General features: G+C 71.2%; 49 protein-coding genes and 3 tRNA genes (2 of these 52 only partly in view). 25 read left to right on the top strand and 27 right to left on the bottom strand.

Features of this window, described 5'->3' with window-relative positions:
* Nucleotides 1-2,500, bottom strand: the 5' portion of a protein-coding gene (locus ACIBH1_RS04270) for a helix-turn-helix transcriptional regulator (protein WP_397312104.1). 233 nt of this gene lie to the left of the window's left edge; the window shows 2,500 of its 2,733 coding nt (coding positions 1-2,500); its start codon is at nucleotides 2,498-2,500; its stop codon lies beyond the left edge, outside the window.
* 102 nt (nucleotides 2,501-2,602) lie between these two features.
* Between ACIBH1_RS04270 and ACIBH1_RS04265 the strand changes: the two genes are divergently transcribed.
* Complete coding sequence (locus ACIBH1_RS04265; protein WP_397312103.1) at nucleotides 2,603-3,220, top strand: LysE family translocator; 618 nt, start codon at nucleotides 2,603-2,605, stop codon at nucleotides 3,218-3,220.
* Nucleotides 3,221-3,251: 31 nt separating this feature from the next.
* Nucleotides 3,252-4,145, top strand: coding sequence for an alpha/beta hydrolase (locus tag ACIBH1_RS04260; RefSeq protein WP_397312102.1), 894 nt, complete (start codon nucleotides 3,252-3,254; stop codon nucleotides 4,143-4,145).
* Here ACIBH1_RS04260 and ACIBH1_RS04255 read toward each other — a convergent pair.
* Genes ACIBH1_RS04255 through ACIBH1_RS04230 form a run of 6 tightly spaced genes read right to left on the bottom strand, consistent with a single transcriptional unit; the run spans nucleotide 4,138 to nucleotide 12,145 of the window.
* Nucleotides 4,138-5,325 (bottom strand): hypothetical protein, encoded by a 1,188-nt coding sequence (locus tag ACIBH1_RS04255; RefSeq protein WP_397312101.1) that lies wholly within the window; start codon nucleotides 5,323-5,325, stop codon nucleotides 4,138-4,140. The two genes, ACIBH1_RS04260 and ACIBH1_RS04255, sit on opposite strands and share 8 nt — an antisense overlap.
* Nucleotides 5,326-5,327: 2 nt before the next feature.
* A complete protein-coding gene (locus tag ACIBH1_RS04250) occupies nucleotides 5,328-5,708 on the bottom strand; it encodes a RidA family protein (RefSeq protein ID WP_397312100.1) in 381 nt (126 codons plus the stop codon).
* Nucleotides 5,705-6,748, bottom strand: coding sequence for an alanine racemase (locus ACIBH1_RS04245; protein ID WP_397312099.1), 1,044 nt, complete (start codon nucleotides 6,746-6,748; stop codon nucleotides 5,705-5,707). Before ACIBH1_RS04245 ends, ACIBH1_RS04250 begins: the two co-directional genes overlap by 4 nt.
* Nucleotides 6,749-6,782: 34 nt before the next feature.
* A complete protein-coding gene (locus ACIBH1_RS04240; RefSeq protein ID WP_397312098.1) occupies nucleotides 6,783-8,339 on the bottom strand; it encodes an amidohydrolase family protein in 1,557 nt (518 codons plus the stop codon).
* Nucleotides 8,340-8,372: 33 nt separating this feature from the next.
* Entirely contained in the window at nucleotides 8,373-11,474 is a 3,102-nt protein-coding gene (locus tag ACIBH1_RS04235; protein ID WP_397312097.1) for a DUF4153 domain-containing protein, read from the bottom strand.
* The gene (locus ACIBH1_RS04230) at nucleotides 11,471-12,145 is read right to left on the bottom strand and encodes a response regulator transcription factor (protein ID WP_312894537.1); all 675 of its coding nucleotides are present in this window, start codon (nucleotides 12,143-12,145) and stop codon (nucleotides 11,471-11,473) included. The genes ACIBH1_RS04235 and ACIBH1_RS04230 overlap by 4 nt, the downstream gene beginning before the upstream one ends.
* A gap of 73 nt (nucleotides 12,146-12,218) precedes the next feature.
* On the opposite strand from ACIBH1_RS04230, the gene ACIBH1_RS04225 reads away from it, so the two are divergent.
* Complete coding sequence (locus ACIBH1_RS04225) at nucleotides 12,219-13,025, top strand: arylamine N-acetyltransferase (protein ID WP_397312096.1); 807 nt, start codon at nucleotides 12,219-12,221, stop codon at nucleotides 13,023-13,025.
* On the opposite strand, the gene ACIBH1_RS04220 is transcribed toward ACIBH1_RS04225, so the two are convergent.
* Nucleotides 13,018-13,938, bottom strand: a complete 921-nt coding sequence (locus ACIBH1_RS04220) for a GNAT family N-acetyltransferase (protein WP_397312095.1) — start codon at nucleotides 13,936-13,938, stop codon at nucleotides 13,018-13,020. The genes ACIBH1_RS04225 and ACIBH1_RS04220 overlap by 8 nt on opposite strands.
* 179 nt (nucleotides 13,939-14,117) lie before the next feature.
* Between ACIBH1_RS04220 and ACIBH1_RS04215 the strand changes: the two genes are divergently transcribed.
* On the top strand, nucleotides 14,118-15,782 hold the full coding sequence (locus ACIBH1_RS04215) for a protein kinase (protein ID WP_397312094.1): 1,665 nt from the start codon (nucleotides 14,118-14,120) through the stop codon (nucleotides 15,780-15,782).
* Here the strand turns inward: ACIBH1_RS04215 and ACIBH1_RS04210 are convergent.
* Both ACIBH1_RS04210 and ACIBH1_RS04205 read right to left on the bottom strand, forming a co-directional pair.
* Complete coding sequence (locus ACIBH1_RS04210; protein WP_397312093.1) at nucleotides 15,763-16,305, bottom strand: dihydrofolate reductase family protein; 543 nt, start codon at nucleotides 16,303-16,305, stop codon at nucleotides 15,763-15,765. The two genes, ACIBH1_RS04215 and ACIBH1_RS04210, sit on opposite strands and share 20 nt — an antisense overlap.
* Nucleotides 16,302-16,853 carry an NADPH-dependent FMN reductase gene (locus tag ACIBH1_RS04205; protein WP_397312092.1) on the bottom strand — a complete coding sequence of 184 codons (552 nt, stop codon included), beginning with the start codon at nucleotides 16,851-16,853 and terminating at the stop codon, nucleotides 16,302-16,304. Before ACIBH1_RS04205 ends, ACIBH1_RS04210 begins: the two co-directional genes overlap by 4 nt.
* Before the next feature lie 80 nt (nucleotides 16,854-16,933).
* Here ACIBH1_RS04205 and ACIBH1_RS04200 point away from each other — a divergent pair, with 80 nt between their 5' ends.
* On the top strand, nucleotides 16,934-19,807 hold the full coding sequence (locus ACIBH1_RS04200; protein ID WP_397312090.1) for a BTAD domain-containing putative transcriptional regulator: 2,874 nt from the start codon (nucleotides 16,934-16,936) through the stop codon (nucleotides 19,805-19,807).
* Nucleotides 19,808-19,870: 63 nt separating this feature from the next.
* Entirely contained in the window at nucleotides 19,871-20,053 is a 183-nt protein-coding gene (locus tag ACIBH1_RS04195; RefSeq protein WP_397312089.1) for a hypothetical protein, read from the top strand.
* A gap of 8 nt (nucleotides 20,054-20,061) precedes the next feature.
* Here ACIBH1_RS04195 and ACIBH1_RS04190 read toward each other — a convergent pair whose 3' ends face one another.
* On the bottom strand, nucleotides 20,062-20,331 hold the full coding sequence (locus tag ACIBH1_RS04190) for a DUF3817 domain-containing protein (RefSeq protein WP_220133794.1): 270 nt from the start codon (nucleotides 20,329-20,331) through the stop codon (nucleotides 20,062-20,064).
* Entirely contained in the window at nucleotides 20,331-21,107 is a 777-nt protein-coding gene (locus ACIBH1_RS04185; RefSeq protein WP_397312088.1) for an SURF1 family protein, read from the bottom strand. Before ACIBH1_RS04185 ends, ACIBH1_RS04190 begins: the two co-directional genes overlap by 1 nt.
* A 99-nt stretch (nucleotides 21,108-21,206) precedes the next feature.
* Between ACIBH1_RS04185 and ACIBH1_RS04180 the strand changes: the two genes are divergently transcribed.
* The 3 genes from ACIBH1_RS04180 (at nucleotide 21,207) to ACIBH1_RS04170 (ending at nucleotide 23,819) form a co-directional block, all read left to right on the top strand.
* Complete coding sequence (locus tag ACIBH1_RS04180; RefSeq protein ID WP_397312087.1) at nucleotides 21,207-21,380, top strand: hypothetical protein; 174 nt, start codon at nucleotides 21,207-21,209, stop codon at nucleotides 21,378-21,380.
* Nucleotides 21,381-21,499: 119 nt separating this feature from the next.
* Nucleotides 21,500-22,372 (top strand): metal-dependent hydrolase, encoded by an 873-nt coding sequence (locus ACIBH1_RS04175; protein ID WP_397312086.1) that lies wholly within the window; start codon nucleotides 21,500-21,502, stop codon nucleotides 22,370-22,372.
* Entirely contained in the window at nucleotides 22,365-23,819 is a 1,455-nt protein-coding gene (locus ACIBH1_RS04170; protein ID WP_397312085.1) for a flavin-containing monooxygenase, read from the top strand. Before ACIBH1_RS04175 ends, ACIBH1_RS04170 begins: the two co-directional genes overlap by 8 nt.
* Here the strand turns inward: ACIBH1_RS04170 and ACIBH1_RS04165 are convergent.
* On the bottom strand, nucleotides 23,809-25,323 hold the full coding sequence (locus ACIBH1_RS04165; RefSeq protein WP_397312084.1) for an alkaline phosphatase family protein: 1,515 nt from the start codon (nucleotides 25,321-25,323) through the stop codon (nucleotides 23,809-23,811). The genes ACIBH1_RS04170 and ACIBH1_RS04165 overlap by 11 nt on opposite strands.
* A 65-nt stretch (nucleotides 25,324-25,388) precedes the next feature.
* Nucleotides 25,389-27,098 carry a gamma-glutamyltransferase family protein gene (locus ACIBH1_RS04160; RefSeq protein ID WP_397312083.1) on the bottom strand — a complete coding sequence of 570 codons (1,710 nt, stop codon included), beginning with the start codon at nucleotides 27,096-27,098 and terminating at the stop codon, nucleotides 25,389-25,391.
* Between the two features lie 94 nt (nucleotides 27,099-27,192).
* Between ACIBH1_RS04160 and ACIBH1_RS04155 the strand changes: the two genes are divergently transcribed.
* Nucleotides 27,193-28,287, top strand: a complete 1,095-nt coding sequence (locus ACIBH1_RS04155; RefSeq protein WP_397312082.1) for a sensor histidine kinase — start codon at nucleotides 27,193-27,195, stop codon at nucleotides 28,285-28,287.
* 5 nt (nucleotides 28,288-28,292) lie between these two features.
* Nucleotides 28,293-28,940: a response regulator transcription factor gene (locus tag ACIBH1_RS04150; RefSeq protein ID WP_181611537.1), complete on the top strand. Its 648-nt coding sequence runs from the start codon at nucleotides 28,293-28,295 to the stop codon at nucleotides 28,938-28,940.
* A 17-nt stretch (nucleotides 28,941-28,957) separates the two neighbouring features.
* Here the strand turns inward: ACIBH1_RS04150 and ACIBH1_RS04145 are convergent.
* The 3 genes from ACIBH1_RS04145 to ACIBH1_RS04135 form a co-directional block, all read right to left on the bottom strand.
* Nucleotides 28,958-29,029, bottom strand: a tRNA-Met gene (locus ACIBH1_RS04145).
* A gap of 5 nt (nucleotides 29,030-29,034) precedes the next feature.
* Nucleotides 29,035-29,107 (bottom strand) — tRNA-Glu (locus ACIBH1_RS04140).
* Nucleotides 29,108-29,214: 107 nt separating this feature from the next.
* Nucleotides 29,215-29,286 (bottom strand) — tRNA-Ala (locus ACIBH1_RS04135).
* A gap of 450 nt (nucleotides 29,287-29,736) precedes the next feature.
* Between ACIBH1_RS04135 and ACIBH1_RS04130 the strand changes: the two genes are divergently transcribed.
* The 3 genes from ACIBH1_RS04130 (at nucleotide 29,737) to ACIBH1_RS04120 (ending at nucleotide 31,190) form a co-directional block, all read left to right on the top strand.
* Nucleotides 29,737-29,952, top strand: a complete 216-nt coding sequence (locus ACIBH1_RS04130) for an SHOCT domain-containing protein (protein ID WP_397312081.1) — start codon at nucleotides 29,737-29,739, stop codon at nucleotides 29,950-29,952.
* A gap of 91 nt (nucleotides 29,953-30,043) precedes the next feature.
* Complete coding sequence (locus ACIBH1_RS04125) at nucleotides 30,044-30,244, top strand: hypothetical protein (protein WP_181611535.1); 201 nt, start codon at nucleotides 30,044-30,046, stop codon at nucleotides 30,242-30,244.
* A gap of 4 nt (nucleotides 30,245-30,248) precedes the next feature.
* Entirely contained in the window at nucleotides 30,249-31,190 is a 942-nt protein-coding gene (locus ACIBH1_RS04120; RefSeq protein WP_397312080.1) for a sulfite exporter TauE/SafE family protein, read from the top strand.
* On the opposite strand, the gene ACIBH1_RS04115 is transcribed toward ACIBH1_RS04120, so the two are convergent.
* Entirely contained in the window at nucleotides 31,162-34,218 is a 3,057-nt protein-coding gene (locus ACIBH1_RS04115) for a hypothetical protein (protein ID WP_397312079.1), read from the bottom strand. The genes ACIBH1_RS04120 and ACIBH1_RS04115 overlap by 29 nt on opposite strands.
* A 195-nt stretch (nucleotides 34,219-34,413) precedes the next feature.
* On the opposite strand from ACIBH1_RS04115, the gene ACIBH1_RS04110 reads away from it, so the two are divergent.
* Entirely contained in the window at nucleotides 34,414-35,847 is a 1,434-nt protein-coding gene (locus ACIBH1_RS04110) for a tetratricopeptide repeat protein (protein WP_397312077.1), read from the top strand.
* Here ACIBH1_RS04110 and ACIBH1_RS04105 read toward each other — a convergent pair.
* Nucleotides 35,844-36,215, bottom strand: a complete 372-nt coding sequence (locus tag ACIBH1_RS04105; RefSeq protein WP_397312076.1) for a VOC family protein — start codon at nucleotides 36,213-36,215, stop codon at nucleotides 35,844-35,846. The two genes, ACIBH1_RS04110 and ACIBH1_RS04105, sit on opposite strands and share 4 nt — an antisense overlap.
* 61 nt (nucleotides 36,216-36,276) lie before the next feature.
* Between ACIBH1_RS04105 and ACIBH1_RS04100 the strand changes: the two genes are divergently transcribed.
* Nucleotides 36,277-36,591, top strand: a complete 315-nt coding sequence (locus tag ACIBH1_RS04100) for a PadR family transcriptional regulator (RefSeq protein ID WP_181611531.1) — start codon at nucleotides 36,277-36,279, stop codon at nucleotides 36,589-36,591.
* Complete coding sequence (locus tag ACIBH1_RS04095) at nucleotides 36,588-37,025, top strand: VOC family protein (protein ID WP_397312075.1); 438 nt, start codon at nucleotides 36,588-36,590, stop codon at nucleotides 37,023-37,025. The genes ACIBH1_RS04100 and ACIBH1_RS04095 overlap by 4 nt, the downstream gene beginning before the upstream one ends.
* Here the strand turns inward: ACIBH1_RS04095 and ald are convergent.
* Nucleotides 37,022-38,137 (bottom strand): alanine dehydrogenase, encoded by a 1,116-nt coding sequence (gene ald, locus ACIBH1_RS04090; protein ID WP_397312074.1) that lies wholly within the window; start codon nucleotides 38,135-38,137, stop codon nucleotides 37,022-37,024. The two genes, ACIBH1_RS04095 and ald, sit on opposite strands and share 4 nt — an antisense overlap.
* Before the next feature lie 30 nt (nucleotides 38,138-38,167).
* Nucleotides 38,168-39,526 (bottom strand): aspartate aminotransferase family protein, encoded by a 1,359-nt coding sequence (locus tag ACIBH1_RS04085; protein ID WP_181611528.1) that lies wholly within the window; start codon nucleotides 39,524-39,526, stop codon nucleotides 38,168-38,170.
* A gap of 240 nt (nucleotides 39,527-39,766) precedes the next feature.
* Between ACIBH1_RS04085 and ACIBH1_RS04080 the strand changes: the two genes are divergently transcribed.
* The 5 genes from ACIBH1_RS04080 to ACIBH1_RS04060 all read left to right on the top strand — a co-directional run bounded on the left by ACIBH1_RS04080 (nucleotide 39,767) and on the right by ACIBH1_RS04060 (nucleotide 45,245).
* Nucleotides 39,767-41,122, top strand: coding sequence for a dipeptidase (locus ACIBH1_RS04080; protein WP_397312073.1), 1,356 nt, complete (start codon nucleotides 39,767-39,769; stop codon nucleotides 41,120-41,122).
* Nucleotides 41,123-41,205: 83 nt separating this feature from the next.
* Nucleotides 41,206-41,730, top strand: a complete 525-nt coding sequence (locus tag ACIBH1_RS04075) for a GNAT family N-acetyltransferase (RefSeq protein WP_397312072.1) — start codon at nucleotides 41,206-41,208, stop codon at nucleotides 41,728-41,730.
* Between the two features lie 82 nt (nucleotides 41,731-41,812).
* Complete coding sequence (locus ACIBH1_RS04070) at nucleotides 41,813-42,367, top strand: ATP-binding cassette domain-containing protein (protein WP_397312070.1); 555 nt, start codon at nucleotides 41,813-41,815, stop codon at nucleotides 42,365-42,367.
* Nucleotides 42,367-44,739: a YhgE/Pip family protein gene (locus ACIBH1_RS04065; RefSeq protein WP_397312069.1), complete on the top strand. Its 2,373-nt coding sequence runs from the start codon at nucleotides 42,367-42,369 to the stop codon at nucleotides 44,737-44,739. Before ACIBH1_RS04070 ends, ACIBH1_RS04065 begins: the two co-directional genes overlap by 1 nt.
* Nucleotides 44,736-45,245 carry a TetR/AcrR family transcriptional regulator gene (locus ACIBH1_RS04060; protein ID WP_397312068.1) on the top strand — a complete coding sequence of 170 codons (510 nt, stop codon included), beginning with the start codon at nucleotides 44,736-44,738 and terminating at the stop codon, nucleotides 45,243-45,245. Before ACIBH1_RS04065 ends, ACIBH1_RS04060 begins: the two co-directional genes overlap by 4 nt.
* On the opposite strand, the gene ACIBH1_RS04055 is transcribed toward ACIBH1_RS04060, so the two are convergent.
* Nucleotides 45,200-46,069, bottom strand: a complete 870-nt coding sequence (locus tag ACIBH1_RS04055; protein ID WP_397312067.1) for an NAD(P)-dependent oxidoreductase — start codon at nucleotides 46,067-46,069, stop codon at nucleotides 45,200-45,202. The genes ACIBH1_RS04060 and ACIBH1_RS04055 overlap by 46 nt on opposite strands.
* A gap of 53 nt (nucleotides 46,070-46,122) precedes the next feature.
* Here ACIBH1_RS04055 and ACIBH1_RS04050 point away from each other — a divergent pair, with 53 nt between their 5' ends.
* Entirely contained in the window at nucleotides 46,123-48,969 is a 2,847-nt protein-coding gene (locus ACIBH1_RS04050) for a BTAD domain-containing putative transcriptional regulator (RefSeq protein WP_397312066.1), read from the top strand.
* A gap of 567 nt (nucleotides 48,970-49,536) precedes the next feature.
* On the opposite strand, the gene ACIBH1_RS04045 is transcribed toward ACIBH1_RS04050, so the two are convergent.
* Nucleotides 49,537-50,064 carry a cysteine dioxygenase gene (locus ACIBH1_RS04045; protein WP_397312065.1) on the bottom strand — a complete coding sequence of 176 codons (528 nt, stop codon included), beginning with the start codon at nucleotides 50,062-50,064 and terminating at the stop codon, nucleotides 49,537-49,539.
* Between the two features lie 100 nt (nucleotides 50,065-50,164).
* On the opposite strand from ACIBH1_RS04045, the gene ACIBH1_RS04040 reads away from it, so the two are divergent.
* Together ACIBH1_RS04040 and ACIBH1_RS04035 are read left to right on the top strand one after the other, a co-directional pair.
* A complete protein-coding gene (locus ACIBH1_RS04040) occupies nucleotides 50,165-51,031 on the top strand; it encodes a LysR family transcriptional regulator (RefSeq protein ID WP_397312064.1) in 867 nt (288 codons plus the stop codon).
* A gap of 21 nt (nucleotides 51,032-51,052) precedes the next feature.
* Complete coding sequence (locus tag ACIBH1_RS04035) at nucleotides 51,053-51,673, top strand: LysE family translocator (protein ID WP_397312063.1); 621 nt, start codon at nucleotides 51,053-51,055, stop codon at nucleotides 51,671-51,673.
* 12 nt (nucleotides 51,674-51,685) lie between these two features.
* Here the strand turns inward: ACIBH1_RS04035 and ACIBH1_RS04030 are convergent, their stop codons facing one another.
* The 4 genes in view from ACIBH1_RS04030 to ACIBH1_RS04015 are tightly spaced (at most 48 nt apart) and all read right to left on the bottom strand, a layout consistent with a single transcriptional unit that may run on beyond the window.
* On the bottom strand, nucleotides 51,686-53,704 hold the full coding sequence (locus ACIBH1_RS04030) for a dipeptide ABC transporter ATP-binding protein (protein WP_397312062.1): 2,019 nt from the start codon (nucleotides 53,702-53,704) through the stop codon (nucleotides 51,686-51,688).
* On the bottom strand, nucleotides 53,701-54,603 hold the full coding sequence (locus tag ACIBH1_RS04025; protein WP_397312060.1) for an ABC transporter permease: 903 nt from the start codon (nucleotides 54,601-54,603) through the stop codon (nucleotides 53,701-53,703). Before ACIBH1_RS04025 ends, ACIBH1_RS04030 begins: the two co-directional genes overlap by 4 nt.
* Entirely contained in the window at nucleotides 54,596-55,576 is a 981-nt protein-coding gene (locus ACIBH1_RS04020; protein ID WP_397312059.1) for an ABC transporter permease, read from the bottom strand. Before ACIBH1_RS04020 ends, ACIBH1_RS04025 begins: the two co-directional genes overlap by 8 nt.
* A gap of 48 nt (nucleotides 55,577-55,624) precedes the next feature.
* On the bottom strand, nucleotides 55,625-56,075 hold the final stretch of the coding sequence (locus tag ACIBH1_RS04015) for an ABC transporter family substrate-binding protein (protein ID WP_397312058.1). 1,307 nt of this gene lie beyond the right edge of the window; the window shows 451 of its 1,758 coding nt (coding positions 1,308-1,758); the start codon falls outside the window, past its right edge; it ends in the stop codon at nucleotides 55,625-55,627.

Raw genomic sequence — 56,075 nt, 5'->3', positions numbered from 1 at the left:
CGAACTCCTCCAGCGCCTCCAGCAGCGGCGCCGCGCCCAGGGAGGTCGCCGCCTCCCTGGCCTGTGACCACTCGGCCTGCGCGGCCTCCCGCTCGCCCGTCGACAGCAGCGCCTCCGCCAGCCGCCACCGCGATCGCGCGACCTCGTAGACGAACCCGTAGTCGAAGGCCGCGACCACCTCTTTCCACCGGGCGACGTCGTGGTCGCCGTGGACGCGGGTGTACTCGGCCTCGGCCCGCAGCATCCAGGCCCGTCCCTCGGGCCCGAGGACGATCGGCTTGCCGTCGGGCCCGGTGGTGAACGACAGGCGGGCCTGGGCGATGAGAGCGTCGGCCCCGTCGGTGCGCCCGAGGTCGGCCAGGGCCCACAGCCCGGTGGCCGCTATGCGGATCGCGCCCGGGTCGGGGCCGTCCATCAGGTCGAGGACGGCGCGCACGTGCGACAGCGCGAGCTCGGGGTCTGCCTGCCACAGGGCGCGCTCGGCGGCCAGGCCCCGGGACATGTAGGAGGCGATCGGCTCGTTCCAGAAGGGCTCGATCCACGTGAGCCGTTCTTCGACGGTCGGCAGGCCGCGGGCGACCTCGATGAACAGCGCGAACGACGACAGGATGGCCTCGGAGACGCGCCCCACGCGGGCGCCGAAGGAGGCGGCCAGGGATTCGGCCTGGTCCCACTCCCCCAGCACGTAGTGGACCAGGAAGCGCAGGAACCGCAGGTCGGTGCCGTAGGTGCTCCAGGACAGCCCGCTGTCGTGGGCTCGTTTGATGCCGCGTTCGGCGACGGCCGCGGCGCCGGGCAGGTCGCCGTTGTCGTAGGAGACGCGGGCGCGGATGAACTCGGCCCGCAGGTCGATGGCCAGGTTGCCGGAGGGATGGGCGATGGCGTCGTCGAGGAGCTCGATGGCGCGGGCGTGGTGGCCGCCGTTCTCGGCGAACACGGCGAGGGTGACCAGGGCGCTGGTCTCGGCGTCGCGGGCTCCGGCGCGCCTGGCCGTGTCGAGGGCCTTGGCGGCGATGTCGGAGACCTCGTCGTGGCGGGGGGTCCAGGCCAGGCAGCGGGCGAGGGTGGCCAGGGCGCGGGCGCGGACGGCGTCGTCGGCGGCGGTGCTGACGGCCTCTTCTGCGGCTTCGACGGCGGCGCCGTCGTGGTGGAGCTCGTAGAGGTAGTAGGAGAGGCGTTCGTTGACCTCGGCGCTGGCCGGCAGGGCGCGCAGCTGGGTGACGGCGCGGTGGTTGTCGCCGCTGTCGGCGGCCATGACGGCGCTGCGCAGGGCCAGCGAGATGCGGTCTTCCCCGGCTAGCGCCTCGGGCTCGGCGACGCGGTCCCACAGCGACAGGACCTGGTCGTAGTGGCGGTGGGCCTCGGCGGGGGCGCCGACACGTTCGGCCTCGCGTCCGGCGCGGGCGGAGGCGGCCAGCGCCCCGGCCAGGTCGTGGGAGGCCAGGAAGTGGTGGGCGAGCTCGGCGGGCGAGGTGATCAGGCGGGCGAAGGCGGCGTGGAGGCGGGTGCGCTCGCCGGGCAGCAGGTCGGTGTAGACGGCCTCCTGAAGCAGGGCGTGGCGGAAGGTGTAGCCGTAGCCGTCGACGCGCAGCAGGCCGCGGAAGACGATCTCGCGCACGGCCTCCTCGAACTCGGGCACCTGAAGGCCGGTGACCTCGCGCAGGAGGGAGTCGTCGACCTTGCGCCCGGCGACGGCGGCGGCGCGCAGCACGCTCTGCGCCTCCTCCGACAGCAGCTCGACCCGCGACATCAGCAGGCTGGCCAGACCGTCGGGCACGCTCTCGCCGGAACCCTCGGCGGCGGCCGCGAAGAGTTCCTCCGCGTAGAAGGGGTTGCCCTCGGCGCGCTCGACGACCTGGGAGAGCACCATCGAGGGGGCCTCGCCCAGGGACGCGATGAACCGGGACATGTCGTCGACGCCCAGCGGGCGCAACTCCAGCGCCGACACCGTCGGCAACCGCTGCAGCTCCGCCAGCACCGGCCGCAGCGGATGGCGGCGGTGCAGGTCGTCGGTGCGGTAGGTGCCGACCACGCAGACCTGCCCGCGCTGCACCATGCGGCTGAGGAAGATCAGCAGATCACGGGTCGACCGGTCGGCCCAGTGCAGGTCCTCGATGATCAGCAGGACCGGCTGCACCTCGCCGAGCAGCTCCAGCAACGACCCGAACAGCCGCTGCTGGGTGAGCCCCGACCCGCCGCCGTCGAGCACCTCGCCGCGCAGGATCGGCCGCGACTCGACCGCGGGCCGGATGGACGGCTCGCGCAGGGCGTCGATCAGGGGAAGGTACGGCAGGGCGTCGCCGAGCTCGGCGCACTGCCCGACCAGGACGTGGAAGCCGCGCTCGCGCGCCTCGGCCGACAGCTCCGTCACCAGCCGGGTCTTGCCTATCCCGGCATCGCCGCCGATCAGCGCGGTGCCCGCGACGCCGGACGCGGCGGCGTCGAGCACCCGCAGCAGCGCCTCCAGCTCGGCGGAGCGTCCGATCAGCAACCCGTTCATGCTGGCCACTATGCCACGCGCGACCGACAACCCAATGGTCCAGCGACCGGCGACGGCATTGGACCCCTTACTCCACCGGACCAGGAAATATCCTCGACTACCGTGATCACCTGGTCGACATACGCACTCTTCGTGCTCGCCTCCCTCACCCTCGTGCTGATCCCGGGCCCCAACCATCTCTACATCACGGCCCGCGGCCTGGCACAGGGACGAACGGCGGGGCTGGCCAGCGCGTTCGGCGTCGAGGTCGGCACGCTCGTGCACACCGCCGCCGCGGCGGCGGGCCTCTCGGTGCTGATCAGCCGGTCGGCGACCCTGTTCGGCATCGTGAAGTGGGCGGGCGTCGCCTACCTGTTCTACCTGGGCGTCAGAACCCTCACCGCCAAGGACACCGCGACCACGCGGGCGGTCACCCCGCAGCCGCTCAGGAAGGTCTTCCTCGAAGCGGTCCTGGTCAACGTCCTCAACCCCAAGGTGGCGCTGTTCTTCCTGGCCTTCCTGCCACAGTTCGTGCACCCGGAGTCGGGCTCGCCCGCCCTGCAGATCGTGATCTTCGGCATCACCCTGTCGGCCCTGGGCCTGACCTCGAACGTCGTCTACGCGTTCGCCGCGGGCGCGCTGGGCACCAGGATGGCCGCCAGGGCGCGCGGCCTGCGCATCTTCAGCGGCCTCGTCTACATCGGCATGGGCGTGGTGACCGCCTTCGCCGGCCGCCGTTGATCGACACCGGGCGAAGCGCAACAATCTTCCCGTGGCCCTCCGCCTCCTCCTGACCCTCGTGCTCGCCCTCGCCGTCGGCTGCAGCACCCCGCCGGATCCCCCGAAGACCCAGAAGCCCGCCTTGAAAGTCGTGAACGAGAAAAAGACGCAGCGGGGCGTCGCCCTGACCCTCTCCTCCCCCAGCCTCGAGACGGAGACCCTGGCCGAGGTCCTCCTCCCGGCCGGCTGGAAACCCGGCACCACCTGGCCCGTGCTCTACCTGCTCGAAGGCTGCTGCCACGAGAGCACGATCGACTGGACGGCCCGCGGCCGGGCCGACGAGCTCACCAAGGACCTCCCGGTCATCGTCGTCGCCCTGGAGGGCGGCCACGCCGGCTTCTACAGCGACTGGGCCGACGGCCCCCAGTGGGAGAGCTTCCACGTCAAGGAGCTGATCCCCTACCTGGAGTCGACCTACGGCGGCAACGGCAAGCGCGCCATCGCCGGCTTCTCCATGGGCGGCCTCGGCGCCTTCTCCTACGCCGCGCGCCAGCCCGGCATGTTCAGGGCCGCCGCCTCCTTCTCCGGCCTGCTCGACGCCGGCCGCGCCGACGCCGACTACCTGGCGCGCGACAAGTCGCACGACCTGTGGCGCGACGAGGACATCCCGAAGCACAGCCCCACGTCGCTGATCGCCGAGCTCACCGGCATCCCGCTCTACGTCGCCTGCGGCAACGGCGAGCCGGGGCCGCTCGACTCGCCGTCGACCCCCAAGGACGACGGCGAGGCCACGATCGAGGAGCAGAACCGGCGATTCGTCGCCGCCGCCGAGAAGGCGGGCGCGAAGGTCACCGTCAGCCTGTACGGCCCCGGCACCCATGCCTGGCCGTACTGGACGCGAGAACTGGAGAGAGCGCTCCCACTTCTCACCGAGCCGCTCAGATGAGCGCTTGCGGTATCCGCTCCAGCACCGGGAACGACATCAGCCCGTAGGCGTAGAAGTCGACCGCGTAGGCGCCCGCCGCCTTGACGCCGCGCACCTTGGCCGCGAGCCGGTCGGCCGAGTCGCTGTCGGGGTAGCCGGGGCGCAGGACCGCGCGCACCTCCCGGTCCTTGCCCACCGACCGCAGGTAGGCGCCCACGTCGTCGGCGACCCGGGCCGCGTCGCGAGCGTAGGCGAGCACCGCGAACGACGGCACCAGGTCGCCCAGCGCCACGAGGTCGACGCCGAACTGCCACGCGTCGTGCGCGGCCAGCCCCGGCGTGGGCAGCCCGTCGCGGTAGCCCTTGACCGCGCCCGTCGAGTCGACGAACACCAGCCGCGAGCCCTCGGCGGCGACCGCCTGGGCCACCTCCGAGACCAGCGAGGTCACCGTCTCGGTGCGCGCACGGGCGTAGGCGACGACCTCGGGGCCGGCGTAGGCGGTCAGCGCCGCCCTGGTCACCTCTCCCTGCGCGGGAGGGTCGCCCGCGAGCACCCCGGCGACGACCCTGGCGCACTCCTCTCGCGCCGCCTCGGCGTTGACCCCGAGGTCGGCCGCCCTGCCGAGGCAGTAGTCGCAGAAGCACAGCGCCATCAGGTAGGCGTCCATCGGCCCGAAGGGCACGAACGAGCGCTCGGCCCGCAGCGGGCGGTAGTGGAGCGACTCGGCCACGACGCTGTCGACGCCGAGCCTGGCCACGGCACGCGCCAGCGAGACCGCGTACTGCCGTACGTCGGGGTGGGCCGGGCACAGGTCGATCGGGTGGCCGCGGTCGCCGAAGCAGTTGCGCACGGTCACGTCGGGATGCTCGGCGCCCAGCGTGCCGTTGCGGAGGAACACCGTCCACCCGTGCAGCTTGAGTCCTCTCGTACGGCACGCGTCGCGCAACCCGTCGAAGGTCTCGGTGAGGCCCGCCGGGGGCTTGAGCCGCTGCCCGGCGAACAGCTCGGCGGGCAGCGGGAAGTGCACCCCGTCGTGGCGCGTGGTCAGCTTGGACAGCCCGTGGGGCGTCACGTCGCGCGAGGCGTGGTAGACGGCGGCGACGGTCACCCCGGCCGCGCCGTACCCTCGCACCCGGTCGAGGACCCGCTCGGCGCCCTCGCCGTGCAGGTCCTCCGCGAAGACGAACACGGAGCTGTCCATGCTCAGGAGCTCTTGTGAGCGACGAAGTCGATCTCGACGAGGATGTCCATCAGCTGCGACCCCACGGTGGTGCGCACCGGGAAGGGCGGGGTGAAGTAGGACTTGTACACCTCGTTGTAGCGGGCGAAGTCACCCTTGAGGTCCTGCAGGTGCACGGTCGACTTGATCACGTCGTCGAAGCCGAGCCCGTGGGCGGCCAGGACGGCGCCCAGGTTCTTCAGCGTCTGGTGGGTCTGGGTCTCGATGTCGTCGCCGACGACCTCGCCGGTCTCGGGGTCGAGCGGCCCCATGCCCGAGGTGTAGACGAAGTCGCCCACGACCAGTCCCTGGGAGTAGGCCCCGACCGGCGCCGCGCCCTCGTCGGTCCGCAGTTCTTTCTTCACAAGGAGATCCTTATCGTCTCGACAACCTGGTAGTCCTCGTCGACGAGCGGCATCTCGCGCCACTTGTCGAAGGCCGTGCACGGGTGCGAGATCCCGAAGGCCAGCAGTTCGCCCACCTCGGCGGGGCCGCGCACGATCGTGTGCTGGTCCTGCATCTTGACGACCTCGAGGCCGGCCTTGCGCGGGATCGGCAGCCCTTCGTCGAAGGGCGCGTCGCGCTTGCCCATGCCCACGACGGCCAGGCCGGGTTCCGGCGTGGAGAGCACGTGCGCGAAGACCTCCAGGGCGGGCTGCAGCGAGCCGTCGATGCGGGTGAAGGGGGTGCGCTCGCGGTAGTAGCCGTCGTCGTGCGTGACGTAAGCGCCGCTGCGCAGCAGCACCCTGGCCTGGGTGGTGACCAGCTCGCGGCCGATCACGTCGAACCACTGGCTGCCGCCGACCGTGAGGTAGGGGTTCTTGACGCGCAGGTGCTCGACGGCGTCCTGCAGCAGCCGCAGGTATTTCCTGACCTCGTCGGCGCTCTTCAGCGAGCCTTCGTAGCCCGCGACGCCCGCGAGCGTGACACCCTCGCTCCGCTGCACGTAGGAGGCCAGGTCGAGCAGCTCGTCGAGGGTCCTGCAGCCGGCCCGGCCGCCTTCGTGCCCGAGCTCGGCCATCACCGGGAACGGCCGGGCCCCGGCATGCCGCGCCAGCAGGTCGACGCCGGCCCGCGAGTCGACGAACGAGAAGATCTCGGCATCCTGCGAGGCGATCCAGCGCAGCCCGTGCGGGTCGACGACCTGGTTGGCCACCAGCACGCGCGGCGCGCCGAAGGAGACGGCGGCCTGCGCCTGCCGCCAGGTGGCCACGGTCAGTCCCCAGGCTCCGGCGGCGAGCTGCCGGGTGGCGATCTCACGTGACAGGTGGGTCTTGGCGTGGGGGGCGAACTCCAGGCCGTGCTCGCGCGTGAAGGCCGCCATCGTGGCGATGTTGTGCTCGAGCGCGTCGCGGTGGACGACCATCAGGGGGAAGCCGTACGAACCGTCGAAGATCGAGCCCACCCCGATGCACCCCCTTTGTCCGCAACCGACCCTATCAATGAGAACGAAGGGCCCGACCAGGAGTGACGCCCGTCAGCGCCCCTCCCGACAGCACCCGCACGCCCGAGACGAAGACCTCGTCGATGCCCGCCGCGAGCGTGCGCGGAGCCGCGTAGGTCGCCAGGTCGGCCACGGTCTCCGGGTCGATCACGACGAGGTCGGCGGCGAAGCCCGGGCGCACCAGGCCGCGGTCGTCGAGCCCGAAGCGCCTGGACGGGTGGGAGGCCAGGTGCACGATCGCCTCCGGCCAGCTCCAGTCGCCGAGTTCGCGCACGTGCCGCCCCAGGAAGCGGGCGAAGGCGCCGAAACCGCGCGGATGCGGGTGACCGCCGACGTAGATGCCGTCGGAGCCGCCCGTGTGCGCCGGGTGGCGCAGCATGCGCCGCACCGACTCCTCTCCCTCCGGTCCCTCGTCGGGCCGGGCGGAGACGCAGCCGGCCTCCAGCTCCGTCTTGATCAGCAACCTGCGGCAGAAGTCGGCGGGCTTCTGGCCGGCCCGTTCCGCCGCCTCGACCATGGTCAGCCCCTCGCTCCAGGTCAGCCCGGGTGCGTGCGAGATCGTCAGGCGGGGCCAGACCTCCTCCAGCGACTCCCAGTGCTCGTCGAGCACGTCGGACTCGAGCATCTCGATCGCCCTGCCGACCTCGGCCGCGGGCACCGACGGCGGCAGCACCACCATCGCCAGGATCGTGCTCCCCCGCAGGTACGGGTAGGTGTCGAAGGTCAGGTCGACGTCACGGTCATGGGCACGGGAGACGAGCGGCAGCAGCACCTCGGCCGGTCCGTGCAGGTGCGAGACGTGCATCGCGGCACCTGACAGGGCGGCGATCTCCATCACCTCGTTCATGCCCACGCCCGCGCGGGCGCCGTACGCCCGCATGTGGGTCACGTACGGCAGGCGGCCCAGCGGGCGGCAGAGCGCGGCCAGCTCGGCGGCGGTGGCGTAGCGGCCGGGAAGGTACTCCAGCCCCGACGACATCCCGACGGCGCCCTCCGACAGGCCCTTCTCCACGCGGCGCAACATCTGCCCCAGCTGGTCGCCGGAGGGCGCGTCGGGCGAGGCGCCCATGACGTCGTAGCGGATCGTGCCGTGCGGCAGCAGGTAGGCGGTGTTGAGCGCGGTGTTGCGGTCGTAGACGGACAGCAGATCGTCGACGGAGACCGAGCCGTCCGCGGGCAGGTCACGCGACCACGGCAGGTCGAGCCCGCCGTTGACGGCGGCGAAGTAACGCGTCGCGTAGCGCACGGTGTCCGGGGAGCCGGGGGCGAACGAGAGCCCGTCCTGCCCCAGGACGAACGTGGTCACCCCCTGGCGCAGGGCCGCGAGCTGCACCTCCTCGTCGTCGAACACGGCGTCGCCGTGCGCGTGGCAGTCGACGAACCCCGGCGCGACGTACCGCCCCGCCGCCTCCACCACGAGCCCGGCCTCGGCCTGCTCCAACCGGCCGACCGCGGCGATCCGGTCACCGTCGACCGCCACATCCGCGCGGAACGCCGGAGCGCCGGTGCCGTCGAGCACCTGCCCGCCCCGGATGATCACATCGAAAGCCACTCCGTGATTAAACCTGATTCGTGCCCGGCACCGTCACCGGCACGGCCCCTCGACCAGTCCCTTGGCCGCGATCAGCTCCATCGCGCGGGACCTGGCCAGGTTCCACGAGCGCCAGTCGTTCGGGCCGTCGCTCGCCCCCACCGACCGCAACAGGCAGCTGCGCTGCGGCTCGGGCGCACGATCCAGGGCCGGCGCCGCCTCCGCCCCCAGGTCGCGCAGGTAGGAGGCGTCCATGCGCTGGCGGTCCACCTGCGAGACGGCCACCTGGTAGTCGGGGTTGACCAGCGCGAAGGCGAACAGCCCCAGCCCGGCGACGAGCACCACGGTCCTGGGCAGCCAGCCCGACCCGCGGCCCGCCAGCCGTACGGCGCCGGCGATGAGGATCAGCACGAACAGGATCGCCAGCCCGTAGATCGCCGCCTGCACCGAGATCCGCAACCGGGTCCAGCCGTACGCCTCGACGTACAGGTCCATGCGGTGCCAGGCCGAGAACAGGATCACCATCGTCAGCGCGCACAACGTGCCCAGCTCGCCCGCCAGCAGCCAGCGGCTGCGGTTGCCCGTGCGCACCACCGCGCTGGTCACCGCGACGATCGCGACCACGATCACGCTGACGAAGACCAGCTGGAAGAAGCCCTGCCTGGCGTACTCCGCGTACGTCAGGCCCGAGGTGCGCAGCACCCGCTCGTCGCCGCCGAACAGCACGGTGATCTGCAGCGCCACGAAGAGCGCGAACAGCACGTTCAGCGCGCTCAGCGGGACCACCCACAGGGCCGAGTTGACCTGCGTCCTGAAGGACGGGCTCACCGGATCCACCACCGGGCGCAGCGCGACCAGCACCAGCGCCGCCAGCCCCGCACCGACCACCACGAAGACGAACAGCCGGCCGGGAATCGACTCCGCCCACGCGGGCGTGGTCAGCAGCTGCTCGACGTAGCCGGCGAACACCGCGTCGGCCGAGGAGAACAACCCGCCGAAGATCAGCAGCAGGAAGGCGGTGATGCCCAGCGCGCCCACGATGGGCATGATGCGCCTGCGCGCGGTGAGCTGCTTGAGCGGCGCGGCCAGGAACCACGGCACCGGGATCATCGACAGCAGCACCGACGCGCCGCCGCGGATCACGCCCAGCCACCCGGCGCCCGCGCCGGAGACGGCCAGCGCGCCCAGCCCGAACCCGCCCATCACGCACAGGGCGACCAGCCAGTCGGCGTCGCGCCAGGCGGCCACCGAGATCAGGCCGACGGCGATCGCGCCGAAGGCCAGCGTCCACGGCGTCACCCGCCTGGCCACCGCGGGGAGGGCGGCCGCGGCCACCACGAGAGCCACCAGGACCAGGCCGAGGCCGGGTGCCGAGTCCGGGATGGCGACGGCGGCGAACACGCCTGCCCCGGCCGCCGCGGGCAGCAGCCAGCGGGGGGTCTCGGGCAGGTCCGGCCTCGGGAACAGGGGCGGGGGAACGTAGAGCGGCGGCGGAGGCGGCGGCCCGAAGGCCTGGCCCTGCCCGGCGTGCGGGCCGTACGGCTGGGCGGCCTGCGCCTGCGGGCCGTACGGCTGCGCGGCCTGCGGCTGGCTCCCGTGGGCCTGGGCCTGCGGGGGCGGGGGTTGGTTCACGGCGACCTGCTTCGTGTCGATGGGGTGGACGGACATCGCCGCGGCCCTGCGCGCGTCCGCCTGCTGCCTGGCCAGGGCCTCCTCGATGCTGCGCCGCCTGCTCGCCGCGCCCGCCCAGGTGCCGAAGAAGCCGCCGGCCAGGATGAAGACGATGAGCACCAGCATCGCCGCACCCCCACCGAGGCCGACCGAGGCGAAGACCGCCGCGACGAGCCCGGCGAAGAAGCCGCCGCTCACGCCGATGACGCATCCCGCCACGAGCTTGCCCATCCCGGGCATGATCAGCGGCGCCACGTAAGGCGCCGCGCCGCCCGGCGCCAACACCGGCACGTGGACCGGAGCGGAGTTCGCCACGGCCACCGGCGCGCCCGCGGAGACCGCCTCACGCTCGGGCTCGGCCACGACCGGCCCCGCCGTCGCGGCCACCACCGCCTCCGGCTCCTCGACCGCAGCCGCCACCACGGCGGGCTCGGCCTTGGCCACGACCTCTGAACCCCGAACACCCACGCTCTCGGCGGCCGGTTCCCCGGCCACCGTCTCCAACGGCGTCTCCGCCATCGTGAGCCTCCCCGGCAGATCGACGATCATGCGGCAGCCCGCGCCGTCGCCTATGTGGATGGAGCCGCCGTGCAACTCGACGATCTCCCTGACGATCGCCAGCCCGAGTCCCGCTCCCCCGGCGTCGGCCGCGCGGGCGGCGTCCAGCCGGGAGAACCTCTCGAACACCCGGGCACGGGCCGACTCGGGGATGCCAGGCCCCCGGTCGGCCACGGTGATGGTGCTGCCGGAGACGGAAACGGTGACGATTCCGCGCTCCGGGCTGTGCCGTACCGCGTTGTCCAGCAGGTTCGCCAGCACCTGGGCCAGCAGGTCGGGATCGGCCCGCACGGCCGCCTCACGCGGGACGTCGGTCTCGATGCGCACGTCGTCGCGCGCCGCCGCCGACTCGCGCACCACCTGCTCCACCAGCGGCGCCAGCTCCACCGTCTCGGCCTCGACGAGCCTGGTCCCCGAGTCCAGGCGCGACAGGTCGAGCAGCTGGGCGACCAGGCGGCCGAGCCGCTCGGTCTGGGCGAGCGCGGTGCGCAGCGTGTCGGGCGGCGAGACGCCGTCGACGACGTTCTCCAGTACGGCACGCAGCCCGGTGATGGGCGTGCGCAGCTCGTGGCTGACGTTGGCGACCAGCTCCCTGCGCTGCCTGTCGACCTCGCCCAGGTCGGCGGCCATCGCGTTGAACGCCCTGGCCAGCTCCCCCACCTCGTCGCGCGAGGTGGCGCTGACACGCAGGTCGTAGCGGCCCTTGGCGACGGTCTGCGCCGCCTTGGCCATCTCACGCAGCGGCTTGGTCATGCCCTGGGCCAGCACCTGGACCATGACGAGCGCGAGCGCCACCGCCACGACGATGCGCCACTCGCGCGGCAGCGGCGCGGCGAACTCGTAGACGGCGAAGGCCGTGGCCACCGCCAGCACGATGATCAGCCCGAGCTTGACCTTGATCCGGCCCAGGAAGTCGAGCGGCCTCATCGGCGCACCAGCGCGTATCCCACGCCGTGAACCGTACGGACCACATCCGGCCCCAGCTTCTTGCGCAGGGCCCGCACGTGGCTGTCGACGGTCCTCGTCGCCGCGGCCTCCGAGAAACCCCAGATGTCCGACAGCAGCCGGTCACGCTCGAACACCTGCCCCGGCCGCTCGGCCAACCGCCGCAGCAGGTCGAACTCGGTCCTGGTCAGCTGCGCCTCCACGCCCCCCACGAACACCCTGCGGGCGGCGGTGTCGATCTCCACCTCGCCCACCCGGATGACCGTGTCCTCGGTCGCGAGCTGCGCCGCCCGCTCCACCCGGCGCAACAACGCGTGAATCCTGGCCACCAGCTCGCGCATGCTGAACGGCTTGGTGAGGTAATCGTCGGCGCCCACGCCCAGGCCGACGAGCACATCGGTCTCCTCACCCAGCGCCGTCAGCATCAGCACCGGCACCGGACGGGCCGCCTGCATCCGGCGGCACACCTCCAGCCCGTCCAGGCCGGGCAGCAGGCGGTCGAGGATGACCAGGTCCGGCTCCGCCTTGCCGTACTCCGCGAGGGCCCGCGTGCCGTCCCCGGCGACCCGCACGTCGAAGCCCTCCGCCGCCAGCCGATCACGTACGGCCAGCGCGATCGTCGCGTCGTCTTCGACCAGTAGCACCCGTTTCACGTTTCGTAGCCTAGAGAGTGGCTGTGCAGAGGGCACTTCCTCATTCGTGCACATTCTGTGCAGACTGTTCCGGGTGGACATCGCCGCCTACCTCGCCCGCCTCGGCCGCCCCGACCTGCTCGGCGCTCCGGCCACCGTCGACACCCTGATCCAGCTGCACGTCGCCCACATCGAGCGCGTGCCGTACGAGGCCCTGGAGATCTGGCTCGGGCGGCCGACCACCGTCGACCCGCTGGAATCTGCCGGGCGCATCATGCGCGGGCGCGGCGGCTACTGCTACCACCTCAACGGCGCCTTCTCCGAGCTGGCCAGAGCGATGGGGTTCCAGGTGACGCGCCACGTCGGCGGCGTGCAGACCAGTGGCGTCGCGCCGGGCATCACCGCCAACCACCTCGTGCTCACCGTCGCCTTCCCCGACGGGCTCTGGCTGGCCGACCTCGGCCTCGGCGACGCCATCCACGAACCGCTGCCGCTCGTGGAGGGGCGCTACCGGCAGGGACCGTTCGAGTACGGCCTGCGCCCGTCGGAGTTCGGGTGGCGCTTCGACCACGACCCGTCGGGCTCCTTCGAGGGCATGGACTTCGGCCTCGCCCCGGCCGAGATGTCGGCGTTCGCCCAGAAGCACGAATACCTGACCACCTCGCCGGAGTCCGGCTTCGTACGGGTGGCGACCGTCCAGCGGCGCGACTCCGCCGGGGTCGACTCCCTGCGCGGGCTGACGCTGACGCGCAACGGGCAGCTCGTCGCCACGCTGGAGACGCCCGACGACTACTTCGCCGCGCTGGCCGACGTCTTCGGACTGACCTTCGGCTCCGCCGACCGGGAGCGGTTGTGGGCCCGCGTGTGGCGGGCCCACAAGGAATGGCTCGCGGCTAGATGAACACCATGATGCGCCCGGTCACCCGGTAACCCGCGCGATCGAACACCGCCGCCATCGGGGTGTTGCCCAGGTCGGTGGCGTCGCCGATGCGGGGCTCGCCCTCCTCCGCGAACAGGTGCATCGCCTCGGCGAGCAGGTCGAAGGCGTAGCCGTTGCCGCGGTGGGCCGGGTCGACCCCGATGTAGCCGATGGTCGCCGAACCCGGGTTGCGGGTGCCCATCACCACGCCGACCGGCTCGCCGTCATGCAGGCCCAGCCGCCATCGCGAGCGCCCGCCCGGCATCGAGGCGACCTCCTCCAGCGTCTGCCCGGCCACCTGCCTCGGCGGCTTGGTGGCCAGCTCCTGCTGGTCGGAGACGTCGAGGCTGCCCACCACGATGCGGGACAGCAGCTCCAGCAGGAGCTCGTCGTCGTCGGCCGGGGTGAAGGCGAGCCGGGTGGAGCGCTCGGGCAGGCCGTACTCCGGCAGCCACTTCAGGTTCAGCCGCTCGCGCAGGAACGTGAGCCCGCCCTGCTCGGCCGCTTCCCGCCGCGCCCGCAGTTCGCCCTCCGCGCCGGGCACCTGGTCCCAGCCGTCGCGCAGGAACAGCTCGTAGGTGGGGCGGGGTCCGACCGGGGCGCGGTAGCCGCCGGTGACGACCGTGCCGTACGCGTGCCTGAGCAGCGCGGCGCCCGTCTCGACTGTGTCGAAGTCGAAGTAGTCGAGGTGGAAGGGGTGCTCACTGTCAGGCGGGCCCCAGAAGGCGATCCGGCCGACGACCTCGTCGCCGGCCAGCGCGACGAAGGTCCACTCGGGCCGGTACATGCCCTTCGCCAGCGAGTCGTCGAAGGGATGCTTGAAGGTGCCCACGCTCGCGGGCACATACGCACAACGGTGGAAGAGCTCAAGCTCTCCCTGGATGAAACGGGACAAGAAAGCTCCAGAAGCTTAGGAGCGCCTCCCGAGGCGGGAGCGCGAAATCACCATGGGGTACATGCGTCTCCTCACCTCCATCCGTGTCGCGAGGACCTGATCATCGACGCTATCGGTGGTAGACGAATTGCGCAACGGTCGATGCCTGCGGGCCTTACCAACCGATATCGTGGCTTTTCATGAAGCTGGCCGGGCGCTATCGGCTGCTGAACCCCCTCGGCGACGGTGCCGTACGGCTGGCCTTCGACGAGGAGCTCCACCGCGACGTAGCCGTCAAGGAGCTGCGGGTTCCGCCGCAGACACTCCAGGACGCCGTGCGTGACGCACGCGCCACCGCAGGGCTGCGCCACGCGTCGCTCGTGCACGTGCACGAGGTCCTCGACGAGGGCTGGCTGGTGATGGAGTTCGTGTCGGGGGCGTCACTGGAGACCGCCGTCACCTCACGGCACCCGCTGCCCGTGGTCCAGGCGGCACGGGTGGGGCTGCAGGTGTTCAACGCTCTGGCCTGCGCGCACGCCGCCGGGTTCGTGCACGGGCGGGTGAACCCTGGGAACGTGATGCTCACCACGACCGGGCGGGCCGTGCTCACCGGCTTGTGCGGACCGCACCCGAACCTGCCGCCGTCGGCGGACCTGTGGTCGCTGGCGGCCACCCTGCACTTCGCCCTGGAAGGACGGCCGCCCGGGGGCGAGCCCGTGGGGGCGGTGGATCCGCTGCGCGGGCTGGTGCGGGCGATGCTCGACGGGCAGGTGCCGGTGGAGGGGGTCGGCCGTGCGCTGGCGGAACTGGCGCTCGATGGGCCGGGCGCTGGGGTGCCGGGCGCTGGGGTGCCGGGCGCTGGGGCACCGGGCGCTGGCACGCCGGGCGGACCGCTCGCGTGGCCGGGGCTCGACGCCGGACCTCACGGCGCTGGAGCGCCGGGTGCCGGGGTTTCAGGGCCGCCGCCCGGGTTGAGCGGCGCGCCGTACGCGCCGCCGTCGGGGCCGACTCCGCCGCACGGGGTGCCTGGCGCTGCGCCGGGTGCCGGCGGGCCGGAGCCTGAGCGTCCGCGCGGCCTGATGCGGGTCTTCCGCCGCAAGCAGAAGCGAGCCGCCGAGCCGCAGCCCGCGATGCCGCCGTCCGCGCCGCCTCCCGCCGCCGGAGCGCCGCATGCCGGACCGCCGGTTGCCGGGGCACCCATGCCTGGGGTGCCTATGCCCGGAGCACCCGGGGCCGGAGCACCCGGGGCGCCGGTGGCCGGGTCGCCTGGCGTCGCCGCCCCCAGCGAAGGCCCGTCCGTCCCCGGAGCGCCCGTAGCCGCGTCGCCCGAGGCGCCGTTCGCCGTGCCGGAGCCGTCCCCCGTCTCCCCCGACCTCGCCAACGCCGTCACCGTAGAGCACCCCGCGCCCGCCCTTCCCCCCGCCTCCGACGTGCGGCTGGAGCAGCTCCTGGAGGCCGACGGCCCGCTCCCCCCGGCCGAGGTGGCCGGTCTGGGGCTGGACCTGCTCGACCAGCTGAGCGCCATCCACGCGAACGGCGGCCGGCACGGTTCCGTCTGCCCGCAGAACGTGCTGCTGGCCGACGACGGCAAGGCCAGCCTGACGCCCCCCGCGCCCCCGCGGGCCTCCAGTCCGTACACGGCCCCCGAGGGCAACCTGGTGCCCGCCTCCGATCTGTGGTCGCTGGGCGCCACGCTCTACACGGCCGTGGAGGGCCGGCCGCCGGCTCCTGGGGCGCCGCTGACCAGGGCGGATTCCCTGGCGACTGTGCTGTTCAAGCTGCTGTCCGGCGACCCCGCCCAGCGCCCCGCTCCGGAGGCGCTGCGGGAGGAGCTCAAGGCGATCGTCAGTTCGCGCGCAGGATGAGCACGACCACCCCGGTGGCGAAGGTCTTGACGTCGGCGAGCTGCAGCCGTCCCGCGCTGCCCTCGTGGTAGATGAGCCCTGCGGGCCCGCCGCGCCCGACGATCTCGGGGTGGACCCACAGCCGCAGCTCGTCGAGCAGGCCGTTCTCCAGCAGCTTGCGCGCCACCGGGCCGTAGCCGTACATGAGGATGTCCTGCCCGTCCTCCTGCTTGAGCTTGGTCACCTCGGTGACGAGGTCGCCGGTGATGATGTGGGAGTTGTCCCAGTCGAGCTTGTCGAGCGTGGTGGTCGCCACGTACTTGGGCATGCCGTTGATGCGGTCGGCGAACTCGCCGTCGCGGCCGGGCCAGGCCTCGGCGAAGCCCTCGTAGGTGCGCCGGCCCATGAGCAGCGCGCCGCTGGAGAACAGCTGCTCCTGGGCGAGCGCTCCGGCCTCCTCGTTGAAGTAGGTGAACGACCAGTCCTGCGGGTCTTCCTGCACACCGTCGAGCGTGACGTACGTGGAGTTGATGATCTTCCTCATGACACGGTCCTTCCGTTCCTCAGAATCTGTGCCCACCAGCCGAGCCGGTCGAGCATGGTCTTGACTGCCTCGTCGCAGACCGCGTACGGCCTGGGCCAGGCGCCTTCCGCGGTGAACAGCTCCCAGTAGTTGGGCAGGGCGACGATCTCGCGGATGGGTACGGCACGCAGCTCGATGCAGATCTGCCGCAGCTGCGCGACCGCCATCAGCCCGCCGCTCTCGCGCCCGTAGGCGACGAAGCTCACCGGTTTGGCGTGCCACTCCTCGAAGTACCAGTCGAGCGCGGTCTTCAGCGGAGCGGGGAAACTATGGTTGTACTCGGGAGTCACGATCACGAAACCATCGGCCGCGGCCAGCCTCGATCCCAGGGCGGCGACCTCGGCGGGTTCGTCGTCCTGGAGCACCGCGGGCAGTCCCGCCTGGGCCAGGTCGATCAGGTCGACCTGGAAGTGTTTGCGGGCCTGCTCGGCGAACCAGCCGGCGACGGTGGGGCCGAAGCGCCCCTGCCGTGTGCTGGCGATGATGACCGCGATCCGCAATTCCCTCATGGCCGTAACGATGCCGGGCCTCGCTTACCGAAGTCTTAAGGTAGGGGCTTATGCGCTTTGGCCTGCTTGGACCGCTTGCGGTGTGGACGGACGACGGCGAGCCGGTGTCCGTGCCTGGCCTGAAGGTGCGCGCGCTCCTGGCGGACCTGCTGCTGAGCCACGGCCGGGTCGTCTCGGTGGACCGGCTGATCGACGACCTGTGGGGCCAGGAGCCGCCTTCGAATCCGACGGCCAGCCTGCAGGTGCGCGTCTCGCAGCTGCGCAAGGCGATCGGCGCCGAGCTGGTCGTCTCGCGTGCCCCGGGCTATCTGGTGCGGACCGACGCGATCGACGTGGTGGCCTTCCACGAGCTGGTGAACACGCCGGGCGACGCCCAGGCGCGGGTGCGGCTGCTGGAGGAGGCGCTGGGGTTGTGGCGGGGTCCGGCGCTGGCCGACTTCGCCGACGAGGAGTTCGCCAGGGCGGCGGTGGCGCGGCTGGAGGAGCAGCGGCTGGCCTGCGCGGAGGAGCTGGCCGAGGCCCGGCTGGAGCTGGGCATGCCGGTCGATGTGGCCGAGCTCGTCGATGCGCATCCGCTGCGTGAGCGGCTGCGTGCCGTACAGGTCAAGGCCCTGTATCGCGCGGGGCGCCAGAGCGAGGCCCTGGACGCCTACCAGGACCTGCGTGACCGCCTGGCCGACGAGCTTGGCCTGGATCCGAGCCCGGAGCTGGCCGAGCTCTACCAGCGGATCCTGCGCCAGGATCCGGCGCTCTCGGCGACGCGAGCCGCGCCGGTGTCGAATCTGCCGGCGGCGCTGGTCGAGCTGATCGGGCGCGACGAGGCGCTGACCGAGATCGGCGCGCTGCTGGAGGGCAACCGGCTGGTCACGCTGACGGGCTCGGGCGGGGTCGGTAAGACGACGCTGGCGCTGGAGGCGGCCAGGGGCAGGCCGGCGTGGCTGGTGGAGCTGGCGGGGGCGGACGCGCGCACCGACCTGGCCGCCCATCTGGCGGCGAGCCTGGGGCTGCGCGACGACGTCCCGCTGGTGGAGGCGCTGCGCGAGCGCTCGATGCTGATCGTGCTCGACAACTGCGAGCACGTGATCGATCAGGCAGCGCAGCTGGCCGGGCGGCTGCTGCGCGGCGCTCCCGGGCTGAGCCTGCTGGCCACCAGCCGCGAGCCGCTGGGGGTGCCGGGCGAGGCGGTGTGGAGCGTGCCGCCGCTCGACCTAGCCGACGCGATGCGGCTGTTCAGGGCGCGCAGCAAGGTGGCCGACGGCCAGGACGACGGCGTCGCGCTGCTGTGCAGGCGGCTCGACGGCATCCCGCTGGCGCTGGAGCTGGCGGCCACCCGCGTGCGCGCGCTCGGCGTCGACGGGCTGGTGGACCGGCTCGACGACCGGTTCCGGCTGCTGCAGACCGGCCACCGGGGTGCGCCGCCCCGGCAGCAGACCCTCACCGCGATGATCGCCTGGAGCTGGGATCTGCTCTCCGACGACGAGCGGGTGGTGCTGCGCCGCCTGGCCGCCCACGCCGACGGCTGCACGCTGGAGGCGGCGGAGTCGGTCTGCGCGGAGCCGGGGCTCGACGTGCTCGATCTGCTGGTCAGGCTGGTCGACCGGTCGCTGGTCACGGTCGTGCACGGGCCGGGCGCGACCCGCTACCGGCTCCTGGAGTCGGTGGCCGCCTTCTGCGCCGAGCGGCTGCGGGAGGCGGGCGAGGAGAGCGAGGTACGGCGGCGGCACGCGGCCTACTACGCGGAGCTGGCGGAACGGGCCGACCTGCACGGGCTCGGCCAGGCCGAGTGGCTGAAGCGTCTGGACTCCGAGGCGGCCAACCTGCGTGCCGCCCAGCGCGGGCCGTACGCGCTGCGGCTGGTCAACGCGCTGGGCTGGTACTGGTACCTGCGGGGCAGGCTGGTCGAGGCACGCCGCGCGCTGGCCGCGGCCCTGGAGGCGGAGGGCGCTGAGGGCGCTGAGGGCGCCGGGGCGTCGCGGGCGGGCGAGCGGGCCAAGGCGCTGGCGTGGCAGTCCGCCTTCGCCGCGGCCCAGGGCGAGCGGAAGGGCGCGGCGCACGCCGTGCCGTACGAAGACATCGCCGACCCGGGCGAGCGGGCGCGTGCCGAGTGGTTCCACGCCATCGCCACCAACGACCTGGACCGCGCGCCCGAGCTGCTGGAGCGGTTCCGCGCCGTGGGCGACCGGTGGGGTGAGGGCGCGACGCTGATCCTCTCGGCGATGGCCGCGCACATGCGGGCCGACCTGGCCGAGCTGGAGAGCACCGCGACGCGCGCGGCCGAGTTGCTGCGCGACGACCCGTGGGGTTCGCTGCGCGCGGCCGAGTGGCTGGGGGCGCTGGCGGAGATGACCGGCGACTACGAGCGGGCGATGCTGGCCAACACCGAGGCGCTGCGCCTGGCCGAGGAGCTGGGGCTGTGGCCCGACGCCGCCGACCGGTTGTGCTGGCTGGGCTGGATCGCCACCCAGCGCGGCGAGCATGAGCAGGCGTTCGAGCTGGGGCAGCGCGCTCTGGATCTGGCCACGGAGCAGGGTTTCCGCACGACGCTGGTGTTCGCCAGGACCGTGCTGGGTTATGCCGCGCGCCGCAGCGGCCGCCTCGACCTGGCCGAGCGCCACCTGCGCCTGCTGCTGGAGCCGGGTGCGGTGCACAACACGATGATCCTCATCGAGCTCGGTTACATCGCCGAGCTTCGTGGCCAGGCCGCGACAGCGATGGAGCTGCACCGGCAGGCGCTGGAGGAGGCCAAGGCGATGGACGCGCCCGGCGACATCGCGGGCGCGCTGGAGGGCCTGGCGGGGGCGCACGCGCTCGACGGGTCGTTCGAGGAGGCCGCGCGATTGCTCGACGAGGCCGCCTCGATGCGCCTGACCTGCGGCATGCCCGCCTCGCCCGCCCTGGAGGAGGACCTGGCGAGGATCAGGGATGCGATATATCGCGCCCAGGAACCGTCATGAGGGTATGAGACGTTGCAGAATGGGAAGGGCCCGCGTCTCTAGGAGTTGATGATGTCGCCCGTTATGAAGTACGCCATCGGCGCAGGCGCCGCCGTTCTGCTCTCACTGTTCATCTTCGGCTGGGGTTGGATCACCACGCTGGTCGTGCTCGGCGTCATCGCCGCGCCTGTCGTCGGCTATTTCATGCTCGACCAGTCGCAGCGTGAGCGGCTCAAGAGAGCCCGCAGGCGCGGCATCGGCCACTGAGTCCCGCGTCAGGCGGGGGATCCGCTCGGTTCCTCCGCCTGATGGATCTGCTCGGTCACCCGTCGCTCGACGTAGAACGACAGGAACGGCACGGTGCCGCCGAGCATCACGCCCAGGATCTTCGGCCAGCTCCAGCGTGCCTTCATGCCCAGGTTCATGGTGGCTACCAGGTAGACCATGTAGAGGAAGCCGTGGATCTGCGCGATGACGAGTGAGGGCCACCAGTCGACGCCGACGATGTACTTCAGCACCATGCCCACGCACAGCACCAGCAGCATCACCCCGACGATGTAGGCGAGAACTCTGAAGGGCTTGAGGGCTGACTCCACTGCTGTCCTCTCGATGTCCGTACGGCTTCGCGTACGTAGTGAAACCACATGAAAACTGCGAAGACCGCGAAGATCCACCAGTTCAGCGCGTAGGCGAGGTTACGCCAGGTCACGCTACCGCCCTGCTGGGGTGGTGCGGCCGCGACGCCGGAGTCGGACGCGACGACGAAGCCGTTGCGCACCTTCTCCCCGGGCCACAGGTTGATCAGCTCGGCGGTCGAGACGGTCTGCACCTGCCCCGGCCGGGTCCCCGAGCGCCGCTGCACGCTGTCGGTCGACTCGGGCGGGCTGATCCGCCCGGTCACCTGGACCTTGCCGCTGGGCACCGCGGGGGCGTCGGCCTGCTGCGCCACCCATGAGCGCACGACGGGCACGAGTGTGCCGTCGTCGAGGCGGATCGGGGTGAGCACCCAGAAACCCTCGTCGCGCGAGGCCTTGCCGCCGACGGCGTCGGCGTCGGGCTTGCGGTCGACGACGAACAGCTGGAGCGTGGGGTCGTAGGTGCCGCTCGCGGTCACCCTGTGTCTGGGTGTGCCGTCGAAGCCGGAGCCGGGTTCGATGACCTGCTCGACGGCGACGGGGGCGGGATCGTCCGCGGCGTGGGGGCGGCCGGAGTCTTCGAAGACGCCCAGCTGCCACCGGCCCAGGAAGATGAAGGCGGCGACGGCTGCGATCACCACCAGGTGCAGTCCCCACAGGCGGGGGGCGAGGAGGGTTCGCAGCATGACTCAAAGGTATCCGCAGATACGACCGGTCTCCTCTGCGACCCTCGGATGTGTCGAAAAGGTGCAAATCGACCACAGTTCGCGGATACAGTGCTGGTCATGTCTGACCAGCACCTCGATCCCGCGGGCAACACCCAGCAGTTCCGCGCGTACGCGAACCGGGTGGACAACGAGGCCACACAGCCGAAGAAGCGCTCCATGGCGCTGCCCATCATCGCGGTCGTCCTGGCGATCGCGATCGTCGGCGTCGTGGCCTACCTGCTGCTGCGCTGACGGCGGCGGGCACGTCCGCGCCGCGGGAGTCCGCTCACGGCGCGGTTTCGTCATGTCACGAGACAGTGTGACACCGGTCACTCTAGACTGAATATTGTTCTGTTATTACATTGGACTCTGTGTCCAATAAAATCGCGCCACGCAGGGTGCGCTTCTCCTGGGAGGACACGCCGCTGCACTGGGTGCCGGGCGACCCGTTCACCACGCACCTGATCAACACCCTCCACCTGCTGCTGCCCGCCGGCGAGCGCTGGTTCGTGCACGTCTTCAGGCAGGCCCTGCCCCACATCACCGACCCGCTGCTCAGGGAGCAGGTCAAGGGCTTCATGGGACAGGAGGGCACGCACGCCGTGGCCCACCAGCGGGTGCTGGAGCACCTGCGCGAGCAAGGGCTGGACCCGGCGCCGTACGTCGAGAACGTGGAGTGGCTGTTCGAACGGCTGCTGGGCGACCACACGCTGCCGCCCGCGGCCCGGCGCTTCTGGCTGCTGGAACGGGTGGCGATCATCGCGGCCATCGAGCACTACACCGCCGTGCTCGGGCAGTGGATCCTCGACGCCGGGCCCCTCGACGAGGCGGGCGCCGACGCGGTCATGATGGACCTGCTGCGCTGGCACGGCGCCGAGGAGGTCGAGCACCGCAGCGTGGCCTACGACCTGTTCACGCACCTCGACGGCTCCTACGCGCGGCGGGTGCGGACGATGGCGGGCACAGGGCCGGCCATGATCTACCTGATCAGGAACGGCGGGCGTTTCCTGCTGGAGCACGACCCGATCGTGCGCGGGCGGATCGTGCCCAAGTGGTCGCACTACCTCTACCGCGCCGGCCAGGGGCGGGTGCCCACGCTGCGCAGCCTGGCCCTGGCCATGCCGCGCTACCTACGGCCCGGCTTCCACCCTTCGCAGGAGGGCGACGTACGGCAGGCGCTCGCCTACATCGCCGTCTCACCGGCGCATCGAGAGTTCGAGTCCTACAGGAGAGCCCATGGCTGAGCCGGGCATTGTGATCATCGGTTCCGGCTTCGCCGGGATCGGCATGGCGATCAAGCTGAAGGAAGCCGGGTACCACGACTTCGTCATCCTGGAGAAGGCCGGCGACCTGGGCGGGACCTGGCGCGACAACACCTATCCCGGGTGCGCATGCGACGTGCCCTCGCCCATGTACTCCTTCTCCTTCGACCTCAATCCCGGCTGGTCGCGCATGTTCTCGCCGCAGGAGGAGATCTGGCGGTACATGCGCTCCTGCGTCGAGAGGTACGGCCTGGCCCCGCACTTCCGCTTCGGCCAGGAGGTCGTGGGTCTGGAGTGGGACGACGCGGCGCGGGAGTGGGAGGTGGCCGTCGCGGGTGGCTCCCCGCTGCGCTGCAAGGCGGTCGTGTCAGGCATCGGCGCCCTCCACATCCCGAAATTTCCGGATATCCCGGGGCGGGAGTCGTTCGCCGGTCCCGCCTTCCACTCCGCCGAGTGGGACCACTCGATCGACCTCACGGGCAAGCGCGTCGCCGTCATCGGCACCGGCGCCTCGGCCATCCAGTTCGTGCCGCGGATCGCCCCCCAGGCCGCCCACCTGACCCTCTTCCAGCGCACCCCGCCGTGGATCCAGCCCAAGCCGGACTTCCCCATCACCGGGCGGCTCAAGAAGTTCGTGGAACGCCCCGGCGGCGCCAGGACCATCCGCAACGCCGTCTACTGGGCCCTGGAGACCCGCGCGCTCGGCTTCACCGTCGACCCGCGCCTGATGAAGGCGCACGAGCGCATGGCCCTGCGCCACCTGGAGCGGCAGGTGCCCGACCCGGAACTGCGCGCCAAGCTCACCCCCGACTACACCATCGGGTGCAAGCGCATCCTGCTGTCGAGCGACTACTATCCGGCGCTGACCAGGCCCAACGTCACCCTCGACACCTCCGCGATCACCGCGATCACGCCCACTGGCGTCGTCACCGCCTCCGGCGAGGAGATCGAGGTCGACGTGATCATCTACGGCACCGGGTTCAAGGTCACCGACGCCCTCAACGAGCAGCGCATCATCGGGCGCGACGGCCTGAAGATCCAGGACGCCTGGCGCGAGGGCATCGAGACCTACTACGGCATCACCACCTCCGGCTTCCCCAACCTGTTCTTCCTGCTCGGCCCCAACACCGGCCTGGGGCACAACTCGGTGGTCTTCATGATCGAGTCGCAGGTGCGCTACGTCATGGAGTGCCTGCGGCTGCTGTCGCGCATGAAGGCCAGGGCGATCGACGTGCTCCCCTCGCACCAGCGCGCCTTCAACCGGCGCCTGCAGGAGCGGCTCGACCGGCTGGTGTGGACCGAGGGCGGCTGCCGCTCCTGGTATCTGGACGAGCACGGCGTCAACCGCACGTTGTGGCCGGGCTTCACCTTCGAGTACTGGGCACGCACCCGCAGGGTGAACACCGGCGCCTACGAGGTCATCTACTGACGCGGGCCTGCTCGGCGGCCTCGCGGAAGGAGTCGAGTGCCGGGCCGAAGGAGCGCCGGTCCCTGGCCTGCCAGCCCAAGCCCGGGAAGACGGCGGGACGGTGCTCCAGCCTGGCCTTCACCCTTCTGGCCAGGACGGCCAGCTCCTGGGCGTGTTCGGGGAGTCTCCCGGCGGGCGGCTCGGCCGCGGCTTCCATCGTGAGCGCGTGCCGTACGAAACCGGACAGGTCGGGTACGGCGGAGCGCGGCGCGGGCAGCGTGCAGAGCATGTCGAACCGGGCCGCGTCGGCGTCGCGCGCGGTCAGCGGCGGCGCGTCCGGGGCGAACAGCGCCCTGAGCGTGGCGGGCACCGACGCGTGCTCCATCGTCGCCGTGCACAGCGTGCCCGGCGGGATGAGCGGCGAGACGACCACGGCGGGCACCCGGCCGCCGGTGCTGGAGAAGTCGAAGGCGGAGCTGTTCTTGTAGGCCAGGAAGCGCAGGATGCGGCCCAGGAGGCTGGGCGCCGTGCCGGGGTCGCGCAGGCCCGTCGGCGGCGCGACGTGGTCGTAGAGCCCGCCGTGCTCGTCGTAGGTGACGACGAAGACCGTCGTGGCGAACAGCGCGGGATTGCCCCTCAGCGCCTCGTAGATCCCCGCGATGAGGGCCTCGGCGCGGGCGAAGTCGGTGTCGTCGCCCGGCTTCCAGTCCTCGGCGACGTTGTTGCCGGGATGCTGGCTGTTGCTCGGCCGGTCGTTGAGCCTGACCGGCGGCCGGTGGTTGGGCTCGACGAAGGTGTAGGCGGGCAGGTCTCCCGCGGCCGCGTCCGCGGCCAGCTCGGAGATGTCGCGCCAGCGCGCGATGCGCCCGGCGGAGTTCCACAGGTTGCTGAAGGCCCACGCCTGCGGCACGTCGTCGTGGTAGATCCGCCAGTCGTGCCCGGCCTCCTCCAGCAGCTCGAAGATCGTCTTGTTGGTGTAGAAGCGCGGGTGGATCGACGTCTCGCCGTCGGAGGTCGCAGCGTGCAGGTAGTTGCGGTTCGGCCAGGTCTCGCCCGGCACCGAGCAGAACCACCGCGTGCACACCGCGAACTCCGTGGCCAGCGTCGCCAGCACCGGCAGGTTGGCCGGGTCCTGGCAGCGCATGACGATCGGGCCCATGCCCTTCTTCTCCGTCGGCCTGCTGAACAGCCGGAAGAAGAAGTTGATCACCGGCCCGAGCAGGCCGCCGAAGGACGGCTGCGCCAGCCCTCTGGCCTTGCGCTCGAAGGAGGTGACGAAGCCCTGGTTGCCCTCGGCGAACTGCTCCACGGCCGCGTCGTGCGAGTGGTCGGGGTCGACCGGGATGACCGGCCGCGCGTCGGGCGTCGCCGCGACCGGCGGGCCGCCCTCCCAGCCGGGATTGGTGTACGGCCCGCCGTGTCTGAGCCCGTCGAAGGCGGGATCGGGGTGGGCCAGGAAGCCCAGCATGTGATCGAAGGACCGGTTCTCCAGCATCAGCACGACGACGTGCTCGACCTGCGCCACATACGTGAGTGTGCCCCGTTCGCGGCGCGGGCCACCCTGCCCCGGGGAGCAGGGTGGCCGGGGCCTCATCGAGCCGGGTTGACCACCAGCGCGCTGCCCCCTCCCCTGCGGGTGGGCTCCGCGACGACCTGGACCCGCCCTCGCCCGACGAACTCCAGGGCGGTCGCCGCCCCGATCTCGGGATTGAGCACCAGGTCGTGGCCCAGGGCCTCCAGCGCCGCCTCGTGCTCGGCCAGGAAGCCCGGCTCCGCCTGGGTCTGGGCGGTGTTGCGCTGCGTGGCCCGCGGAGCGGCCAGGGCGGCGGGCAGCTCCATGCCGAACTCGTAGCGGTTGAGCAGGATCTGCAGCACCGTCGTGATGATCGTCGAACCGCCGGGCGAGCCCACGGCCAGCACCGGCTTGCCGTGCTTGAAGACGATCGTGGGCGCCATCGACGAACGCGGGCGCTTGCCGGGGGCCGGCAGGTTGGGGTCGCCCGGCGCGGGACCGAAGGTGAAGTCGGTGAGCTCGTTGTTGAGCAGCAGCCCGCGTCCCGGCACGACGATGCCGTTGCCGCCGGTCGACTCGATGGTCAGGTTGTAGGCCACCACGTTGCCCCACCGGTCGGCCACGACCAGGTGCGTGGTCTCCGGCCCCTCGGTCGCGACCGGAGCCGGCTCGAAGGCGGAGGCGGAGCAGCCGGAGTAGTCGCCGTCGGGCACGCCGGGGGCGGCCGGGTGGGGCATGGCGCGCTCGCCGATCAGGCAGGCGCGCTCCTTGGCGAAGCCGTCGGAGAGCAGCTGCCGCAGCGGCACGCCCGGGATGTCGCCGACGTACTTGCCGCGGTCGGCGAAGGCCAGGCGGGAGGCCTCCAGGTATTCGTGCAGTCCGACCCGCGGCAGGGCCTCGATGATGTTGAGCGCCTCGCCGACCGTGGAACCACCGGAGGAGGGCGGCGCCATGCCGTATACCTGCATGCCCTTGTAGTCGATGCGCGTGGGCTCGCGCATCAGCGCCTGGTAGTCGCGCAGGTCGCGCAGCTCCATGAGGCCGGGGCGCACGTTGCGGGTGGAGCCGGGCGTCACCGGCGGATTCTTGACCGTGGCGACGATCTCACGGCCCAGCTGCCCGCCGTACATCCAGTTCGGGCCGCGGCGGGCCAGCTGGCGGTAGGTGTCGGCCAGCTCGGGGTTCCTGAAGACGGAGCCGACGACCGGCGGCGCGCCGCCGGGCAGGTAGAGCTTGGCGGTGGAGGCGATGTCCTTGAAGCGGGCGGCGTTGGCGGCGGTCTGGTCGTGGAAGGTCTGGTCGACCACGAAGCCGTTCTCGGCGACCGAGATCGCCGGGCGCAGCGCCTCGCGCAGGGAGATGGTGCCGAAACGGCGCAGCGCCAGCTCCCACTGGGCGACCGTGCCGGGGACGCCCGCCGACAGGCCGCTGGTGACGGCCTCCTCGAACGGGATGCCTTCCAGGGACGTCGAGGTCATGGCCTTCGGCGCGGTCTCGCGGCCGTCGATGGTGTGGACACGGCCGCCCGAGTAGATGACCATGAAGCCGCCGCCCGCCGCGCCCGCGGAGTACGGCTCGGTCACGCCGAGCACCGCTCCTGCGGCCACCGCGGCGTCGATGGCGTTGCCGCCCCTGCGCAACACCTCGATCGCCGCCTTGCTCGCATCGTGGTCGACGGTGGAGACCGCACCGCCGTACCCCTCCTGAACCGGGACCTTGCCCGGGTCCGTCGTAGCGGCGGGCCCGAACGGAGCGATCAGCGCTCCCACGAGGATGAGTCGGATCATGCAATCACCATGACTCAGCTACACCACCCGGGGTAGGCCCTTCTCCCACACCGGTGGGATGCAGCCGGTCAGCGCGGTGCCCTAGCGTGGTCGTGTGCGGAAAAAGGACCTTCTGGCGGCGGCGATCGTCGCCCTCGTGCAGGTGGCGCTGTCGTCCGCCGCCTACCTGGGGCAGAAGGACCTGCCGCGCCAGGCCCCCGACGTCTACGCCAACGTGCTGCTGCTCATCGGCCCCGCCATGCTGGCCGTACGCCGCAGATATCCCGTCGCGGCCACGCTCGTCACCCTCCTGGCGACCTTCCTCTACCTGTGGGGCGGTTATCCGTACGGGCCGGTCTTCTTCAGCCCGATGATCATGCTGGTGGCGCTCGTCCTCGACGGCAGGCGCCTGGCCGCCTGGCTCATCGCCGGGTGCACGCTGATCACCTTCATCGTCTACGCCTGGTCGATCGGGCAGCGCGACCCGTTCCACGGCGTCTGGATCGGCACCTCCACCATGCTCCTCATGGTCGCGGCCGAGCTGGGCCGCATGGTGCGCGAGCGGCGGCGCGAGACCCTGCGCACCAAGGAGGAGGAGTCGCGCCGCCAGGCCAGCGAGGAACGCCTGACCATGGCCCAGGAGCTGCACGACGTGCTGGCGCACAACATCTCGCTCATCCACGTCCAGGCCTCCACCGCGCTGCACCTCATCGACGACCACCCCGAGCAGGCCCGCACGGCGCTGGCCACCATCAAGACGGCCTCCAAGGAGGTGCTCGGCGAGATGCGCTCGGTCCTCAACGTGCTGCGCGAGGGCGCGCCCCGATCCCCCACCGCCGGCCTCGACCGCCTCGACGAGCTCGTCGAACGCTGCGGTCTCGACGTGAAACTCACCCGCGCGGGCACCCGCCCGCTGCCGCCCGGCGTCGAGCGCGCCGCCTACCGCATCGTCCAGGAGTCGCTCACCAACGCCGCCAAGCACGCGCCAGGCGCCCGCGTGACCGTCCTGCTGGAGTACGGCAAGCAGCTGCTCGTCCAGGTCACCAGCAAGGGCGGCCACGCGCCCGCCGCCGTCGCCGAAGAGGGCGGCGGCAACGGCATCCCCGGCATGCGCGAGCGTGCCGCGGCCCTCGGCGGCACCTTCACCGCCGGACCCACCGACGAGGGCTTCCGCGTCACCGCCCGCCTGCCGCTGGAGACGTCAGAATGACGACTATGATCAAACTGCTGCTCGCCGACGACCAGGCCCTGGTCCGCGCCGGATTCAAGGCCCTGCTCGACGCCCAGCCCGACATGACCGTGGTCGCCGAGGCCTCCGACGGCGCCGAGGCCGTGCGGCTGGCCGCCCAGCACCAGCCCGACGTGGTCCTCATGGACATCCGCATGCCGGGCACCGACGGCCTGACTGCCACCCGGCAGATGCCCGAGGGTCCGCGCATCATCATCCTGACCACGTTCGAGCTCGACGAATACGTCTTCGAGGCGCTACGCGGCGGCGCCAGCGGCTTCCTCGTCAAGGACACCGAGCCCACCGAGCTCATCCAGGCGGTGCGCGTGGTCGCCTCAGGCGACGCGCTGCTGTCGCCGAGCGTCACCCGGCGACTCATCGCCGAATACGCCTCGCGCGCCAAGGAACCCATGGAGATGACCGGCCTCGACCAGCTCACCGAGCGCGAACGCGAGGTCCTGTCGCTGGTGGGCACCGGCATGACGAACGACGAGATCGCGGCGAAACTGTTCATGTCGCCCGCGACGGCCAAGACCCACGTCAGCCGGACGATGATGAAGCTGCACGCCCGCGACCGGGCGCAGCTCGTCGTGATCGCCTACGAGTCCGGCCTGGTCAAGCCAGGCTGGTTGTGACCCGGTCGCTCGGCAGGTCGCTCGGCAGGGACTCGAACCCCGAACCTCAGGCTTATGAGGCCTGCGTGCCACCGTTGCACCACCGAGCGTCGCGTAGCCCGTACCGGATTCGAACCGGTGATTTCCTGATTGAGAATCAGGTGTCCTCACCACTAGACCAACGGGCCGTGCTCTCCCGCGGCCCGCGACTTCACCTTGGACGACTTAGGACGGTGTCCGTGGTTCCATCGCGCCGCCGCCCGGTGCGTTGACCGTACGGCAGACCGCGGGAGCGTGGACCGGCGGGGAATCGAACCCCGAATTCCTGCTTGCAAGGCAGGTGTGATTCCTGTTTCACCATCAGCCCTAACGTATTTGCCCGTCGCGGTAGTGTGCCCACGGGCTCTGCCGTACCCGCAGTGTGGATTGCGGGAAGAGGACAGCCATCGGAGAACGGAAGAGCTCGTTCTCCGGTTCTGGAGTTGTCTGCGGGGCAACGAAAAAGCCGCCCGGACGTGGGGTCCGCGGCGGCCGATGAGGGAGCGTGTGAGCTACCCGCGGGCCTCCGCGAGGATTCGCGCGGTCATGGCTTCCACGTTTCCTCATTCCTTTCGTCGCGTTCGATGAGTAAAAGATAACCCGCGGTTCATGCGGGCTGCCACTCATTTATCAGGGTGATGAGCGCCGTCTCCGACCACAGGAGGAGACGCCCGGTGGCGAATGCACACCAGCGGTCGCATACGGCGACGAGCCCGCGAGCCGATGTGGCCCGCGGCCCTTCCGGCGATCCTTGAGATACGTCAAAAGGAGGAAAGAGATGCACGCACACTGGGGTTTCTTCTGGCCGATCGTCCCGCTTCTGTGGGTGGCCGTGGCCGCCTTCTTCGTCACCCGATGGCGACGCCGTACACCGGCCGCCTCCAGTCCGATCGCGGGCGCGGAGCAGATCCTCGCGGAAAGGTATGCCCGCGGCGAGATGAGCGACGACGAGTACTTCGAGAAGGTCTCCGTGCTCAAGGGAGCCCGCTCCTAACCGTGCCAGGGGGTGAAACAACTGTTACTGGCCGCAGTCAGGCGCCGCGGTTACCTTCCGTACAGGACTACATCGAGAAGCGAGGGACGAGATGCAGTCGATCGCCAGGTTCTGCGGCCAGTGCAGTTGCGGGTGCCCCGAGTTGTTCTTCGACCCGGCGGCCCCCGAGGAGAAGCAGGTCGTCATCACCGACGATTTCGGCCAGCGGGTCGAGATGAGCCTCGACCAGTTCGGCTCGATCGTCGAACTGGCCAAGAACGGCAGCCTCGACAACCTGACCGTCGTGCACTGACCGCGTGGAGCCGGTCTCGCTGTTCCTGAGCGGGCTGGCAGCCGGCCTGGTCGCGGGGACCGCGTCCTGCACGGCGGTGCAGGGCGGTCTGCTGGTGGGCCTGGTGGATCGCACGGATCGGTGCGGCGGTGGGTGCTGCGCCTCGTGCCGCCCGCCCCGGGCCGATCCGATGGTCCTGGGCCGCTTCCTCACCGGCCGCCTGGCCTCGCACGTGCTGGCCGGAGCGCTGCTCGGCCTGGCAGGGTCGGCGATCACCCTGTCACCGCGGCTCCGCGCGGTCCTGCTCGTCGCGGCGGGACTGACGGTGCTGGTCTTCGCCGTCCGCCTCATCAGGCGCGAGAAGGCGGGCTGCGCTCCCCATGAGCCGCCACGGCACCTCGGCAGGAGCGCCCTGCTCCTGGGCGCCGCCACGATCCTGATCCCCTGCGGCGTGACGCTCGGCATGGAGATGGTTGCCGTCTCCAGCGGTTCCGCCCTCGGCGGCGCCGCCGTGATGGCCGGTTTCGTCGTGGGCACCGCCCCCGCCTTCGCCCTGCTGGGCGTGATCCTGCGCAGGATCTCCCAGACCCGCCTGGCCCTGCTGACCGGGGTGGCGGCCTTCGCCGTAGGCGTGTGGACGATCGGGTCGGGCCTCAGCCTCGGCGGCTGGCTGCCCCGGTCGACCGCCCCGGCGGCAGCCTCGACGGGACCGCTCACGATCTGGGCCACCGCCGCCGGCTACCGCCCCGCCCTCGTCACCGCCCCGGCGGGGCAGGCGGTGGAGCTGGTCTTCAAGACACACGAGGCGGGCTGCACCAGGACCGTGACGATCGCCGGTCGCGACTACGCGCTCCCGGCGACCGTCCGGCTACCGCCGCACCCTCCTGGCACGCTGCGTTACACGTGCTCGATGGGGATGTACAGCGGCTTCATCAGGTTCACCCGTGACAGTACGGCTCGAACTTGAAGGTCTCGCTGATGTCGTCCGCCTGGTTGACGGAGACGTCGATGAACTTGTCGGCCGGCTTGCTCGTGGTGACCGTGTACGACAGCACGTCGACCGTGACCGACGACTGGCCGGCCGGCACGGTGGCCGTCTTCCAGGCGCCGTTCTCGAGCTTCCACAGCACGGCCTGCGCCGCGCCCGCCGGGGCGGTGAGGGTGAGGGTGGCCTTCACGGTCACCACGGTGCCGCAGGCCATCTTGTTGTTCGTCGGCACCGGCGGGCTGGTCGCGAACGAGATGCTCTTGACCTGCGGAGGCGCCACGGTGAGCTGGGCCTTGACGACGGTGCCGTCGGCGAGCGTGGCGCTCACCTCGTAGGTGCCGGCCACGACGTTGGAGCCGACCCGGTGGTCACGCTCGTAGTACTCGTCGGGGTACTTGGGCTTGTACTCCTTCGGGTCGAACGCGTCGGAGTGGACGCGCACGACCTTGGAGTCGATCCCCTTCACCTCGACCTCGACCTCGCCGCCCGCGCGGGTGACGGACGGGCGCAGCGTGATGCTCGGCTCCACGCACTCGACCTCGTAGCCCTCGGCGTTGGAGGTCAGCTTGTCGGGCTGGTTGATCTCGATCTTCACCGTGCCCTTGCCCGACTGCGTCACGGGCACCCGCACCGTCTCGATGGCGATCCCGAGCACCGGGGTCACCTCGATCGACTGCCAGGCGGCGGTGCCGGCGATCCGGTACTGGATCGTCTGCTTGCCCCTGGGCAGGCCGGTGAACTTGACGGTGAGCGGCAGCGACACCGGGCAGCGGCCCTTGTAGTCGTCGTCGCCGAACCAGATGTGCACGCCCTTGACCTTGTTGGGGTCGGGGACGACCTTGATGGTGGTGGTCGCCTTGCCGCCGTTGAGGGTCTCGGCGGTGACGGTGTGCGTGCCCAGTTCGTCGCCGACGACGGCCACGTACTCGTAGGTGCGCGGCGTGCCGAGCGGGTCGCGGGTGGACGGCTCGAAGGCGTCCGAGTAGATCTTCCTGATGTCGGAGTCGAACCCGTTGGCCGTGACCTTCACCTGGTCACCGGGGTAGGCCTCCGACTTGCTCAGCGTGATCGTCGGCTCCCCGCAGGTGACGACGACCTGCTCGGTGTTCGACTCCAGCTTGTTCGGCTGGTTGATCACGTACTGCACGCTCGCCTTGCCGGACTCGGTGTAGCGCAGCGAGGGCAGCTTGACCACGTACGGCTCGGCGTGCCCGGCGGGGATGGCCAGCGTGATCCACGTGTCGGTGCCGACACGCTTGTACTGGATGCTGCTCACCCCGGCGGGGATGCCCGCCAGCTTCGCCGTGACCTCGAGGTCGGTCGGGCACTTGCCCACGTAGGTGGCCGGGTCGACGTCGACGGTGAACTTCTGCACCGGGTTCGGCACCGGCTCGACCTTGAGCTTGGCGCTCACGGTGTCGTTGTCGGCGAAGACCGCCTTGACCTCGTGCTCGCCCTGGGCGGCGGAGACGGTGGCGTCGAAGGACCATTCGCGCTTGCCGGCCGGAGCGGTGTGCAGCTCGGGCGTGAAGGCCTTGGAGCTGACGGTCTTCACGTCGGAGCCGAAGCCCTTTACGGTGACCTTGACCGTGTCGCCCGGGTGGGCGGTGGTCGCGGACAGCGTGATGGTGGGCTCGCCGCACAGGTACTCGAAGGGCACCTCGTTGGACTTGAGGTTGTCGGCCTGCTGGATCTCGATCCGGTAGGCGCCCTTCTTGCTCTCGGTGACGGTCAGCTCGTCGAGCTGGGCGGTGAAGCTGCCGCCGTGGTTGGCGGGCACGGCGGCGGTCTTCCACTGCTCGGCGCCGGCCGGACGCCACTTGATCGACAGCGCCTGGGCGGGGTAGCCGGTCAGGTCGAAGGTCGCGCCGACCTTGACCTTGATCGGGCAGCGGCCCTCGTGGGCGGCCGGGTCGAGGGTGAGCTTGACGCCCTTGACCGGGCTGGGGTCGGCCACGACGGTGAGCTTGGCCGTGGCGGTGTCGCCGTCGGCGAAGACGGCCTTGACCTCGTGCTCGCCGAGGGTCGCCGAGACCTTGGCGTCGAAGGTGTGGTCGCGCTTGCCCGCCGGGGCGGTGTGGGTCTCGGGGTCGAACGCCTTGGAGGAGATCGTCTTGACGTCGGAGCCGACGAAGGCGGCGTTGACGGTGACGGTCTGGCCCGGGTAGGCCGTGGTCTTGTTCAGGGTGACTGCGGGCACGCCGCAGACGATCGTGTAGGCGGCGCGGTTGGACAGCAGGCCGTTGGGCTGGGCGAACTCGAGCTGGTGCCAGCCGGTCTTGGCGACCTTGACCTTGCCCAGGTCGACGGTGCGCGCGGAGGCGGGGCCCGCGGCCACGGTCGTGGTGCGCCACTGGCCGACGTCGCCGAGCGAGTCGCGCAGGCGGTAGGCGACTTCGAAGGCCTTGGGCGAGGCGGAGTGCTGGAAGCTCGCCGTCAGCGCCACCTCGGTCGGGCAGCGACCGGCGTACTCCTTCGGCGTCCCGTTGAGGGTGGCCGAGGTGACCGGGTTGGCGGGAGCCTCGGGCTGGGCGGGCTTGTCCGGCTCGTGCAGGTAGCCGATGCCCACCCAGGTGGATCCGCCGGTCTGGGCGTCGGCTCCGGTGCAGGAGACCGAGAACCAGGCCTTCTTGGAGACCTTCTTGACCGGTGAGAGTACGCGGACGGCGCCCCAGCCCTTCGCGTCACCGCTGACCTTGATGGTCGTGGTGAGGCGAATGGACTTTATGCCCTTTCCGCCGATCTTGTACTGCTTCACCGTGCTTTTGGTGCCGTTGCCGAAGACCCACTGGTATTTGAGCGTCACGGGTGCCTTGACCTTGGCCGTGGTGGCCAGCTTCACGGTCGTCGGGCATTCGACGGTCTGGGTCTTGGGCGTGGCGGTAGCCGTACCGAACACCACTGGTGTCGGCGCCGCGGCAGCTCCCGAGGCGAGCGCGCCGGAGACCAGGGCCATGGCGGCCAAGGTTCCCCCCACCCGGCGCAACGCCACTATCAACGATTTCACTGATACCCCTCTGGATCGATCCAAGGGGCCACATCATTTCCTATGGAAACAACAGCCTCATAACAAATACGGCGCCCCGGGAATATCACAAGAAAAGCTGACAACAGGAAAAGCTGGAGCGAGAAAATACGGCGATTACGCTCCGCAACAATGCCGTCACATGTCACCCTGTCCATCACACCCGGGGAGGGGCACATGTCGTGGTGGCAGACCGACCAGAGTGAGCAGACGGAGCAGCCCGAGCAGCCTGAGCAGCCCGAGCAGGCGACCGCCGCCGTGCCCGCGCCACGAACGGGAGACGAACCCGAGCTGCTGGCGGCCGCGCAGCGGGGTGACGCCACGGCCGCGCACCGGCTGGGCAAGCACTACGCGGCCCGCGGCGACCGGGCGGCAGCCCGTCACTGGTGGGAACGCGCGGCGGTCTCCGGCAACGTCGACAGCTCCTTCAACCTGGGCGTCTGGCACGAGAAGCACGGCAGCCTGGAGGAGGCGGTCAGCTGGTACGAGCTGGCCGCGGGCACGGGCGACACCGAGGCGTCGCTCAGCCTGGCCACCCTCCTGCTGGAGCAGCGAGGCGACCTGGCCGGCGCGCGGGTGTGGTTCGAGCGCGCCGCGCACGCCGGGTCGCGCACCGCGGCCAGGCGGCTGGCCCTGATCTGCGAGGACGCCGGCGAGCTGCCCATCGCGCGCGAGTGGCACCGGCGGGCGGCGGCGGAGGGCGACGTGGCCTCCGCCCACGACCTGGGGTTCCTGGCCTACTCCGGAGGCGAGGAGGGCGACACGGCGCAGTGGTGGGAGTACGCCGCGCGCAGCGGGCACGCGGAGGCGGCCTACCATCTCGGACTCCTGCTGCAGGCCCGGCGCGACCCGGAGGGCGCCGAGGCCTTCTACCGGCTGGCGGCCAAGAGCGAGCACCCTGGCTCGGCCTCGCAGCTGGGCGGGATCGCGTTGTCGCGCAGGGATCTGCGCACGGCGCTGGCCTGGTTCGAGCGGGCCGCGGCGGCCGGGCGTCTGGAAGACCAGCGCATGGCCGGCTTCGTCTGCGTGGAGCTGGCCGACTCCGCGGGTGCCAGCCACTGGTTCGGACGGGCCGCGGCCAGCGGCGACGCCGAGTCGGCGTTCAACTTCGGGCTGCTGCTCATCGCCGAGAACGGCGACCTGGCGGGCGGGCAGCACTGGTTCCGCCAGGCCGCGCTGGCCGGGCACCACCGGGCGGCGATGGAGCTGGGCGGGCTGCTGACCGCCACGGGACGGCCCCAGGAGGCCGAGCAGTGGCTGGCCGATCCGCCCCCGCCGACGTGGGACCGGCTGGCCGAGCCCGAGCTGACCGCGCGGGCCGAACTCGCCGCCGCGGCGACCGGGAGGCGCGGGGCGGTGCCGCTGGCCGTACCCGATCTGACGGAGATCCTGGGCACGTGGGACCTGGTCACGCGGCCGCTGCGTGATCACGCGGACGTGGTGGTGTGGCTGACCCAGCGCAGCGGGCTGCACGCCGCCGCCATCGAGCATCTGGCCTCGGTCAGGGCCACGCTGCTGCGGCCGGGCACCGCGCCGTGGCCGAGCCGTACCGAGGTCGAGCACGTGCTGGCGACGGCTCGCCAGCTGCGCGGCAAGCTGGAGAGCCGCTAACGCTTCTGGCCGAGGTGGAACAGGTGGCCCTCGGGGTCGGTGAAGACCGCGGACCAGCCCCACCCCTCCTGCTTGGGCTCCATCGTGAACCGCACGCCGCGCGCGCTGAGCTCCTCGTGGGTCTTGACGAGGTCGTCTGCCTCGAAGAGCACGTAGTTGGGCTTGTCGGACGACAACGACGGCCAGTCGGGCGCGGCCTTGTAGAGGACCAGCCGCACTCCCCCGCCGGGCGGGGCCACCTCGATCCAGCGGTCCTGGCCGTACGGCAGGTCGGTGGCGACCTCGAAGCCCACCTGTTCGGTCCAGAAGCGCAGCGCGGCGTCCTGGTCCTGGTAGTAGAGCGAGACCTGGCTGACGGTGATGGCCATGATGTCCTCCTCGTGGTTATACCCAATTTGGATATAACCATCGTGGTGTTATCGTGTCAACATGCTGACCGGCGCCGGATTCCATGTCCTGCTGGCCCTGGCCAAGGGCCCTGCCCACGGGTATGCGGTGATGCGGTTCGTCGAGCAGGTCAGCGACGGCGCCGTCAGGCTCGGCCCCGGCACGCTGTATCGCACCATCAGCCGGCTGCTGGCCGACGGGCTGGTGGAGGAGACCGACGAGGACGACCCCGGCGCGCCGCACGACGCGCGACGGCGCTACTACCGCCTCACCGGGCCGGGCGAGCAGACCCTGCGATCCGAGGTCGCGCTGCTCACACGCATGGTGGAGGCCGCCAGGGAGGCGGGAGTGACATGACGTCGATCAGGCCGACGGGGCTGAGCCCCCATCTGTTCGTGCTGGGCACCGAACGGGCCGTGGAGTTCTACCGCGAAGCCTTCGGGGCGGTGGAGGTCTTCCGCAACACGCTGCCCAACGGGGTGATCCTCTTCGTCGAGCTGCAGGTGGGCGCGGGACGGCTGCTGGTGAGCGAGGAGACGCCCGAACTGGGCGCGCTGGCGCCCCCGACCGTCGGGGGCAGCCCGGTGATGATCCTGCTGGAAGTGGACGACCCCGACGCCGTCGCGCGCAGCGCGATCGACGCCGGGGCCGAGGTGCTCATGCCCGTGCAGGAGATGTTCTGGGGTGAGCGCTACGGGGTCCTGCGCGACCCCTTCGGCCACCGGTGGTCGGTGACCACGGCGCGCGAGCAGCTCACCCCTGACGAGATCGTGCGCAACACCGGCTACTAGGCGGCCAGCACCTCGGAGACCGGGGTGTACGGCAGGCCCAGGGCCTCGGCGACCGGCTCGTTGGTGAGCGCGCCCGCGTGGGTGTTGAGCCCGAGCGCCAGCGCGGCGTCGGCCCGCAGCGCCTCGCGCCAGCCCAGGTCGGCCAGCTTGACCGCGTAGGGCAGGGTCGCGTTGGTCAGCGCGTAGGTCGAGGTGTTGGCCACCGAGCCGGGCATGTTGGCCACGCAGTAGAAGACCGAGTTGTGCACCTTGTAGGTCGGTTCCGCGTGCGTGGTGGGGCGCGAGTCCTCGAAGCAGCCGCCCTGGTCGATGGCGATGTCGACGAGCACGGAGCCCGGCTTCATCCGGGAGACCAGGTCGTTGGAGACCAGCGTCGGGGCCTTGGCGCCCGGGATGAGCACGGCGCCGATGACCAGGTCGGCCTGGAGCACCTCCTGCTCGATGGTGAGCGAGTTGGAGACGAGGGTCTTCAGGCGGCCCTGGTAGATGGCGTCGATGAAGCGCAGGCGGTCGATGTTGGTGTCGAGCACGGTGACGTCGGCGCCCATGCCGACGGCGATCTGCGCGGAGTTGAGCCCGGAGACGCCGCCGCCGATGACGACCACCTTGGCGGGGGCCACGCCGGGCACGCCGCCGGGCAGCACGCCTCGCCCGCCGTTGAAGCGCATCATGTTGTAGGCGCCGACCTGCGGAGCCAGGCGGCCGGCGACCTCCGACATCGGGGCCAGCAGCGGCAGGGCATGGCCGACCTGGACGGTCTCGTAGGCGATGCCCGTGGTGCCCGCGCCGAGCAGCGCGCTCGCGCAGTCGGCGCCGGCGGCCAGGTGAAGATAGGTGAAGAGCACGAGGTCGTCGCGCAGCCGGTGGAACTCCTCGGCGATGGGCTCCTTGACCTTGAGCACCATCTCGGCTTCCGCCCAGGTCGCGTCGGCGGTGTCGACGATCTTGGCGCCCACGGCGAGGTACTCCTCGTCCGTGATGTGCGAGCCCAGACCGGCGCCCCGCTGGACATGGACCTCATGGCCGTGGCGAACCAGCTCGTGCACGCCGGCGGGGGTGGCGGCGACACGGTATTCGTGGTTCTTCACCTCGGCGGGGACGCCGATCTTCATCTCGGTTCCTCTTTCGTCGTTGAAAGAATTTTACAACTTGGCCCAAATGTCCGAAAGAACTCTTCTCAGGATGGACTCCATCTCGTCGAATTCCTTCGGGCCCGCGATCAGCGGGGGGGACAGCTGGATGACGGGGTCGCCCCGGTCATCCGCGCGGCAGTACAGGCCCGCGTCGAACAGGGAGTGGCTGAGCATGCCTCTGATCAGCCGCTCCGACTCCTCGGCGTTGAAGGTCTCCTTGGTCGTCTTGTCCTTGACCAGCTCGATGCCCCAGAAGAAGCCGGAGCCGCGCACGTCGCCCACGATGGGCAGGTCGTACAGCTTCTCCAGCGTCTGACGGAAGACGGGCTCGTTGCGGGTGACATGCCCGAGCAGGTCCTCGCGCTCGAAGATGTCGAGGTTGGCCAGCGCGACCGCGGCGGAGACCGGGTGGCCGCCGAAGGTGTAACCGTGGGCGAACATCTCGCCCTCGCCCTTGAACGGCTCGAACAGCCGCTCGTGCGCGATCATCGCCCCCAGAGGCGAATAACCGCTGGTCAGGCCCTTGGCGCAGGTGATGATGTCGGGCACGTAGTCGAACTTCTGCCCGCCGAACATCGTCCCGAGCCGCCCGAACGCGCAGATGACCTCGTCGGAGACCAGCAGCACGTCGTAGTGGTCGCAGATCTCGCGCAGCCGCTGGAAGTAGCCGGGCGGGGGCGGGAAACAGCCGCCCGCGTTCTGCACCGGCTCGGCGAAGACGGCGGCCACCGTGTCGGGGCCCTCCATCTCGATCGCGCGGGCCACGCGGTCGGCGGCCCAGATGCCGTACTGCTCGGGCGTCATGCCGGGCACGCCGGTGATCTCGTCGGCCCGGTAGTGGTTGGTGTTGGGTACGGCCACGCGTCCCGGCACCAGCGGCTCGAACATCTGCTTGAAGAAGGGCACCCCGGTGATCGACAGGGCGCCCTGGGTGGTGCCGTGGTAGGCGATCTGGCGGCTGATGACCTTGTGCTTGAGCGGCTTGCCGACCATCTTGAAGTACTGCTTGGCCAGCTTCCACGCGGTCTCGACGGCCTCGCCGCCGCCGGTGGTGAAGAAGACCCGGTTCAGCTCGCCGGGCGTCTGCTCCGCGATGCGCGCGGCCAGTTCGGCCGCCTTGGGGTGGGCGTAGGACCACAGGGGGAAGAAGGCCAGTTCCTGGGCCTGCTTGGCGGCCGCCTCGGCCAGCTCGGAGCGGCCGTGTCCGGCCTGGACCACGAACAGGCCCGCCAGTCCGTCGAGGTAACGCTTGCCGTCGGCGTCCCAGATGTAGGAACCCTCACCCCTCACGATCATGGGGATCTTGCCGCCGGAGTGCCGTGTGAAGTGGAGCCAGAGATGGTCCTGAGCCGCCTGCTGTGCGCTCATCTGTATCTTCCCTTGTGTCGAACTTCCCACAGTGTGCCTGGTCACAGCGGGTATTGCCAAGCGAAAGCGTGGCAACACTCTGCAAGAAATCAGGTATCCGCAATCTCGACTTGTAACGGCAACGAAATCCGCAGGTAGATTTGTTCGGCGAGTCAACCCGATTTGCACGCTGGGTAACCGTGTGTGATCCAATGAGACGTACCGAACTCAACGACGAGAACGATCCGGGAGATTAGTCCGGTGACACCTGACCAGATCGAAAGCGCTGTCGCCGCGGCGATGCCCCAGGCTGTCGAGGAGCTCAAGCGCCTTGTCGCCATCCCGTCGGTGGCCTTTCCCGGCCACCCGGAGGAGCCCGTCCTCGCCGCCGCCGCCGTGACCGAGGAGCTGCTGCGTTCCGTGGGCCTGCACCACGTGCAGCAGATCCCGGTGGAGGGCAGCTTCCCCGCCGTCTACGGCGAGGCGCCAGGCCCGGCCGGCGCTCCGACCGTGCTGCTCTACGCGCACTACGACGTGCAGCCCGCCGGCGACCCGGCCAACTGGCGCACCCCGCCCTTCGAGCCGACCCTCATCGACGGCCGGCTCTTCGGCCGCGGCGCCGCCGACGACAAGTCCGGGATCATCTCCCACGTCATCGCGCTGCGCGCCTTCCAGGGCCACTTCCCGGTCAACATCAAGGTCATCATCGAGGGCCAGGAGGAGTACGCCGGCGAGCGCCTGGAGGCCTTCGTCGAGCAGAACCCCGAGCTGCTGCGCGCCGACGCCATCGTGGTCGCCGACACCGGCAACCCGAAGGTCGGCGACCCCTCGGTGACGACCTCGCTGCGCGGCATGGCGGCCTTCACCATCGAGGTGCGCTCTCTGAAGGAGGCCCTGCACAGCGGCTCCTTCGGCGGGGCGGCGCCCGACGCGCTCGCAGCGCTGATGCGCATGCTCACCGCGCTCCACGACGACAACGGCGACATCCGCGTGCCGGGCCTGCCCCGTGGCGCCTTCCTCGGCCAGGGGCCGTCGGAGGAGGAGTTCCGCGAGGTCGCCGGGGTGCTCGACGGCGTCTCGCTGGTCGGCTCCGGCTCGCTCGCCGACCGCTTGTGGGCCTCCTACGCGATCACGGTCACCGGCCTCGACGTGCCCACCGTCTCGGGCGCCGTCAACGCCGTCCAGCCGGTCGCGCGGGCCCGCGTCACCGTCCGCGTCCCTCCGTCCGGCGACCCCAAGACCACCTCCGACGCTGTCATGGAGTTCCTGCGCCAGGTGGCGCCGTGGGGCGTGCAGGTGTCGTTCGGCGACCTGACGGTCGGGTCGGGCTTCCAGGCCGACTCGGGCGGCAAGGCACGCTCGGCCCTCAACCGCGCCATGGAGCGCGCCTTCGGCCGCGCCCCGCGCGACGTGGGCGCCGGCGGGTCGATCCCGCTGGTGAACACGCTGCTGAAGCAGTTCCCGCTGGCGGAGATCCTGCTGTTCGGCGCGGAGGACGAAGCGGCCAACATCCACGCGCCCAACGAGCGGCTCGACCTGGAGGAGCTGCGCCGCACCGCGACGGCGGAGGCGCTGTTCCTGCGCGAGCTCGGGCTTCCTTCGGCGCTCGGCGTCTAGGTCGTCCCATGAGAGCCCGCGGCGTCCCGCCGCGGGCTTTCCGCTGGGGAAAACCGGTTGACCACCCCTGATAGACAGAAGGCATGTTCACTGGAACCAAGGTCCGCCTCCGCCCGCTCGAACCCGACGACGGCCCGTCGTTGTGGCGCTGGGGCGCCGACCCCGAGGTGGTGCGCTGGATGAACGCGGGCTATCCCGAGTCCCTGGCCCAGCTCACCAAGCGGCATCTGGAGCGCGACACGAACTCCTACGCCGCCACCCTGCTGGGCATCGAGACCCTCGACGACGGCAAGCTGGTCGGGGCGATCCGGCTGCGCGACACCCAGCCGGAGCTGGGCATGGCGCAGCTCGACCTGTGGATCGGCGAGAAGGACCAGTGGGGCAAGGGGCTGGCCAGCGACGCGATGCGGGTGATGTGCCGCTACGGGTTCGAGGAGATGCGGCTGCACCGGATCGAGCTCTGGGTCGTCGCCGACAACGTGGCGGCGCGCCGGGTGTACGAGAAGGTGGGCTTCGTGCAGGAGGGCGTCGCGCGCGACGGCTTCCGCCGGGGCGGCAAGTGGCACGACATGGTGATGATGGGCTTGCTGGAAGGCGAGCTCCGCTAGAGGGGAAGAGGGTCCCGGCGGACGGGGCCCTCTTTTTGTGCGCTACCTTTTGTACTGACTGGTCAGTTTAAAGGAGGGCCACGTGATCGTCGCGAAGGAGCTGTCGGTCGAGGGGGTGTTCTCGAACGTCACCCTCAGTGCCGCCTCCGGCGAGCTGACCGTCGCCGCGGGGGCGGCCGGCAGCGGGCGCACCAGCCTGCTGCTGACCCTCGCCGGACGGATGCGGCCGTCGTCGGGAACTCTGGCGGTGGCGGGGCACGCCAAGCCCAGGCAGATCCGCCGGGTCGCCGCGCTGGCGCTGGTCGACGGGGTCACCGACCTGGACCGTCAGCTCACCGTCCGCGAGCACCTGCGCGAGCGCAGGCGCGTGCCGTACCAGCAGGTCCTGGAACGGGTCGGGTTCACCGGCGGCGACCGGACCGCCGCCGGTGAGCTGGACCGCGAGCAGGCCGTACGGCTCGGCCTGGCGCTCGCCCTCCTCGACCGGCCTGGCGTGATCCTGGCCGACAACGTCGACAGGGGCCTGCCCGCCGACCGCCAGGACCAGCTGTGGGAGCTGCTGCGCGGGCTCGACGTCGCCGTGGTCGCCTCCTGCGTGCAGCCGCCCGCCCGTTTCGACCACCTGGTGGAGTTGTGATGAGAGAGCTGCGCAGGTTCACCAGGTCGAGGCTGACCAGGGCGGCGCTGGCCGGCGTGGTGCTGCTGCCGCTGCTGTACGCGGGGTTGTACCTGTGGTCGTTCTGGGATCCGCAGGGCAACCTCGACAAGCTCCCGGTCGCGCTGGTCGTGGAGGACACCGGCGAGTACGGGCCCGAGCTCGCCGACGAGCTGCGCGAGCGCAAGGTGTTCGGCTGGCGCGACGTCGACGCGCGGCAGGCGACCGACGGGGTGCGCGACGGCGGTTTCTACGTCGCGCTGACCATCCCGGCCGACTTCAGCTCGCGGCTGACCGGCACGAAGGACCCCGCCGAGCTGGGGGTGCGCGTCGACACCGGCCGCTCCTACATCATGGGCACGATCTCCGACGCGGTCTTCGACGAGGTGCGGGCCGCGGCGTCGAGGACGGCCGTCCAGGGCTACTTCGACAAGGTCTTCCTCTCCTTCTCCGACATCCACGACAAGACGACGGAGGCGGCCGGCGGCGCGGGCCGGCTCCACGACGGCGCGGCCGAGGCAGGCAAGGGCGCCGACCGGCTGAGCCAGGGGCTGGGCGACGCCGAGCAGGGCACCCGCGAGCTGACCGGTGGCCTCGGCTCCGCCGTCCAGGGCAGCAGGAAGCTGACCGTGGGACTGAACGAGGCCGGCACCGCCACCGCCAAGCTGTCGGCCGGAGCGGTGAAACTGCACGACGGCTCGCAGCAGGTGACCACGGGGCTGACCACGCTGCAGGACAAGCTGGGCGAGCTCCAGGACGGCGTGGCCGAGCTGCGCGACGAGGGCACCGGCCCGCTGGCCGAGGGCAACCGCCAGGCCTACGAGCAGGTGCACGCCCAGCTCGCCACCGTCGACCGGCTGGCCGACACCTACGTGCCCCTGCTCAACGAGTACGGGCCCAAGGTCGCCGCCGCGGCCGAAGCGGTGGCCGACGCCGCCGACGCCCTCGCCGACGGAGCCGACAGCGGCGCCGCGGAACGGATCGCGGCCAAGGCCGACCAGGTGGGACAGAACGCCACCAGCGCCGCCGAGCAGGCCCGTTCCGCGCTCGACGCGCTCGGCCCCGACGCCGACCCGCGGGTCCGCGAGCTGCTCAGGGGCGCGGCCCACTCCGCCGAGCGGGCCTCCGAGCAGAGCGCCGCCCTGTCCGGCCAGGCGGGCGAGCTGGGCGCCCGCCCGAGCGACCTGCCGGAGAAGGCACGCGAGCTGGCCAGGCAGGCACGCGAGATCGCCAGGATCGCGCCGCAGCTCGGCCCGAAGCTCGACGGCGTCAGGAACGGGTTCGCCGAGCTCGACGCGGGACTGGCCAAGCTGGCCGGCGGCGCCGCGGCCGTCCACGAGAAGCTCGGCCAGGTCGGCTCCGCGTCAGGACAGCTGGAGGCAGGGGCGGCCAAGCTCGCCGCCGGGTCCGCCAAGGTCGGCGACGGGCTGACCGAGCTCGGCGCCGGCGTCGGCAAGCTGGGCGGCGGGATCGGCAAGCTCAGCGACGGCGCCGGGCAACTGCAGAGCGGCGTCGGCAAGCTGCACGAAGGCGCGGGCTCGCTCCAGGCGGGCGTCGGCAAGCTCCACGACGGCGCCGACGGCCTCGGCCAGGGGCTCGACAAGCTGGCCGACGGCTCGGGCGAACTCGCAGACGGGCTCGGCAAGGGCGCCTCGCAGATCCCCGACTACTCCGACGACGAGCGCGCGAGCCGCAGCGAGGTCATGAGCGACCCGGTCAAGCTCGCCACCTCCGTGGAGAACGAGGTGCCCAACTACGGCACCGGTTTCGCACCGTTCTTCGTGCCGCTGGCGTTGTGGGTGGGCGCGATGATCGCCTACATGGTGCTGCGGCCCCTCAACCCCCGCCTGCTCGCGGGAACCACCGGCGCGCTCAGGACCGCGCTCTCCGGCTGGGTGCCCGCGGCGATCCTCGGCGTCGCCCAGGTGGGCATCCTGCTCGGCGCGCTCAGGCTGCTGGGCCTGGAGGCCGCGCACCGGTGGGGCCTGGCGGGCATGCTGCTGCTGGCCAGCGCCGCCTTCCTGGCCCTGATCCAGGCGGTCAACGCGCTGCTCGGGCCGCCCGGACGCGTGGTGGCGCTGGCATTGCTGATGCTCCAGCTCACCTCGGCCGCCGGCACCTACCCGATCGAGACCTCGCCCGGCTTCTTCCAGACGATCTCGCCGTGGTTGCCGATGAGCTGGCTGGTCGCGGCGTTGCGCAGGCTGATCAGTGGCGGCGACCTCACCGTGGTGTGGCAGGCTTGCGGGGTGCTGTCCGCCTTCCTTCTGCTGGGCCTCGCGCTGACCGTGCTGGCCGTACACCGGGGTCGCACCTGGTCCATGCGCAGGCTCCACCCGGAACTGGCGCTGTGACCCGCCAGGAGACCCGGCTCAAGGTGTTCGCCGCGGCCATCGAGCTGATGGCCGAGCAGGGCTACACGGCGACCACCGTCGAGGCCATCGCCGAACGCGCCGGAGTCGCCAAGGGCACGGTCTTCTACAACTTCGGCAGCAAGGAGCAGCTGTTCGCGCAGCTGCTCGACTACGGCATCGGCCTGCTGGCCGACGCCATGGGCGAGGCCGGCGACCTCGACACCGCCGTGCTCGCCCAGCTCGAGTTCTTCGCCCGCTACGGGCCGTTCGCGCGGGTCCTGCTGGCCGAGATGTGGCGTACGGCCTGGCAGGACGCCGTGACCGCGCTGCGCACCCGGGTCATCAGCGTCTACGAGCGCCACGTGCCAGGAGGCGTCGCGCCCACGGCGGTCTTCGGCATGGTGCTGACGGTCTCGATCGAGCGGAAGGTGCTGCAGCCCGGCCGCTCGATCGAGGAGGTTCACGCCGAGCTGATGGACCTGTTGCGCGGCCGGATCACCTCGTAGACGCTGCCCAGCCCGTCGGCGGCGTGTCCGCTGTCGACGGTCCTGTTCATCACCTCGGACAGCGCGGCCGGCAGGGTCACGTCGAGGCCGGCGTCCTTGCTCGCGTGCAGGATGTGCTCCATGCTCACGGCCATCATGTGCATGTTGTTCTCGCCCCCGGGGTAGACGCCCTGCTCGATCTCCCGGGCGAGGATCTTCAGGTAGCCCATCGGCCCGTCGCCGCCCAGCTCGACCATGGTCTCCTGGGCGAACGGCAGGAACTTGCCCGCGTCGCCGACCAGCGCGGCGCCCTGCATGAAGGCGGCCAGCGTGGAGAAGAACAGGTGCAGGCTCGCTGTGTAGTAGGCCATGGCCAGCCCGTGGTCCTCGCCCATGAACTTCACCTCGCCCAGCACCTCGAGCGTCTGCCTGTGCTGCTCGACCAGGCTCTCGTCGCCGCTGTAGAAGCTGTAGGCGCCGGGCTGGCCGATGCCGGGCGGCGGCACCATGATGCCCGCCGTGACCAGCTCGCCGCCGCGTTCGCTCACCCAGCGGGCCGCCTCGCGCAGGGTCTGCGGGGTGTCGGAGCTCAGGTTGACCAGCACCTTGCCGCTCAGGTCTGCGTCGCCGAGGCTGTCGTACATCGAGCGGTAGTCGACCTGGCTGAGCAGGATCAATGAGCCGGTGGCGGCGGTGTCGGCCCTGACCGCTCCCCTGGCGACCAGCGGGTCGGCCTTGGCGGCCGTGCGGTTCCAGACCGTCACCTCGTATCCGTGGTCGAGGTAGACCTCGGCCATCTTCGAACCCATCGCGCCCAGACCGGCAATCGTCACGTTCTTCGTCATGACCGTGACTGTGCCGGAGCGGGCTACGGGTTTCCTACGGATAGCCTGACCTGGTGCGGTTCGGAGTGCTTGGTCCACTGGCGGTGTGGGCGGACGACGGCCGGCCGCTCGCCGTGGCCGAGACCAAGGTCCGCGCGCTGCTGGCCGACCTGCTCATCCACGCGCCCCGGCCGGTGCCCGCCGAGATCCTCATCGAGGACCTGTGGGGCGACGACCCGCCGCGCAACGCCGCCGCGGTGCTGCAGGCACGCGTCTCGCAGCTCAGAGGGGCCCTCGGCGACCGCGGGCTGGTGGTACGACGGGCGGGCGGATACCAGGTGGCCGCCGGATGGCTCGACGCCGCAGAGTTCGAGCGCCTGGCCGCTGCCGCCCGCGCCGCCTCCGAGCTCACCGCCAGGGCCGACCTGCTCGACGAGGCGCTGGGCCTGTGGCGCGGTCCCGTGCTGGAAGGGCTCGACTTCGCCGTGCCGTACGCCACGCGGCTGGAGGAGCTGCGGCTGACGCTGATCGAGGAGCAGGCGGAGGTACGGCTGGCGCTGGGCAGGGCGGTCGAGCTCGGCGCGATGGTCGAGGCGCACCCCTTTCGCGAGCGGCTGCTCGCGCTGCACCTCAGGGCGCTCGACCGGGCCGGACGGCGGCACGAGGCGCTCACGGCGTTCGACGGATTCAGGGTACGGCTGGCCGGCGAACTGGGCGTCGACCCCGGTCCTGAGCTGCAAGAGCTTCACCTGGCGATGATCCGGCAGGAGCCCGCCAGGACGAACCTGCCCGCGCCGCTGACCCGGCTGGTGGGACGCGACGCAGCGGTGGAACGGGTCGGGAAACTGCTCGGTCGGGCGCGACTGGTGACGCTCGTCGGGCCGGGCGGCGTCGGCAAGACCCGCCTGGCGCTGGCCTCGGCCACCGGGCAGTCACCCTCCTCCCCCGACGGGGTTTGGCTGGTCGAGCTCGCCGCGGCCCGCACCGCCGCCGACCTCACCCGGTCGATCTCCGCGACGCTCGGCATCCGCGACGACATCCCCCTGACCGACGCCCTGCGCGACAAGCGCACCCTGCTGCTCCTCGACAACTGCGAGCAAGTGATCGACGACGTCGCCGAGCTCGCCCGCACCCTGCTGGCGGCCGCGCCGGGACTGAGGATCCTGGCCACCAGCCGCCAGCTGCTCGGCCTGCCGGGCGAGGCCAGATTCGAGGTCGAGCCGCTCAGCGAACCCGCCGCCGCCGAGCTGTTCGCCGAACGCGCCGCCGTCGAACCGGGCGGCATCGTCGCCGAGATCTGCCGCCGGCTCGACTGCCTGCCGCTCGCCCTGGAACTGGCCGCGACCCGGGTGCGCGCCCTCGGGCTGGAGGAGCTGGCCAGGCGGCTGGACGACCGCTTCGCCACGCTCAGCCCCGAGATCCGCGGCCTGCCCGCCCGGCAGCGCACCCTGCGGGCGGTCATCGACTGGAGCTGGGAACTGCTGTCGAAGGCGGAGCGTGCGGCGCTGCGCCGGCTGTCGGTCTTCGCCGGGGGCTGCACGCTGGAGGCAGCCGACGCGGTCGGGGTCGGAGCCGAGGAGCTGGCGCGGCTGGCCGACCGGTCGCTCGTGGCCGTGGGGCCAGGGCCGCGCTACCTGCTGCTGGAGTCGATCCGTGCCTACGCCCGCGAGAAGCTGGCCGACTCGGGTGAGGAGCCGCGGATCCGGGAACTGCATCACGCGTATTTCGTCGGCCTGGCCGTACGGGCCGAGCCCGAGGTGCGCGGGGCACGGCAGCGGGAGTGGCTGGCGCGGCTCGACGCGGAGACCGCCGACTTCGGCCTCGTGCGCGACGCGCGGCTGGCGGACGCGCTGGCCTGGTACCGGCACCTGCGGGGACGCCTGGTGGAGGCGCGCGACGCGCTGGCGGAGTCGGGAGGCGACCGCGCCTGGCTCGCGGGCATGTCCACGGCCCTGGGCGAACCCCCGGACACCCTCGCCACGGGCGGCGTCAGGGCCTCGTGGTTCGCCGTGCACGTGCGGTGGGCCTACGGCGACTTCGCCGCGAACCTGCGGCGCATCGAGCAGGTGCTGGAGCGCGCCCGCGAAGAGGGCGACGCCTGGACCAGGGCCGCGGCCCTCGCCACCCGCTCCCACCTGGCCATGGCCCTGGGCGACCTGGCCGCGAGCCGCGCCGACGGCGAGCACGCACTGGCCGCCTTCACCGAGCTCGGCGACCGCTGGGGCCAGCTGGAAGCCGCCGACTCCCTGGCGATGCTCGCCGAGATCGGCGGCGACTACGACCAGGCGACCAGACTGCGCGAGGAAGGCCTCGAACACGCCGAGGAGCTGGGCCTGTGGCCCGCCGTGGCGTTCAGGCTCGCCGCCCTGGGCCGCGTCGCCCTGCTCACCGGCGACCTCGACCGGGCCAGAACCCTCCACGAGCGCGCCGTCCACCTGGCCACCCGCCAGTCGTACCGGTCGGCGCTGGAGTTCTCCGAGGTCGGCCTGGGCATGGTGGCCCGCCGCCAGGGACGGCTCGACGAGGCCGAGACCCGGCTGCGCAGGTGGCTGAGCTGGCTCGACGACGTCAAGGGCCTGGCAGGCACCGCGTTCCTGCTGGCCGAGCTGGGCTTCGTCGCCGAGCAGCGCGGCGACGCCGTCACCGCCACCCGGCTGCAGCTCCAAGGCCTGGCCGCCGCGGAGGCGACAGCCGATCCGCGCGCCGTGGCGCTGGCGAAAGAGGGCCTGGCCGGGGCCCGTTCCCTCGCCGGAGAGCCGGAGGAGGCGACGAGGCTCCTGGCCGAGGCGGAGGCACTGCGCGCCTCCGTGGGCGCGCCGCTGCCACCGGGCGAACGGGGAGACGTGAACCGGACCCTCGCCCGTCTCGCCGATCACCCTTCCGCCGAGGACGACCGCCGGCGCAAGCCAGCGGGCGCGTGACCGTGCCAGCGGTGGAAGGCCCGGTTCCTGGGGCGCGGTGGGGATGGTGTCGTGTTCGAAGGTCGGCCCCGTGGCCCGTGTGGACATCGCTGGGTCAACCGCTTCCACAACGAAGGCTGCGACGGACGGCGTGAGCGGCGGAGCGGACCACGCCTCAGCTCACGTCGCGCTCTTCACCACGTCGCCCCGCACGCGCCATGCCCCCGTCACCGGCAATCCGATCCGTGCCACCCAGCACAGCACGCATCGCTACGAGCATCCGCATCACTGCGCTTCCGGCCGCAGTTCACCCGCCCGCACTGCCATGGACGGCCAGCCGCCCATCAGCCGAGTGTTACCAAGTTCATGACCAAGTACATCGAGCGCGACGTAGTCGCGGCTCCCCCTCGATGCGAGAGGCCAGACGACCCCTTGCGCGCACGATTACCCCAAGACCCCGTCGACCACGGCAACCATGCGGGGTCCGGGGCGGCAGCCCCGGCTGGGGGTCTTGGGGGGCTCGGCCCCCCAAAGGAGGGGAGCCCGACCCGCCTGGCGCGAAGCGCCCGAGGAGGGAGGACCTTGCCGTCAGAGGATGGGGAGGTCGTACACCCGCCGCACGCTGCTCCCCGTCTGGCTGACGTCGGTGCCGTAGATGTGGATCGACACCCCCACCTCGTCGCTGGTGTTGATCACCGAGTGGATGTCCCCGGGCGGTGCGAAGCCGCTGACCTCCCCCGGGCGGTTGTCCGCGCGCCCGATCTCCACCAGGTGGTCACCCATGTCGCGGTAGAGCGTCTCGTGCTCGTTCCCGCTCAGCACCCCGAAGGCGCACCACGACAGGTGGTCGTGAATCACGGTGCCCTGCCCGGGTCGCCACACCACGGCCACGATCGAGAAGCCCGCCTCCGCGTGGAGCGCGAACGAGTGGTAGCTCTCGGCCTTCCCCACCCGCTCCTCCTCGGTGAGGATGTCGAGCCCTGGAAGGTGGGCGCGCAGGAAGTCGGCGACGGCGAAGGCGGTCTCGCGCTCGGGCCGGCCGGTGGCGGCGATGCGGCGGACGCCGTCGGCCAGAGTGGTGAGGCCGGGGCGGGTCAGGGTCGCGACCATATTCATGGTTTCCCCCTAGGGAATAGAGTTTTATCTCCTTCCCCTCTTACACTGCTCCACGACCTACCTATAGGTCCAACAGAAGTATTTGGGGTTATATATAGATATGCTTGATGTAACCCGGCTTCGCGTCCTGGTCGCCGTCGCGCGCCGGGGTTCGCTCACCGCCGCCGCGCGCGACCTGCACTACTCCCAGCCCTCCGTCAGCCATCACCTGTCCCGCCTCGAAGCCGAGACCGGCACCAAGCTGCTGCAGCGTGTCGGCCGGGGCATCCGGCTGACCTCGGCGGGACGCCTGCTCGCCGAGCGCGCCGCGGAGATCATCGAACGGCTCGACGCCACCTCCGAGGAGCTCGCCGCGCACGTCGGGCTCAGGTCGGGCCGCGTACGGCTGGCGGCCTTCCCCTCGGCGCTGGGCACGTTCGTCCCGGAGGCCGCGCGCCGCCTGTCACAGGAGCATCCCGGGCTGCGCCTGCAGCTCACCGAGACCGAGCCGCCCGAGGCCCTGCGCCTGCTGCGGGCGGGGCGCGTCGACGTGGCGGTCATCTTCCGCTACGACGACACCGAGCCGGAGGACGGCGACATCCGCATGATCCACCTGCTCGACGACCCGAGCTACCTGATCGGCCCCGGCTCCGAACTGTCGGGAGACCTGGCCGACCACCGTGACGCCGACTGGATCGCCGGGTGCGACCGCTGCCGCAGCCACCTGCTCGACATGTGCGCGCGGGCCGGGTTCGACCCGTCGATCTCCTTCACCAGCGACGACATCGTCGCCGTCCAGGCGCTGGTGGCGGCCGGGCTGGGCCTGACCGTCCTGCCGGGCCTGGCGTTGCAGGCGCACCGCCACCCCGCCGTCGGCATCGCGCCGATCCCGGGCTCGACCAGGCACGTCTACGCGGCCGTGTACGGCGAGCCGCCCGACCAGCCCAGCACCGCGGCCCTGCTGGAAGCCCTCCGCATAACCCGTTGACGGCGCTTCTACGCTGGTGACATGCCGGATCTGACGACTCTCGCCCTGTTCTGCGCCGCCACGCTGGCGCTGCTCGTGGTGCCCGGCCCCGCCGTGGTGTACATCGTCACCAGGAGCGTCGCGCAAGGCAGGGCCGCCGGCATGGTCTCGGTGGCGGGCATCCACGCGGGCTCGATCGTCCACGTCGTGGCCGCCGCCCTGGGCATCAGCGCCCTGCTGGCCGCCAGCGCCACCGCCTTCACGATCGTCAAGGTCCTGGGCGTGGCCTACCTCGTCTACCTCGGCGTCCGCGCGATCGTCAAGCGCGACACCGCGGACCTGGTGGAGCTGAAGGTGCACTCCAAGAAGAGGTTGTTCTGGGAGGGCTTCGTCGTCAACGTGCTCAACCCGAAGACCGCGATCTTCTTCCTGGCCTTCCTGCCGCAGTTCGTCGACACCGCCCACCCGGTGGCGCCGCAGATCGCGCTGCTGGGCGCGGTGTGGATCGTGCTGGGCCTGGCCTCCGACGGCGCCTTCGCGCTGCTGGCGTCGGCGCTGGCCGGCAAGCTGCGCGGCTCGGCCAGGGCCCGCCGCCGGCTCAACGTCGGCAGCGGGCTGATCTACCTGGGCCTGGGCGCCTACCTGGCGACCTCCAAGAGCTAGGCCGCCAGCGCGTCAGAGCAGCTTCTCCTCCTCCGCGTAGTGGCAGGCGACCGGAGCCGTGGAGCCCCGCCGTACGAGCTCCGGCGCCTCCTCGACGCATCTGGCCCGCTCCTGCTCCGACAGCGCCGCGAACTTCGGGCATCTGGTCCTGAAGCGGCAGCCCGACGGCGGGTTGACCGGGCTGGGCACGTCGCCGGTGAGCAGGATGCGCCGCCGCGTGCGTTCCAGCACGGGGTCGGGGATCGGGATGGCCGAGATGAGCGCCTGGGTGTAGGGGTGGGCGGGCCGCTGGAAGAGGTGGTCGGCGGGCGCCACCTCGACGATCCGCCCCAGGTACATGACCGCCACCCGGTGCGCCACGTGCCGCACCACCGACAGGTCGTGCGAGACGAACAGGTACGACAGTCCCAGCTCGTCCTGCAGGTCCTTGAGGAGGTTGAGCACGCCCGCCTGGATCGACACGTCCAGTGCGGAGACCGGTTCGTCGAGCACGAGCAGGCGCGGCTTGAGCGCGAGCGCCCGTGCCACGCCGATGCGCTGCCGCTGCCCGCCCGAGAACTCGTGCGGGTAGCGGTTGCCGTGCTCGGGGTTGAGCCCCACCAGAGACAGCAGCTGTTTGACCTGCGAGGGGTCGTAGCGGCCGTGGATGCGCAGCGGCTCGGCGACGATCTCGCTGACCGGCATGCGCGGGTCGAGCGAGGCGTAGGGATCCTGGAAGATCAGCTGCATGTCGCGCCGCAGCGGGCGCATCCGCGAGCGCGACAGGTGGGCGATCTCGGTCCCGTCGAAGGCGACGGAGCCCGACGTCGCGCGCCGCAGGTTCAGTACGGCACGCGCGGTCGTGGTCTTGCCGCAGCCCGACTCCCCCACCAGCCCCAGCGTCTCGCCCTGCCGTACCTCGAAGGAGATCCCGCAGACCGCGTGCACCTCGCCCGTCTGGCGCCTGATGAACCGGCCGGAGCGCACCGGGAAGTGTTTGACCAGGTCGCGCACCACCAGCAGGGGTTCGCCCGGTGCGGCGGGTTCGGCCAGGACCGGCGGGGTCGCGTGGACCTGCCGTTCGGCCGGCACCTCGGAGAAGTGGCAGGCGGCCCGCTGCCCGCGCGCGGCGACCACGCGCAGCTCGGGTTCGTGCTGGTGGCAGGTGGTCTCGGCGAGCGGGCAGCGGGGGGTGAACGGGCAGCCGGGCGGCAGGTTGATCAGGGACGGCGGCGCGCCCTTGATCGGGGTCAGCCGGCCGCGGTGGCCGTCGAGGCGGGGCACGCCGGCCAGCAACCCCCTGGTGTACGGCATGCGCGGATGGCCGAAGACGTCGTGCGCGTCCCCGGTCTCGACCAGTTTGCCCGCGTACATGACCGCGACCCTGTCGGCGTGCCCGGCCACGACGCCGAGGTCGTGGGTGATGAGGATGAGCGCCGCCCCGGTCTCCGTGCGCGCCCGTTCCAGCGCCTCCAGGATCTGGGCCTGGACGGTGACGTCGAGTGCCGTGGTGGGCTCGTCAGCGATGATGACGTCGGGGTCGTTGGCCATGGCGATGGCGATGACGACCCGCTGCCGCATGCCGCCGGACAGCTCGTGGGGGTAGCTGTCGGCCCGTTCCGCGGCGTGCGGGATGCCGACGATCTCCAGCAGCTCGATCGCCCGCGCCCTGGCCTTGTCGGCGGGCATGCGGCGGTGCGCGAGCAGGGCCTCGGCGACCTGGAAGCCGACAGTGTAGACCGGGTTGAGCGCGGTCATCGGGTCCTGGAAGATCATGGCGATCCGTTTGCCGCGGATGTCGCTCATGTCACTGTCGCCGAGCCCGATGAGCTGGCGGCCTTCGAAGCGGACGGCTCCCTCGATCCTGGCGCTGCGGGGCAGCAGCCCCATGATGGCCCCGGCGGTGACGGACTTGCCGGAGCCGGACTCGCCGACGATGCCGAGCGACTCGCCCTGCCGTACCTCGAAGGAGACGCCGCGCACGCCGCGGACGACGCCGTCGTCGGTCGGGAAGGAGACGCTGAGGTTGTCGACTTCCAGCACTGCTGTCATGCGCGGACCCTTGTCTGCCGCGGGTCCAGCGCGTCGCGCAGCCCGTCGCCGATGAAGTTGACCGTCAGCGCGATCAGGATGATGAACAGGCCGGGGAAGTAGAACAGCCACGGCCGGGTCTGCACCGCGGTGCGGGCCTCGCTGACCAGGATGCCCAGCGAGGTGTCGGGCGGCTGGACGCCGAAACCGAGGAAGGACAGCGCGGTCTCGGTGAGGATGCCGATCGCGATCAGGATGGTCGCGGCGACGATCACCGGGCCCATGGCGTTGGGCACCAGGTGGCGGAAGATGATGCGGGCGTCGCTCGCCCCGAGCGCCTTGGCGGCCTCGACGAACTCCTGCTCGCGCAGGGAGAGCACGACGCCGCGCACGATGCGCGAGACGTTGGCCCACACCAGGCCCGCGATGACCATGGAGATCATCCACCAGGAGCCGCCGCTGTTGGCCGCCAGCACCGCGGCCACCGCGAGGATGGGCAGGATGATGACGAGGTCGGCGATGCGCATCATGACGCTGTCGACCCAGCCGCGGAAGTAGCCGGCCACGGCGCCCCAGGCCGTGCCGGCCGTGGTGGAGATGAGCGCGATCAGCAGCGAGATCTTGAGCGACTGCTGGGTGCCGCGCATGACCATGGCCAGCAGGTCCTTGCCGTCGGTGCTGGTGCCGAAGGGGTGGTCGAGCGACGGCGGCGCGGAGTTGTCTGGCGTGGAGGTGTAGTAGGTGTACTTCCACAGCAGCGGGCCGACGAAGGCGAACAGCACGATCAGCACCAGCAGCACGAGGCTGATCACGGCGGCGCGGTGGCGCAGGAAGCGGCGCAGCGCCATCTGCAGGCCGGTGCGCTGCTCGACCGCGAACTCGTGGCCGGCGGTGACCGTGGCCGCGGTGAGGTCAGTCATGGCGGATCCTCGGGTCGAGCCGGGCGTAGAGCAGGTCGGCCAGCAGGTTGAAGACGATGACGACCACGGCGGCGACCAGGAGCCAGGCCATCACGAGGTGGATGTCCTTCGTCCTGATCGCGTCCAGGAGCAGGCGGCCTGCTCCCCGCCACTGGAAGATGGTCTCGGTGACGACGGCGCCGCCGATGATGCCCGACAGGTCCATGGCGGTGACCGTGGTGAGCGGGATCAGCGCGGTGCGCAGCGCGTGCCTGGTCATGACCGTGCGCCATCGCAGGCCCTTGGCTCGCGCGAGCCGGACGTAGTCGGAGTTGAGCACTTCGAGCATCGAGGCCCGCTGGTAGCGGCTCCACGAGGCGAAAGTGATCATCGCCAGCGCGACGGTCGGCAGGATCATGTGGCCCAGGGCGTCCATGATCTTGTCCCAGGCGCCCCCGGTCACCACGACCGAGCGCTCGCCCACGGTGTAGAAGATCTGCGCCCCCAGGTTCTGGTTGGCGAAGACCCCCGCCTCCTTGAGCAGGACGGCCAGCCAGAAGCTGGGCATGGCCAGGAACAGGAAGCCGAAGAAGGTGGCGGTGTAGTCGGTGGCGGTGTACTGCTTGACGGCGCTGATCACGCCGATGACGACGGCCAGGACGAGCGCCACCAGCATGGCCACCAGGACCAGGCGGAAGGTGACGGCGAAGCCGGAGAAGACCTCGGCGCCGATGTCGAGATGGCGGTCGACGGCCGGGCCCCAGTCGCCGGTGACCAGGCCCGACAACCACAACCAGTAGCGGGTCAGCAGCGGCTGGTCCAGGTGGAGGCGGATCTCCTCGGCTTTGATGGCGTGGTCGGGCGGCGGCGGGTTGAGCAGCCGCATGTTGTCGACGGGATTGCCGGTCAGGGCGACCATGACGAACACCACGAGGGTGGCGCCCAGGATCACGGGTAACGAGATCACGAAGCGCCGCAGCGCGAAGGCGAGCATGGGATCTCCTTGCCGGCGGGGGCGCCCCGAGCACCCCCGCCAAGAAACTCACTGGGCGAGCAGACCCCATTCCTGGGTGTTGTAGACCGGAGCCTGGCCGGTCGGGTTGTTGCGGACGTTCACGACGTCCTTGTTGACCGCGATCGTGGTCGGCTTCAGGTAGAGCGGCAGTACGGCGTAGCCTTGCGCGAACTGCTCCAGCGCCTGGTTGAGGGTGGCACTGGCGGACGCCTCGTCGGGCGTGGTCGCGGCCTCGGCGAGCAGCTTGTCGATGTCCGCCGTGCCGTACTTGGAGAAGTTGCTGGCGCTCTTGGAGCCCCAGTTCTGCTGCGCGGAGGAGAACGTCTGCAGCGTGCCGGTCCAGCCGAAGATGATGATGTCGAAGTCGCCGCCGATGAGCGTGCCCGACAGGTCGTCGGTGGGCTGCACCCTGATCTTCACGCCCAGCGGGCGGACCTGCTCGGCCAGCGCCTCGACCATGGTCTTCCGTACGGCGTTG

Origin of the sequence: Nonomuraea sp. NPDC050663, assembly GCF_044456985.1 — a bacterium.
Classification (GTDB): domain Bacteria; phylum Actinomycetota; class Actinomycetes; order Streptosporangiales; family Streptosporangiaceae; genus Nonomuraea.
Note: the sequence above shows the minus strand (reverse complement) of the source record. Positions and strands in the feature narration are given on the sequence as shown.

What these genes read in the sequence shown, in the direction of transcription:
- ACIBH1_RS04255 (WP_397312101.1), bottom strand. Translation starts at nt 5,325, where the DNA reads ATGGACAGCTCCGTGTTCGTCTTCGCGGAGGACCTGCACGGCGAGGGC.
- ACIBH1_RS04235 (WP_397312097.1), bottom strand. Translation starts at nt 11,474, where the DNA reads ATGAGGCCGCTCGACTTCCTGGGCCGGATCAAGGTCAAGCTCGGGCTG.
- ACIBH1_RS04215 (WP_397312094.1), top strand. Translation starts at nt 14,118, where the DNA reads ATGAAGCTGGCCGGGCGCTATCGGCTGCTGAACCCCCTCGGCGACGGT.
- ACIBH1_RS04210 (WP_397312093.1), bottom strand. Translation starts at nt 16,305, where the DNA reads ATGAGGAAGATCATCAACTCCACGTACGTCACGCTCGACGGTGTGCAG.
- ACIBH1_RS04205 (WP_397312092.1), bottom strand. Translation starts at nt 16,853, where the DNA reads ATGAGGGAATTGCGGATCGCGGTCATCATCGCCAGCACACGGCAGGGG.
- ACIBH1_RS04195 (WP_397312089.1), top strand. Translation starts at nt 19,871, where the DNA reads ATGAAGTACGCCATCGGCGCAGGCGCCGCCGTTCTGCTCTCACTGTTC.
- ACIBH1_RS04190 (WP_220133794.1), bottom strand. Translation starts at nt 20,331, where the DNA reads ATGCTGCTGGTGCTGTGCGTGGGCATGGTGCTGAAGTACATCGTCGGC.
- ACIBH1_RS04185 (WP_397312088.1), bottom strand. Translation starts at nt 21,107, where the DNA reads ATGCTGCGAACCCTCCTCGCCCCCCGCCTGTGGGGACTGCACCTGGTG.
- ACIBH1_RS04180 (WP_397312087.1), top strand. Translation starts at nt 21,207, where the DNA reads ATGTCTGACCAGCACCTCGATCCCGCGGGCAACACCCAGCAGTTCCGC.
- ACIBH1_RS04170 (WP_397312085.1), top strand. Translation starts at nt 22,365, where the DNA reads ATGGCTGAGCCGGGCATTGTGATCATCGGTTCCGGCTTCGCCGGGATC.
- ACIBH1_RS04160 (WP_397312083.1), bottom strand. Translation starts at nt 27,098, where the DNA reads ATGATCCGACTCATCCTCGTGGGAGCGCTGATCGCTCCGTTCGGGCCC.
- ACIBH1_RS04150 (WP_181611537.1), top strand. Translation starts at nt 28,293, where the DNA reads ATGATCAAACTGCTGCTCGCCGACGACCAGGCCCTGGTCCGCGCCGGA.
- ACIBH1_RS04130 (WP_397312081.1), top strand. Translation starts at nt 29,737, where the DNA reads ATGCACGCACACTGGGGTTTCTTCTGGCCGATCGTCCCGCTTCTGTGG.
- ACIBH1_RS04125 (WP_181611535.1), top strand. Translation starts at nt 30,044, where the DNA reads ATGCAGTCGATCGCCAGGTTCTGCGGCCAGTGCAGTTGCGGGTGCCCC.
- ACIBH1_RS04110 (WP_397312077.1), top strand. Translation starts at nt 34,414, where the DNA reads ATGTCGTGGTGGCAGACCGACCAGAGTGAGCAGACGGAGCAGCCCGAG.
- ACIBH1_RS04105 (WP_397312076.1), bottom strand. Translation starts at nt 36,215, where the DNA reads ATGGCCATCACCGTCAGCCAGGTCTCGCTCTACTACCAGGACCAGGAC.
- ACIBH1_RS04100 (WP_181611531.1), top strand. Translation starts at nt 36,277, where the DNA reads ATGCTGACCGGCGCCGGATTCCATGTCCTGCTGGCCCTGGCCAAGGGC.
- ACIBH1_RS04095 (WP_397312075.1), top strand. Translation starts at nt 36,588, where the DNA reads ATGACGTCGATCAGGCCGACGGGGCTGAGCCCCCATCTGTTCGTGCTG.
- ald (WP_397312074.1), bottom strand. Translation starts at nt 38,137, where the DNA reads ATGAAGATCGGCGTCCCCGCCGAGGTGAAGAACCACGAATACCGTGTC.
- ACIBH1_RS04085 (WP_181611528.1), bottom strand. Translation starts at nt 39,526, where the DNA reads ATGAGCGCACAGCAGGCGGCTCAGGACCATCTCTGGCTCCACTTCACA.
- ACIBH1_RS04075 (WP_397312072.1), top strand. Translation starts at nt 41,206, where the DNA reads ATGTTCACTGGAACCAAGGTCCGCCTCCGCCCGCTCGAACCCGACGAC.
- ACIBH1_RS04065 (WP_397312069.1), top strand. Translation starts at nt 42,367, where the DNA reads ATGAGAGAGCTGCGCAGGTTCACCAGGTCGAGGCTGACCAGGGCGGCG.
- ACIBH1_RS04055 (WP_397312067.1), bottom strand. Translation starts at nt 46,069, where the DNA reads ATGACGAAGAACGTGACGATTGCCGGTCTGGGCGCGATGGGTTCGAAG.
- ACIBH1_RS04045 (WP_397312065.1), bottom strand. Translation starts at nt 50,064, where the DNA reads ATGAATATGGTCGCGACCCTGACCCGCCCCGGCCTCACCACTCTGGCC.
- ACIBH1_RS04040 (WP_397312064.1), top strand. Translation starts at nt 50,165, where the DNA reads ATGCTTGATGTAACCCGGCTTCGCGTCCTGGTCGCCGTCGCGCGCCGG.
- ACIBH1_RS04035 (WP_397312063.1), top strand. Translation starts at nt 51,053, where the DNA reads ATGCCGGATCTGACGACTCTCGCCCTGTTCTGCGCCGCCACGCTGGCG.
- ACIBH1_RS04030 (WP_397312062.1), bottom strand. Translation starts at nt 53,704, where the DNA reads ATGACAGCAGTGCTGGAAGTCGACAACCTCAGCGTCTCCTTCCCGACC.
- ACIBH1_RS04025 (WP_397312060.1), bottom strand. Translation starts at nt 54,603, where the DNA reads ATGACTGACCTCACCGCGGCCACGGTCACCGCCGGCCACGAGTTCGCG.
- ACIBH1_RS04020 (WP_397312059.1), bottom strand. Translation starts at nt 55,576, where the DNA reads ATGCTCGCCTTCGCGCTGCGGCGCTTCGTGATCTCGTTACCCGTGATC.